The sequence below is a fragment of the Clostridium tertium genome (assembly GCF_017873245.1).
Taxonomy (GTDB): Bacteria; Bacillota; Clostridia; order Clostridiales; family Clostridiaceae; genus Clostridium; species Clostridium tertium.
Window position 1 is genome coordinate 57,672 of the sequence record NZ_JAGGJY010000009.1, and the last position, 57,671, is coordinate 115,342.

General features: G+C 29.0%; 44 protein-coding genes (1 of these 44 only partly in view). 3 read left to right on the top strand and 41 right to left on the bottom strand.

Going from position 1 to position 57,671, the window contains the following annotated elements; all coding sequences use genetic code 11:
• Positions 1–179 precede the first annotated feature (179 nt).
• The 12 genes from J2Z25_RS11115 to J2Z25_RS11170 form a co-directional block, all read right to left on the bottom strand.
• A complete protein-coding gene (locus tag J2Z25_RS11115) occupies positions 180–521 on the bottom strand; it encodes a cupin domain-containing protein (RefSeq protein ID WP_209740529.1) in 342 nt (113 codons plus the stop codon).
• 231 nt (positions 522–752) lie between these two features.
• Positions 753–3,218: a YhgE/Pip domain-containing protein gene (locus tag J2Z25_RS11120; RefSeq protein ID WP_209740531.1), complete on the bottom strand. Its 2,466-nt coding sequence runs from the start codon at positions 3,216–3,218 to the stop codon at positions 753–755.
• A gap of 406 nt (positions 3,219–3,624) precedes the next feature.
• A complete protein-coding gene (locus J2Z25_RS11125) occupies positions 3,625–4,176 on the bottom strand; it encodes a sugar O-acetyltransferase (protein WP_209740532.1) in 552 nt (183 codons plus the stop codon).
• Positions 4,177–4,361: 185 nt separating this feature from the next.
• Positions 4,362–4,934, bottom strand: a complete 573-nt coding sequence (locus J2Z25_RS11130; protein WP_008680827.1) for a TetR/AcrR family transcriptional regulator — start codon at positions 4,932–4,934, stop codon at positions 4,362–4,364.
• A 16-nt stretch (positions 4,935–4,950) separates the two neighbouring features.
• On the bottom strand, positions 4,951–5,403 hold the full coding sequence (locus tag J2Z25_RS11135; protein ID WP_097032983.1) for a methylglyoxal synthase: 453 nt from the start codon (positions 5,401–5,403) through the stop codon (positions 4,951–4,953).
• 498 nt (positions 5,404–5,901) lie between these two features.
• Entirely contained in the window at positions 5,902–14,472 is an 8,571-nt protein-coding gene (locus J2Z25_RS11140; protein WP_209740534.1) for a glycoside hydrolase family 94 protein, read from the bottom strand.
• A 368-nt stretch (positions 14,473–14,840) separates the two neighbouring features.
• Complete coding sequence (locus tag J2Z25_RS11145) at positions 14,841–15,686, bottom strand: MurR/RpiR family transcriptional regulator (protein ID WP_008680838.1); 846 nt, start codon at positions 15,684–15,686, stop codon at positions 14,841–14,843.
• 24 nt (positions 15,687–15,710) lie between these two features.
• Positions 15,711–16,790 (bottom strand): DUF871 domain-containing protein, encoded by a 1,080-nt coding sequence (locus tag J2Z25_RS11150; RefSeq protein ID WP_209740536.1) that lies wholly within the window; start codon positions 16,788–16,790, stop codon positions 15,711–15,713.
• A gap of 236 nt (positions 16,791–17,026) precedes the next feature.
• A complete protein-coding gene (locus J2Z25_RS11155; RefSeq protein ID WP_209740538.1) occupies positions 17,027–17,914 on the bottom strand; it encodes an alpha/beta hydrolase in 888 nt (295 codons plus the stop codon).
• Positions 17,915–18,160: 246 nt separating this feature from the next.
• On the bottom strand, positions 18,161–19,522 hold the full coding sequence (locus J2Z25_RS11160) for a PTS transporter subunit EIIC (RefSeq protein ID WP_008680846.1): 1,362 nt from the start codon (positions 19,520–19,522) through the stop codon (positions 18,161–18,163).
• 29 nt (positions 19,523–19,551) lie between these two features.
• Positions 19,552–20,457, bottom strand: a complete 906-nt coding sequence (gene murQ / locus J2Z25_RS11165) for an N-acetylmuramic acid 6-phosphate etherase (RefSeq protein WP_099345766.1) — start codon at positions 20,455–20,457, stop codon at positions 19,552–19,554.
• 223 nt (positions 20,458–20,680) lie between these two features.
• Positions 20,681–21,976, bottom strand: coding sequence for a M18 family aminopeptidase (locus J2Z25_RS11170; RefSeq protein ID WP_099345765.1), 1,296 nt, complete (start codon positions 21,974–21,976; stop codon positions 20,681–20,683).
• Positions 21,977–22,517: 541 nt separating this feature from the next.
• Between J2Z25_RS11170 and J2Z25_RS11175 the strand changes: the two genes are divergently transcribed.
• On the top strand, positions 22,518–23,696 hold the full coding sequence (locus J2Z25_RS11175) for a cation diffusion facilitator family transporter (protein ID WP_099345764.1): 1,179 nt from the start codon (positions 22,518–22,520) through the stop codon (positions 23,694–23,696).
• A gap of 276 nt (positions 23,697–23,972) precedes the next feature.
• Here J2Z25_RS11175 and J2Z25_RS11180 read toward each other — a convergent pair whose 3' ends face one another.
• The 20 genes from J2Z25_RS11180 to agaB (J2Z25_RS11275) all read right to left on the bottom strand — a co-directional run bounded on the left by J2Z25_RS11180 (position 23,973) and on the right by agaB (J2Z25_RS11275) (position 44,934).
• A complete protein-coding gene (locus J2Z25_RS11180; protein WP_209740540.1) occupies positions 23,973–24,923 on the bottom strand; it encodes an N-acetylglucosamine kinase in 951 nt (316 codons plus the stop codon).
• Positions 24,924–24,937: 14 nt separating this feature from the next.
• Entirely contained in the window at positions 24,938–26,032 is a 1,095-nt protein-coding gene (locus J2Z25_RS11185; protein ID WP_209740542.1) for a DUF871 domain-containing protein, read from the bottom strand.
• A gap of 69 nt (positions 26,033–26,101) precedes the next feature.
• Positions 26,102–27,376 carry a PTS sugar transporter subunit IIC gene (locus J2Z25_RS11190; protein ID WP_008680858.1) on the bottom strand — a complete coding sequence of 425 codons (1,275 nt, stop codon included), beginning with the start codon at positions 27,374–27,376 and terminating at the stop codon, positions 26,102–26,104.
• A gap of 69 nt (positions 27,377–27,445) precedes the next feature.
• Positions 27,446–27,754 (bottom strand): PTS sugar transporter subunit IIB, encoded by a 309-nt coding sequence (locus J2Z25_RS11195; protein ID WP_008680861.1) that lies wholly within the window; start codon positions 27,752–27,754, stop codon positions 27,446–27,448.
• Positions 27,755–27,895: 141 nt separating this feature from the next.
• Positions 27,896–28,228 (bottom strand): hypothetical protein, encoded by a 333-nt coding sequence (locus J2Z25_RS11200; RefSeq protein WP_209740544.1) that lies wholly within the window; start codon positions 28,226–28,228, stop codon positions 27,896–27,898.
• A gap of 40 nt (positions 28,229–28,268) precedes the next feature.
• Entirely contained in the window at positions 28,269–28,586 is a 318-nt protein-coding gene (locus tag J2Z25_RS11205; protein WP_008680864.1) for a PTS lactose/cellobiose transporter subunit IIA, read from the bottom strand.
• A gap of 336 nt (positions 28,587–28,922) precedes the next feature.
• A complete protein-coding gene (locus tag J2Z25_RS11210; RefSeq protein ID WP_008680866.1) occupies positions 28,923–30,284 on the bottom strand; it encodes a PTS sugar transporter subunit IIC in 1,362 nt (453 codons plus the stop codon).
• 65 nt (positions 30,285–30,349) lie between these two features.
• Positions 30,350–30,661 carry a PTS sugar transporter subunit IIB gene (locus J2Z25_RS11215; protein ID WP_008680867.1) on the bottom strand — a complete coding sequence of 104 codons (312 nt, stop codon included), beginning with the start codon at positions 30,659–30,661 and terminating at the stop codon, positions 30,350–30,352.
• 84 nt (positions 30,662–30,745) lie between these two features.
• Entirely contained in the window at positions 30,746–31,078 is a 333-nt protein-coding gene (locus J2Z25_RS11220) for a hypothetical protein (RefSeq protein ID WP_209740546.1), read from the bottom strand.
• 37 nt (positions 31,079–31,115) lie between these two features.
• Positions 31,116–31,421, bottom strand: coding sequence for a PTS lactose/cellobiose transporter subunit IIA (locus J2Z25_RS11225; RefSeq protein WP_209740609.1), 306 nt, complete (start codon positions 31,419–31,421; stop codon positions 31,116–31,118).
• A gap of 278 nt (positions 31,422–31,699) precedes the next feature.
• Positions 31,700–34,213: a tetratricopeptide repeat protein gene (locus tag J2Z25_RS11230; protein ID WP_209740548.1), complete on the bottom strand. Its 2,514-nt coding sequence runs from the start codon at positions 34,211–34,213 to the stop codon at positions 31,700–31,702.
• A gap of 496 nt (positions 34,214–34,709) precedes the next feature.
• Entirely contained in the window at positions 34,710–36,200 is a 1,491-nt protein-coding gene (gene glpK / locus J2Z25_RS11235; protein WP_097032990.1) for a glycerol kinase GlpK, read from the bottom strand.
• A gap of 27 nt (positions 36,201–36,227) precedes the next feature.
• Positions 36,228–36,983, bottom strand: a complete 756-nt coding sequence (locus J2Z25_RS11240; protein ID WP_099345759.1) for an MIP/aquaporin family protein — start codon at positions 36,981–36,983, stop codon at positions 36,228–36,230.
• 91 nt (positions 36,984–37,074) lie between these two features.
• Positions 37,075–37,635: a glycerol-3-phosphate responsive antiterminator gene (locus J2Z25_RS11245; RefSeq protein ID WP_099345758.1), complete on the bottom strand. Its 561-nt coding sequence runs from the start codon at positions 37,633–37,635 to the stop codon at positions 37,075–37,077.
• Positions 37,636–37,899: 264 nt separating this feature from the next.
• Complete coding sequence (locus J2Z25_RS11250; RefSeq protein ID WP_209740551.1) at positions 37,900–38,112, bottom strand: DUF5808 domain-containing protein; 213 nt, start codon at positions 38,110–38,112, stop codon at positions 37,900–37,902.
• Positions 38,113–38,295: 183 nt separating this feature from the next.
• The gene (locus tag J2Z25_RS11255; RefSeq protein WP_209740553.1) at positions 38,296–42,258 is read right to left on the bottom strand and encodes a discoidin domain-containing protein; all 3,963 of its coding nucleotides are present in this window, start codon (positions 42,256–42,258) and stop codon (positions 38,296–38,298) included.
• Between the two features lie 111 nt (positions 42,259–42,369).
• Complete coding sequence (agaD, locus tag J2Z25_RS11260; protein WP_097032994.1) at positions 42,370–43,170, bottom strand: PTS galactosamine transporter subunit IID; 801 nt, start codon at positions 43,168–43,170, stop codon at positions 42,370–42,372.
• The gene (gene agaC, locus J2Z25_RS11265; RefSeq protein WP_008680883.1) at positions 43,157–43,951 is read right to left on the bottom strand and encodes a PTS galactosamine transporter subunit IIC; all 795 of its coding nucleotides are present in this window, start codon (positions 43,949–43,951) and stop codon (positions 43,157–43,159) included. The genes agaD and agaC overlap by 14 nt, the downstream gene beginning before the upstream one ends.
• Positions 43,952–43,963: 12 nt before the next feature.
• The gene (agaB, locus tag J2Z25_RS11270) at positions 43,964–44,431 is read right to left on the bottom strand and encodes a PTS galactosamine transporter subunit IIB (protein WP_008680885.1); all 468 of its coding nucleotides are present in this window, start codon (positions 44,429–44,431) and stop codon (positions 43,964–43,966) included.
• 29 nt (positions 44,432–44,460) lie between these two features.
• Positions 44,461–44,934 (bottom strand): PTS galactosamine transporter subunit IIB, encoded by a 474-nt coding sequence (gene agaB / locus J2Z25_RS11275; protein ID WP_008680886.1) that lies wholly within the window; start codon positions 44,932–44,934, stop codon positions 44,461–44,463.
• A gap of 236 nt (positions 44,935–45,170) precedes the next feature.
• Between agaB (J2Z25_RS11275) and J2Z25_RS11280 the strand changes: the two genes are divergently transcribed.
• Positions 45,171–45,908 (top strand): GntR family transcriptional regulator, encoded by a 738-nt coding sequence (locus J2Z25_RS11280; protein WP_209740555.1) that lies wholly within the window; start codon positions 45,171–45,173, stop codon positions 45,906–45,908.
• A gap of 43 nt (positions 45,909–45,951) precedes the next feature.
• Here J2Z25_RS11280 and J2Z25_RS11285 read toward each other — a convergent pair whose 3' ends face one another.
• Genes J2Z25_RS11285 through J2Z25_RS11295 form a run of 3 tightly spaced genes read right to left on the bottom strand, consistent with a single transcriptional unit; the run spans position 45,952 to position 48,171 of the window.
• A complete protein-coding gene (locus J2Z25_RS11285) occupies positions 45,952–46,674 on the bottom strand; it encodes an amino acid ABC transporter ATP-binding protein (RefSeq protein ID WP_209740557.1) in 723 nt (240 codons plus the stop codon).
• Entirely contained in the window at positions 46,661–47,308 is a 648-nt protein-coding gene (locus J2Z25_RS11290; RefSeq protein ID WP_035286039.1) for an amino acid ABC transporter permease, read from the bottom strand. Before J2Z25_RS11290 ends, J2Z25_RS11285 begins: the two co-directional genes overlap by 14 nt.
• A gap of 50 nt (positions 47,309–47,358) precedes the next feature.
• Entirely contained in the window at positions 47,359–48,171 is an 813-nt protein-coding gene (locus J2Z25_RS11295; RefSeq protein WP_035285490.1) for a transporter substrate-binding domain-containing protein, read from the bottom strand.
• 546 nt (positions 48,172–48,717) lie between these two features.
• On the opposite strand from J2Z25_RS11295, the gene J2Z25_RS11300 reads away from it, so the two are divergent.
• Entirely contained in the window at positions 48,718–49,695 is a 978-nt protein-coding gene (locus J2Z25_RS11300) for an ATPase (protein ID WP_235840745.1), read from the top strand.
• Between the two features lie 77 nt (positions 49,696–49,772).
• On the opposite strand, the gene J2Z25_RS11305 is transcribed toward J2Z25_RS11300, so the two are convergent.
• The 6 genes from J2Z25_RS11305 to J2Z25_RS11330 all read right to left on the bottom strand — a co-directional run.
• On the bottom strand, positions 49,773–50,060 hold the full coding sequence (locus J2Z25_RS11305) for a hypothetical protein (protein WP_008680894.1): 288 nt from the start codon (positions 50,058–50,060) through the stop codon (positions 49,773–49,775).
• Between the two features lie 6 nt (positions 50,061–50,066).
• Positions 50,067–52,058 carry an NAD-dependent DNA ligase LigA gene (gene ligA / locus J2Z25_RS11310; protein WP_209740559.1) on the bottom strand — a complete coding sequence of 664 codons (1,992 nt, stop codon included), beginning with the start codon at positions 52,056–52,058 and terminating at the stop codon, positions 50,067–50,069.
• 180 nt (positions 52,059–52,238) lie between these two features.
• The gene (pcrA, locus tag J2Z25_RS11315; RefSeq protein ID WP_209740561.1) at positions 52,239–54,458 is read right to left on the bottom strand and encodes a DNA helicase PcrA; all 2,220 of its coding nucleotides are present in this window, start codon (positions 54,456–54,458) and stop codon (positions 52,239–52,241) included.
• A 223-nt stretch (positions 54,459–54,681) separates the two neighbouring features.
• On the bottom strand, positions 54,682–55,503 hold the full coding sequence (locus J2Z25_RS11320) for a DUF5692 family protein (protein WP_209740562.1): 822 nt from the start codon (positions 55,501–55,503) through the stop codon (positions 54,682–54,684).
• Positions 55,504–56,024: 521 nt separating this feature from the next.
• Positions 56,025–56,741 (bottom strand): pseudouridine synthase, encoded by a 717-nt coding sequence (locus tag J2Z25_RS11325; protein WP_209740564.1) that lies wholly within the window; start codon positions 56,739–56,741, stop codon positions 56,025–56,027.
• A gap of 600 nt (positions 56,742–57,341) precedes the next feature.
• Positions 57,342–57,671, bottom strand: partial view of a lytic transglycosylase domain-containing protein gene (locus tag J2Z25_RS11330; protein ID WP_209740565.1) — the 3' portion only. Its footprint extends 417 nt past the window's final position; 330 of the gene's 747 nt are visible here — the last part of the coding sequence; the start codon falls outside the window, past its right edge; its stop codon occupies positions 57,342–57,344.

Sequence of the window (57,671 nt, forward strand, 5' to 3'; positions counted from 1 at the left end):
ACTATTTAATTATTTAATTATTTAATCATCTAATTCATAAATTTAATACTAAACTCTTGAATTATTTAATTTGTAAAGTTAATAAATAGATCTTTCATTTAAATTAAAAATAGAGCAATGAACTTATTGCTCTATTTTATATAAATATTTTTTAATATTATTTATAAATACTATTAGAGTTATTTATATTCTACTCCTGCATTGACTTTAGTAACTTGAACTACTGTCATTTTTTGTTTATTTCCATTTATAATTTCATGCCATTTTCCTGCATGGATGAATACTGTGCTTCCTATACTAACATCAAACTCATTTTCTCCAACTTTTATTTTTCCTTCACCTTTTAAAAATATAAATATTTGTTCTCCATTTGGATGTCTATGTGTTTTTAGAACCTGGCCTGGTTCGAAAAAATAAACTTCTGAAATTAAATCATTTCCTGAAAACACTGGAATCTTAGGAACTACCATATCATTATATTGCTCTATTGTCCCATTTAAAAGTTGTTTATTAATATCCATACTAAACCCTCCATAATTCTATATCTAAATAATGTTTATTAAATCTCTTTAACTTTAGTATTACTTATCAGTATTATATTATTCTATATAAATGTTAACATCCTACATTATTAATATTAATTATAAAAAAAGATACTCATATAACATAAATACGTTTTATGAGTATCTTTTCTCTTTTTTTAGCAATAGTTTATTAGTTATCTTTAAATTAATATTTTAATTATAATAATATTAAGCTGTTACTTCTGATTTTCTTCCTTCTATCTTTCCTGCTATCTTTTCTCCAACATTTTTTAATGCCACAGAAATAGCTAAAAATACTACTAGTATTAATCCTAGAATTAAGAAATCTTTTCCTATTACGCTGTAGTTAATTACATCTGCAGAAATAACTTCTCTTAAAGCTTCAACTGCATAAGTAAATGGCATAAATGGATTTATAACTCTAAAGAATTTAGGTACTACTTCTAGTGGAAATGTACCTGCACATGCAGTAAGTTGAAGTATTAATAATATTATACCTAATAATCTTCCAGCATCGCCTAATAATGAAATTAAGCATTGAATAATTGAGACAAAAACTAATGATAAGAAAATGTTTGTTCCTATATAAGCAAATACGTTGCTTGTCTCTAAACCAAGCATTATTACTACTACACTTACAAGAATAGCTTGTAGTACACCTACAAATGCATAAGATAAATATTTTCCTACTACTCTATCAAACTTAGATAAGTTTTCCTCATCTTTTACCTTAGATGGTATTACGAAAAACATCATTATAGCACCTATCCATAATGAAAGTGGAATAAAGTATGGTGCAAAACCTGTTCCATAGTTTGGAATCTTATTTATTGAATCAAAAGCCATATTAATTGGTTCTGATACAAACTCTCCCATTGTATTTGATGGATTTACTAGACCATCTTTCATTTTATCTGAACCTTCATTTAGTTTAGTTGTTAATTCATTACTTCCATCATAAAGCTTTTTAACTCCATCACTTAACTCTGGAACACTTGCTGTTAATTGTGATATCCCATCATTTAATGCTTTTTGTCCACTTACTAGTTGATTTGAACCATCAGCTAGTTTAACAGAACCATTTGCCAATTCATTTGAGCCATCGTAAAGTGCTGTTATACCTGATGCTAACGTTGGAATATTAGATTTTAAGGCATTAGTGCCATCATTTAATTGTGATGCACCTACGTTTAGCTTATTTAATCCAACATTTAAATTTCCCATATTATCTGAGATAGCCTTTAATCCTACTCCAAATTCACTAGTCTTAGGATCTAAATTAGCATATAAGCCATTTAATCCAGCATTTAATTGTGAAATTCCATCTTTAACAGTTCCAACTTTTGAAATTAAACTAGTAGTTCCTGCTGCTAAGTTTTTTGATCCTTGTGAATAATCATTTAATGATTTTTCAAATGACTTAGATCCTTCTGCAAGTCTCTGGATCTTAGGTGCATTTTCTTTTGAATTACTTTGAATCTTATTTATAATTTGTAGTGCTTGCTGTATTGACTTATTCTTATCTTCTTCGCTAGTAGAAGGACTTGCTGCATTCTCTAGAGCTTGTTGTATCATAGTTGTTGCATTTACTGAGTCTGATACTCCATTTATTAACTCATTTATTCCAGTTTCTATTTTTGAATATCCTGCTACTAAAGGATCTGAACCAGCAGTTACTCGATTTGCTCCTTCATATAACTTAGCTATATCCTCTTGTCCTGCTGATAATCCTGAATTTAGTTCATTAGCTCCAGCTTTTAATTGACCAACAGCTGGATATATTTTTCCTGTGTATGCATTATATATATTTTTGCTTCCATCTGATAATTGGTTTGCTCCTGATGAAGCTTCAGAAATTCCTGACTTTAAATCTCCTGTTCCTTTTGCTAATGCATTTACTCCATCACTTAATGTAGGAACTTTTTCATATACTTGTCCAAGGCCTGAATTTAAAGCTTTAGCTCCTCCTATAAGTGTTCCTATACCATCGTTTAATGCTACTTGTCCACCTAATAATTGACTTGATCCATCACCTAGTTTATTTGCTCCATCAACTAATGTTGGTACTTTTTCATTCATTGTTCTTAGACCATCATAAATTTGTTTACTTCCGTCAGCAGCTTGAGTTAATCCATCCTTAGCTTCATATAAACTATCAAATGCTACTTCTACATAATTACTAGATATTTTTTTAGTAATCTTAGCTTTAAGTTCTGCTTCTACTTTTGAGTTTATTTGTGATGCTAAAAAGTTTTTCTTATCATTTGATATAAAATCAACTTTTGCGACTTGTGGTGTTCCTTCTTTTGCTGATATTACGTTTGATGAAAAATCTTCTGGAATAACTACTTTTGCATAGTACTCTTTTCCCTCTAAGCCTTTATTTGCATCTTCTTCTGAGGTTATTTTCCATCCAATTTCTTTATTATTCTTAAGTTCATCTTCTACGTCTTTACCATAATTTACTTTGGCACCATCCAAGATAGTCCCTTCATCTTTATTTACTACTGCAATATGGACATCTTCAAGTTTTGCATATGGATCCCAGAATGCATATAAGTATAATAATGAGTATAATAGCGGTACTACAATAATTGCAATTATCGATACTCGTATGAATCTGTTTTTAAATATGCTTTTGATGTCTTCCCCTGCAATCTTTAGGAAATTCATACAATCACCTTCTGTTTAATTTTTATACTGATTAGTCAGTCAATCAATATGATATATTTATACTACTTTTGTACTAAGTAGTCAATATAATTTTTGAAAATATATTTATATTTTTTCACTAACTTTTAGTAACATAATTTGAAAACATTTATTTATTTTTATTTATCTATCTATTTATCTTAAATAAAAGCATACTATATAGCATATACTCTTTTATTTAATAAAAAATAAAAAGATTAGATTTACATTAAATATATAAATCTAATCTTTTTATATCTCTATTTTCAAAATGCAATCATTGCTTACTTTAATTATTTCTACGTAATTAAAGTAAGTAACTATTATCTTTTTAATTTATTCGTAAATTACTTTCTAATATTAACGAAATTTAATATTTAACTTCTAATTATTCTACATTTTTAATTATCTTTGCCGGATTTCCACCAACTACAACATTGTCTGGTACATCTTTTGTTACTACTGAACCTGAAGCTATAACTACATTATTACCTATAGTTACTCCTGGATTTATTGTTGAATGTCCGCCAATCCAAACATTATCTCCTATAGTTACACTTTTTCCAAACTCATATTTTAATCTTTCCATTGGATTTATTGGATGTGTTGCTGTATAAATATGTACTCCTGGTGCAATAAAACAATTCTTTCCTATTCTTATTTCACATACATCTAGCATTATACAGTCAAAATTAGCATAAAAACCATCTCCAACGTGTATATTATACCCATAGTCACATTTAAAATTAGGCTCTATATAAAAATTCTCTCCTGTAGATCCTAAAAGGTCTTTTAAAATCTTTTTACGTTCATCTCGTTCTGTTTCTATAGTATTATTAAATAATCTAGTTAATTTTCTTGCTCTTAATCTTCCATTCTTTAATTCTTCATCACTTGGATCATATGGTAAACCCTGAAGCATTTTTTCTTTTTCTCTCATATATTCTCTCCTTAAATATCCTTGTTTTATCTCTATTCTATTCTTGCATGTTCTTATAAACACAACCTCTATTTATATACACTAATTTATTTTGGCTTAATTTAGTAGTAATTTTTTTATTTACCTATCTATAAATATTTATAATTTGCTAGATTCATATTTGTATTTATAAAATAACGATTTCATTATCTTTTTACATTTATTCCGTACTCAAAATACCTCATAAATTTTTCAACTGTTTCTTCATGATCATATTGGTCTTCATTTAAAATTTCATAAAGAGCAGAAGAAACTAATACACCTATTAATCCATAGCTTAATAACATTGGATCATCATTTTCTATAAATCCTCCATCCATTACAGCTTTAAACTTAAGTGAACTTTTTTCTATAAGAGTCTTTATTTCTTCTCTTAGCATATTATTTCTTTCACCAGTTCCCCAAAGCTGGCTAATTATTACTTTAAATAAATCCTTGTTTTCATAAACATACTTAAGTTGAACTTTTGCTGAAACTTTTATTATTTCATATGGATCTTTAATATCTTTTGTTGCTTCTTCTATTTCCCCATTAATAAGGTTTATTCCTTCCTTAATTATAAAAATAAAGAGTTCTTCTTTACTTTTAAAGTGATAATATAAGCTACCCTTTGCGACTCCAGCTCTAGCTACAACTTCATCCATTGTTGCTCCTGTATAGCCATAATTTGAAAAAACCTTTATAGCTGATTCAAAGATAGCTTTTTTAGTTTTATTCATTAAGATCTCCACCTTCTTAGAAATTATCTTTTCGTATTCTACCATAATAATCTATCACATTTTTCTCGTACTCTTCATTAAGCTTATTAGAGCTTAAAACAAAATCAGCTGTAGATTTACTCATTGCAACTATTACATCATATAATACAGCTATTCTAAGCAAAGCCTTAACATCTGGATCATGAGGTTGTGATGTTAGTGGATCCCAAAAGAAGATCATTATATCTATATCTCCATTTACAATAGCAGCTCCAATTTGTTGATCGCCTCCCATTGGTCCACTCTTAAATCCATAAACATTTAATCCAGTTTTTTCACTAATTAGCTTAGCAGTTGTACCAGTCCCACAAAGTGTATGCTTTTTTAATATCTCCTTATTTTCATCCACCCATTCAATTAAAGCTGACTTTCTGTTGTCATGAGCTATAAGTGCTATTTTTTTCGCATCACTCATTTTATATTTACTCATACTTCTCCCCCTAATTCTACCTATAAAACAATTTAATAACTACATATAAAATAAATTTTCAATATTTATTTAATTAATTTTCTTAGTCATTATTAAAATTATACATAACTAATTCTTAATTTACAATCTTCTAATAATCCTAATTATAAGTCTTCTAATCAATTACTTTATTATCTCTAATTAATATCCATTTTTAGTTTATTATAAGAGGAATCTGAATTCAATGCTGTTTATTACACGACTCAATAGCATTATTAATTTCCTCTTCTATAAATTTAGTAGATTCATTAATAAGTTAACTTATATTTTTCTAGAATTGTACTCATTTAAAACAGAGCCATTATAAAAAGCCATATTACTGATAACTAAGTTTTCAGCAATATGACTCTTTTACTTATTATATTAAAGATTTTTAGCTCTTAAATTTATATATTTACTATTTTTTATAACATATCCTTTTTAGATTGATTTATTAATTTTATTTCTTAGGCTACTATTCTATATTATAACTTCTATATTAAGGCTTCCTTTACCTTTTGGAATTAAATCATTATTAGCTTTTTCTCCATTGATTGTAATTCCCTTATCCTCACCACGTTTAACTTTTATATTATAATCTTCTGTCTCATTTTTAATATTTATATCATATTCATTCCATATTTCTGGAATACATGGTTCAATTTTATATCCTTTTCCTTCTATTTTCTTTAAGCCTAATATATCTTCAAGTCCTACTTTATACATCCAACCTGAAGCTCCGGTGTACCAGCTCCAGCCACCTCTTCCACCATGAGGTTCTTTTATATATACATCTGCTGCCATTACATAAGGTTCTACTTTATAGCTTCTTGCTTCAAGCTCTGTATTAGAATGATTTATAGGGTTTATCATATTATAATATTTCCATGCCTTATCTCCTAAGCCAAGCTTAGTTAAGGCTAAGATAACCCATACAGCTGCATGCGTATATTGACCTCCATTTTCTCTAACACCTGCTACATATCCTTTTATATATCCAGGCTCTAGCGAAGACTTATCAAATGGTGGAGCTAATAATTTTATAAGCCCTTTATCTTTATCTACAAGATATCTGTCAACTGCTTCCATAGCTTCTTGTGCTCTTGCTGATTTTGCTGCATTTGAAATTATTGACCAGCTTTGAGATAAAGAATCTATCTTACATTCATCATTTTCTCTTGATCCTAAAGGCGTACCATCATCAAAGTATGCTCTTCTGTACCAGCCACCATCCCAAGCATTTTTCTCTAGGTTTTCCCTTATAAATTCTTGAAATGTATTATATTCACTTTCCTTTTCATTATCTTTCTTATATTTACAAATTTCCTTAAAGCCATCTAGTATCTTATATAAGAACCATCCAACCCAGACACTTTCTCCTTTTCCTTTGTTTCCTACAGTACTCATTCCATCGTTCCAGTCACCACTACCCATAAGAGGAATATTATGCTCTCCAAATTTCAAGCCTCTATCTATTGCTTTTAAGCAATGTTCATATATAGTTCCATTTTTATTGGATTGATTTACTATAGTATATCTTTCATCTTCTCCATTTCTTAATGGTTCATCTTCTAAGTAAGGAGCTTCTTCATCTAAAATACTATAATCTCCTGTAGATTTTATATATTCAATAGTTACATAAGGTAACCATAATAAATCATCTGAAAATCTAGTTCTTATACCTGAGTTAATTACTGGATGCCACCAATGTTGAACATCTCCTTCAAGATATTGTCTTGATGCACTTCTTAAAATTTGCTCCCTTGTTATAGTTGGATTTAATATACCTATAGACATAGAGTCTTGAAGTTGATCTCTAAATCCATATGCTCCACCACTTTGATAAAATGCTGTTCTTGATAAATATCGACAACTTAAGGTTTGATACATAAGCCATCCATTTAACATATAGTCCATAGACGCATCTGGTGTCTTTACTTGTATATTTCCGAGGAAATTTGACCAATATTCTTTTACATTTTCTAATTCTTCATCAACTTTCTCTATATTACTATATTTATTTATTTTTTCTTGTATTAATTTTTCATTTTCTTCTTCACCAAAAATTATTACAAGTTCTTTTTCCTCACCAGCTTTTAATTCTATATCTAATGAAGCCGCTAAACAAGGATCATAAATGCTTCCAGATACATTGTTTAAGCTATCTTTCAGCAATGCCTCAGGGCTGCTTAAATCCTCACCAACTCCTAAGAAACTCTTTCTATCTCCAGTAAAGCTTTGATTATCTTCACCATTAATAGACAAATAAGCTTTTAATTTCCCAAAGTATTTTGAATAAGGATTTTGGCCATATATATATTGGCCTTGGACATGGGTGCTTATATATTTAGCACTTCCATAATTATATACACCAAGTACTAACTGAGCATAATAGAACAATGATAAACTTTTATCTACATTTGATAAATTCTTAAGTGATATTTTACATAATTTTATTTTTTCATCTTGAGGACAAAATACCTTCATTTCTCCTCTTATGTTATATGCAATATGTTTGAAAGTAGAGAATCCAAAACTATGTTTTATAATATATTCTCCACCATCTCTTATTGGCATAGGAGTTATTGTAAAATATGCTCCACTAGTATTATCTCTTATATATAAAGCTTCTCCTGTTGGATCTATTACCCAGTCATTGCTCCAAGGCGTTATTTTATTTTCCCTACTGTTTCCACACCAGGTATAAGTTGAACCCACCTCGGAAATATGGAATCCAAAATCCTTATTAGAAATTACATTTATCCATGGTGCTGGAGTATTTTCATAATCTTTAAGTCTTATAACATAACTTTTATCTGATTTATCAAAGCCTCCATATCCATTAAAGAAATCTAAATCACCAACATTAAAATGTTTATTTCTAAGTTCATTTTTCCTTAATTCATCTAATTTATACTCTTTTTCTTCACTAGCATCATTAAACTCATTTCTTTTTGCTGACTTACCTAATTCATCATCATTATTTATTTCTTTATCTATAAAACTCTTTATATAATCACTTTCATTTATATTTACCTTAATTCTATTAACAGGTGCTATATCTTTATTATTTTTATATTCATCATCATTATAATTTACTGTTTCTGTTAATTGACTAGCAAGAGTTCCTTCTAGTGAATTTATAAATAGCTTAGAAATACCAACAATAAAGTTTTTAATATCTTCACCCATAGTTGATTTATTATGAATAAAGATACCGCCTGATTTATTTATATTTTCTCTTTCAAGAGAATTCTTAACTGTTGATATTATATTTTTTTGCAGTGGCTCTTCATATGATATCTCTTCTTCGTTATAAATTATTAAATCTGACTTTATTCCTTTATTTCTAAAATAATAGTGCATATTAATAACTTGCCTTAATAAATCTATATCATCTTCACCTTCAATTACTAATAATATAATTGGTAAATCTCCTGATATTCCATAAGCCCATAGACTCTCTTGGTTCATACTTATATTTCTTATATAATCTTCTCTGTTTTTTCTACCACTATGTAAATATAAAATATAAGATGCTAGGCTTTGATATATATTTGCTTGAGCTGATCTAATTCCTATGTGTTTAAGTTCTAATTGATTAGAATAATTATAAGCATCAGCACTCTTTTCTATCATTGGAACTTCCTTATATCTTCTAATAATCTCTAAAACTTCCTCTTTAGATTCTCCAACTCCTGTTAAATAATATATTTGCTTTTCTTCCCCAGGATTAAGAGTAATTGTAGCCCTCATACTCATTATTGGATCTAATACTGTTCCAACTGTATTTTGAAGTGGAGCATCATTATCCATTGCTTCTGGTGATTTTAAATTTCTATTTCTTCCTATAAAGTTTAATCTTGATGTTTCATAAGTTAAATCACCATTTAAATCATAATTAGTAGCTATAGTATGGAATATATAATGAGTGACTGCGCCCTCTGCTCTTGGTCTTCTATTTCCAATTAAGCTTTTAGTCTCCTCATCATATTCAGTACTAATAAATAAATTAGAGAAACTTGGATGTACAGCATCGCCTTCAAAGGATTGCAATGTTACTTCTAAATAACTTGTTATTTCTAAAGTTCTTAGTTTTTCCCCTGTGTTCTTTAAAGATAATTTTCTTATTTCTACGTTATCTTCACAAGCTACTGTAACTTCATAATTAGTTTTTATATTTCCATCTTTTCTTTCGTATTTTGCCTTATCAAGAGTAAATTCCACTAAATAATCATCGTTATCTTCCTTACAAGGTTCATAAGTAGCACTCCAATAATCATTTGAATTTAAATTCTTTATATAAAAGAACATTCCACTTGAATCGGATGTACTATCTCCCTTCCATCTGTAAACAGTCATGTCATCTTTTTTAGAATATCCACTACCACTATCAGTAACCATTGTAGAGTAGCTACCATTTGATAATAATAATACTTCTGGATTTTCTCTTTTACTTCCCTTAAATATTCTTGGAATAAAATCTTCTTTTTCCAGTTTCTTATTATTAACACTACTTATATCAACTTCTCTTTCAAATGTTATATTTTGAGGAATCTTTTCTTTTAATAACAACTCTACTGCTTTTATTTCTGGAATACTATGAAATCTCTCTTTTAGTATATTATTATTTAAAACATTATCTAAAGCTAAAAGAGACATTCCTAAGTGGTGAACCATATAGCATCTTACTTCTTTAGCTTCATCTTTTGCTTTTTCTTCACTATAATCTATTGCTTCTATAAATCCATATCTTCCATAAGCTTTATTATCATATAACCTTTTAAGATTTTCTATTGATCCCTTTGTATCGTATGGAAGTGTCATAATTGATGAATATGGAGATACTACAATTTCTTGTTCAAGCCCTCTCTTTAAACCTATTCCAGGTACTCCAAAGGCTTTATATTGATAATTTTGAGCAACATCAAATTCATAATATGCTGATTCTGATATTCCCCATGGTATACTCTTCTTTTCTCCATATATCTTTTGTGCATTTACAACTGAAGAATAAGTTAAATCCCAAATAGTATTTTTAAAGTCCTTCATTATTTGGAATGGCATAAAGTATTCAAACATAGTACCACTCCAAGAAACTAAGCTCTTTTGACCAAATGCCTTTGTCATATTCCTACTTAAGTTATACCAATGTGACCTTGGCACTTCACCTCTTGCTATTGCTAAAAATGATGCTATTCTTGCTTCTGATGCCATTAAATCGTAATAGGAATTTCCTAATGATTTTTCTTCCACATTATATCCTATTGCAAAAAGACCTCTATTTTCGTTATATAAAAATTTAAAGTCCATATCTTCCATGATACTATCTATTTCAGATGCTAAAATTTTAAGCCTTTCATCAAATTCTTTTAACTTATTTATCTTCTTATTTAAGATTTCTTTAAAATCTTCACCTGAAGCATTCTTTATATCTTCTAATAAATCTATAATTTGCAATAAGCTTGGAGCTTTGTAACTTTTAAATGAATCTATGACTATTTTTTCTATACCATCAAATATAAAATCATAAAAATCTATTTTTGTTTCTAGTTCTCTTTTTAGCTTCTTTATCCAGTAATATTCATTTTTATCCTTTTTATCTCTTTCCTGATTTTCTTCATTCTTTTCTAATTTATCATTTACCCTTTTTAATTCATCTAGCAATATATTTCTATAATCTTTTAAATCTATAACGTCAGGTAATCCATCATAAAATTCTTCTTTTTCATCTTTTCTAATTAAACTATATGTATCCTTTATTGCTAAAACTTCTTTTTCCCTGATTATAGGATCATTACTAATACTTCTAATAGTTTCTTTAATTATCCACAGGTATCCCAAAAGATTTCCACTATCAACTGTTGATACATATCTAGGCCATAATGCTTCCTTCGTTTTAGTATCATACCAATTTAAATAATGACCATTATACTTTTCAAGCCCCCTCATTCCATCTAGTATTGATTCTAATCTATAAATAACCTCTCCTATTGATGTATAGCCTAAATCATATGCTGTTAAATTAGTAATTAAGCCCATACCAATATTAGTTGGAGACGTTCTATGTGCAACTCCTTTAAAAGGCTTTTCTTGAAAATTATCTGGAGCTAAATAATTATTTTCTTCATTAACAAAGTCTTCATAATAAGCCCATATTCTTCTGCTGCTTTCTCTTAAGAATTCTTCATCTTCTAGCTCTAATCTATCCTTTATAACTACTTCTTCCTTTGATATTCTACATGCTATTGCAGGTGCTATAGCCCAAAGAATAGATATTAACAATGTAGCTATTAAAATTTCTATGGAATTATCTAAACTAAGTAATAGTACTACTAAAGCTATTCCTACTGATATCCACATTTTTTGATAATACCACATATAAGTGTTTTTAACTGATTTTTCAACCCTATCAGCAGTTTTCCATTGAAGTAGATTCTTTTTAGATATAACTAATCTATAAATTGTTCTAAATATAGCATCAAACATTAGCCAAGCTTGATATGGAGTAAAACTTAATATCAATAGTATTTGTTTTAAAGTTTTAAATGTACCCATAAGTTTATTTTTAGGGGTTACAACAAAATCAGTTACAGTAAATACTAATGGAGTTATTAATGCTAAAAATAGTAATACTGATATTTGAACTGCTCCGCTTAAAACTGTTAATATTACAATCAATCCTAATAGTAAACTTGGTGCCAGTAAACTTCTTCTAAGATTATCGATAATCTTCCATTTAGATATTATTGATATCTTCTTTGAAAAAGCAAAGCTTCCTATCTGCCAATCTCCTCTTACCCATCTATGAAGTCTTAAAGCACTTGCTAAATAACTAGATGGATATCCATCTATTACTTCTACATCTGTTAATAATGCACATCTTGTGAAAATACCCTCTATTAAATCATGTGATAAAACTCTATTTTCTGGTATCTCATCTTTTAATACATTATAAAATGTATCTATTTCTAAGATACCTTTTCCAGTAAATATTCCTTCACCAAATAAATCTTGATATGTATCTGATGAAGCTGTAGAATAAGCATCTACTCCTGCATCTCCAGCAAATATTTCTGAGAAATATGTTTTATGCTTATCCTCTAAATTAACCCCAACTTTAGGTTGCATTATGCTATATCCTCTAACTACAACCTCATCTTCTATATATGGAGTATTTAATATATGACCCATTGCCCCTATAAGCTTCTTTGCACTTCCTATAGGTAAAAATGTATCACTATCTAATGTAATTATGTATTTTGCACTTTTTAATGATTCTATATCGCTACTTATTATATTGTAAGTAGTTTTTTCACTTCCTCTAATTAATGCCATAAACTCCATGAGCTTTCCTCTTTTTCTTTCATAGCCCATGTAAACTCCTTCGGAGTCATTATATAATCTTTTTCTATTTAAAAAGAAAAATCTATCTTCTTCATCTTTTACATATTTCTTATTTAGCTTATTTACAAATCTTATTCCCTCATCATTTATAGCCTTATCTTGAGGTTCATTTTCATTACTACTATCAGATAAATCACCAAGTAAAGCAAAGAATATATTTTTATCTCTATTTGCTAAATAATATATTTCTAATTTCTTTAATAATTCAATTACATTTTTACTATTGCTTAATATTGCAGGTATTACAACAATAGTTCTTTCACTATCTGGTACCCCTTCTGAATAATCCATCTTTGGTATAAAACTAACAGGTGTTACTTTTGCTATAAACCAATTTAAAAGTGATATTACTACTTCACTAGATGGAATTATCATTAAAATAAATGCTAAGATATATTGTCCTATACTAAAATTTAAAGGTATTAAATAAGTTAAAAGTAATACTACTAAGTCTATTAGTATTGTTCCTAAAAATATAGTTGATAAATAGGTTTCTTTTGACATTCTTTTATCTATATTTTTATTTATATTGAATCTTTTCAAAAGCTCATCTATTCCATCATCTACTAAGTAATAACCTATATGTTTTTTATAAATATCTTTATTTTCTAAATGTAAACTACTAAGCTCTAATGCAGTTTTAACTAATTCTATTTCCTTTATATTAGTCTTTCTAGAGATTTCTTCTATTTTATGTCTATAATAATCTTTTGTTTCAAAATCCATATTATTATAAATATCTGCTGGATCTTGCTTTAATATCTTTTCTATATTTGATGTTTCAGCGAAAAAGTTCTTCCAATTAATAGAATCCATAATCCTTAAAGAATTTATAGTTATTCCTATAGCTGTTGCAATATTCCCCTCTTTTATATGATCCTTTAATATTTCTTTTTCAAAGCTTGTATTCTCTTTTTCCTTTAATCTATCTAAAGCAAACTTGTATATTCTTTCATCTTCTATTGAATTATCTCTTAGTATATTGAAAAACTTATCTATAAATTCTGGAGAAAATAATCCATCATGTAGACTTTCATCCTCTCCCATATAATTACTATTTGATAATTCACCTTTATTGGCTTCTCCATCATTTAATGGATATTTACTTTCTAACTTAGAAATCAATATATCTAACTTTCCATTACTATATGAATCTATAACCGTATTGGCTAAATCCTTTGCTCCTAAACGTTGCTTTTGAAGAACTACCATATCATTAGTTATAATTCCCAAGTTAGTTATAAGTGCAACTCTAAGCATTAATGGAAATGCCCATAACTCTCCTATTGTGAATATTTCACCTTGATCATTTATAAATTTTATTAATTCACTTTCTTCAATTATATTCTGACTCTTTTCAATGTAATTCTTAGCCAAAGCATAAACCCTTGGATAATTTACTCCTTCAATATCGATAGTAGGTAGATTATTAAAATAATTAATTGGCAAATTAAACTTGATTGTCTTATATTCCTTTTCTATTAGATATATATTATCAAGCAACCATTCAGCTGAAGAGATAACATCTTCTCCATGCTTAACAAATTTGTTTAAATATCTATGATTATGGACAATCCCCTTGAATGCTTCGTTTAACTCTGTGAGCACAGTTCTCCTACTACTGTTTAAAATCTCATCCTTCATAAACTTACTCCTCTCATTACTCATTGCTTTAAGGCATTTTTTAAAATAGGATAAGTTTATTATTTACAATATTGAAGAATTTTACTCAAAAAGAAATATGGAAATAATTCAGGCAAGCTGAATTTGGATGAAGGAATGAAAAAATGAAAAATAAAAAGAGAAATTCTTGCGAATTTCTCTTTTTATCTATTCTATAACTCAGTAAGCTAAATTATTTCCTTCATTATATATTCTACATTGTACACTTTACATTGAAAGTTATTTTCTAAACTCCGTAGGAGTTTATTCCTTAATTCTTTCATTGAAATTTGGAATATTAATTTCAAATAAATTTTCATTCTTTCGTTTATTCATTTTTCATTCTTTAATTAATTCTTCAGTTCTTCTACAGCTTTTCTTGTTACTCTAAGCTTTTCCTCCACGCCTTTTAGGTTTGTTTTTGCCATTCCTATAAATAGCATATCTATTATTGATAGTTGTGATATTCTTGAACTCATTGCGCCTTCTCTTAAAGTCTTTTCTACAAAAGGTACTTGCAGTACTATATCTGATATATCTGCTAATGTATTGTTTATACTAGCTTTTGTAATTGCTATAACTGGAACTTTCGCTTTTTTAGCATTTTCTGCACATTTTATTACTTCTTTTGTCTCTCCAGAATAAGATATAGCTATTGCTATATCACCTTTTTCCATAAGTGCTGAAGATGTAATTTGAAGATGTGTATCAGAATGTGCAATACACCTCTTATTAATTCTGCTTAATTTATAATAGAAATCCATACCTACTAAACTAGAAACCCCAACACTAAAAATATATATATTTTTAGCTTCATTAAGTAGATCTATGGCTTTTTCTAATTGATCTTCTTTTAAAATACTAATTGTTTGATTCATAATGGAATCTATAGATCTCTTTATTCCATGAATTATATTTTTCGTTGATAAATCTCCATGTAAATACTCAAAATCTGAATTATCTTCATCACTTTTCAAGTTCAAAGATAACTGTAATTTCATTTCATTTAGTGAATCAAAGCCTATCTTTTTTGAAAATCTTACAACTGTTGGGGCCGAAGTGTTTGTAATATCTCCAATTTCCTTTGCTGACATACCTATGATACTTTTTTTATTGCTAAGTAAATACTCTGCTATTAATTTTTCCCTATCTGTAAAGCTCTCGAAGTTCTGTTTTATATACTGCAATACATTCATTTTAACACCCTACTATTCTTTGATTTATTTATTAACTCTATTAAAGTGAAATTTCTTTCCACCATGTATATATTTTAATAAATAAAAATCTTTTTGTAAAATAGAAGCTACAATATTCGTTCTAAAATCTTCATTTTGATTTGTTTTTAATATTTGAAGCTCTCCCATATATCTCATATATTCTTTATTGTCTATTGAAATATCTCCAATTTTTTTATTTACTGTATTAAAAGGCTCAATAACATCACCATTTAATATTAATCTACTTTCACTTGCTCTAATAGCATCCCTAGCTTCATCTGTTCTAGCTGTATAAACTCCATCTAAAATTCTAAGCATAACTTTATCTGTAGTTTTAACCTCTATATCTAACTCTATAACGTCAGGATCTAAAGATGATAAATCCTTTAGTTCTTCTAAACTTGGAAGAGAATCTCCTATAAAAACTGATTTATTTCCTAATGCAAATAAATGATTAGCAGCTTCTCTAACATCCATCCCCCTATGATCTTCAAGTGTTGGTAATCCATCTTTTAGTGGGCTTCTCTTTCTATTATTTGATTGCACAAAGGCACAGGGATTTATATTTCTTTTTTTAAGGATATTATTTTTATTTATCATACATTCTTCTGAAATTGCAGTTCCAACTCTTGGATAGAAATTATGCAATGCATCTACATTACTATAATCTGGTGAGCATTTATCAAGTTTATCAAAGAATTCTTCTGTAATAGTTGAAGCATTTAATTGAATCTTTATTCCATATTCATTTCTGCTCATTTTTGCTATATCTTCTTCACTATATCCAAAATCTATCCTTATAGTTTTTACTCCCATATCTTTTAAACCTTTTAAATCCATATCTTCTAAATCTAAAAATTTAAAAGTATTAGGAGATATATCACTAATTATATCCATATCGTATTCTTTAGCTAAAGCAAAGAATTCTCTAACTTCTTTCTTTAAAACTTCATAATTTGCCTCTGGTATATGAAGCGAAGTAAAAATTCTACTAAATCCTAAGCTATGAGCATCCTTCAATAATTGAATATTTTCTTCCTTTGTATTATCTAAGCCAAAATAAACTGAAAATCCATAGTTCATATTAACACTCTCCTTAATTGAATTTATAGTCAAAAGTGACACAATGAAAAAATTAAGGATAGTGCTATCGCAGAATTGAAAATGTAGAATTTTACATTCTATATCTTACATTGAATAAATTTCTACGACAGCACCTTAAAATTACAAATTCATATACAGCTTTTTATTCAAAAATCCCTAAAGGATTTTCTCCTTAACTTTTTCATTTTTTCACTTTTCATTTTCTTGGTATTTCATTATTCAAACTTTTTAAAGTTATTACTTATATCCTTTAACACTTTAGGATACATTTCTCGCCATGTTGGCCAAGCGTGAGGTCCTTCTTCTTGTAATTCATATTTTATATTAAATCCAGATTCTTTAGCAAAAGAAATAAAGTTTTCAATATTATCATAAGTTATTACTTCATCATCTTTTCCGTGATAAACAAAAATATTTATATCTCTTGATTTAACTTCATCTAGTAAGTTTTTATATGAATTTTCATAATACTTTTCTACTAAAGGACTTCCATAAATACTGTTATCTTCTTCTATAGTATCCCAAATAGCTGGTGACATTAAGCCAACTGAATTAAACATATCACTATTACTTAATCCTATATTTAATGCACCAAATCCCCCCATGGAAATTCCAGCTATACTTCTATTATTTTTATCATTTAAAGTTCTATATTTAGCATCTATTAATGGAATTAAATCATTAATTATTGCACTTTCCATTTTAAATGTAGGTCCATCTACATAGTAACTATTAAATCCATCTACAAACACTACTATCATAGGTTCAATTTCTTTATCATCTATTAACTTATCTAATATTAATTTTGAATCTATTCTAGTTTCATCAGTTGTATTAGTAACATTTCCACCCCATCCATGTAACACATAAAGTACAGGATACTTTTTATCCAAATTTTCCTCATATTCTTTAGGTAGATATACTCTGTGATTCCAATGTATTTGCATTGTATCAGACCATTGAGTATCTGCTATTACTTGAGAAGTCTTACTTTCAACTTTTGTTTGCTCTTCGGATTTTAAATTATTTTTCATTTCACACCCTACTAAATTTAATAATATTACAGCTAACAACATAAATAATAATTTATTTAATTTTTTCATATTAAATCCCCCTCTTCACTTTAATAATCAATCAACTAAAATTTAATAAACTTGAGTAAATTACTTTATTTCTTCTGATAATTATTTTAAATCTTCAGTAATCTCAAATTATATATCTAGTAATTTTAAATATAGTATTTATATTTTCATTATTAAAGTAAAGTGTAGAGATTATGTAATCACTCGTCACTCATAGTAACTAAAGCTTACATAATAACTACACTTATTGTTTGATTTATTATTTAATTATTCTACTGGATCTTCAAATCCAAGCATTGCTGTGAATAAGTATCCTGCTACATATGATACAAGTACTCCTATTAAGAAAACAAGCATCTTTCCATTTGCTATTAATAATGCAAGTGGTAATCCTGAAACTCCAATTGCAACTGATCCAACTTTGAAGAATGCCATTACAGCTCCACCAACTCCAGCTCCTAAACAAGCGCCTAAGAATGGTTTTCCTAGTGGTAAAGTTATACCATATATTAATGGTTCCCCAATTCCTAAGAATCCTGGTACTAATCCATTTTTAGCTGTCTTCTTTAATCTTTCATTTTTTGTTTTTCTAAGAACTGCTATAGTAGCTCCAACTTGAGCCATACCTGCTGTTGCTAATATTGGAAGTAATACTGTAAATCCTACATTAGCTATTAAATCTGCATGTATTGGAGTTAATGCTTGGTGCATTCCTGTCATAACTAATGGTAAGAATAACGCACCTGAAACTGCTCCTGAAATTACTGATACAAACATATTATCTGATGCAATTGTTTGAGCAACTACAGCTCCTATTGAATCAGAAATAAATCCACCAATTGGTTGAAGAATAAATAAAGCTGCTAATACTGATAAAGTTAATGTAAGTAATGGTGTTACAAATAAATCTAACACATCTGGTACAAACTTTCTACAAGCCTTTTCTATATAAACCGCTAAAACTACAACTAATATAACTGAAATAATACCGCCTCTACCTGGTGTTAAAGGTTTACCCAAAAGAGTAATGTTAGCTAATGCTGCTGATGAAAGTATTCCACCTAATACTCCACCCATCATTGGCATGTCTGAACCAAATTCCTTAGCTGCATTTACACCTACTAAAATTGAAAGAATTGAGAATACACCGTTACCTATAAGTCCAATAATTTGACCTGCTGTAGTTGTCTTATATGCATCGCCAAATTGTACACCACAAATATTATTAATTGCTAAAACAAGTCCACATGCTACGAATAAAGGTATTAAAGGAATAAATACGTTTCCTAATTTTTTAAGTATATTTTTAAACTTAGTATCATTTTTTGCTTTTAACTTTTCTTTTGTTGCCTTAACAGCATCTTCTCCTAGAGCAACTGGCTTTCCAACGATTTTGCTAACTTCTGCTGTTACTTTATTAACCTTACCTGGGCCATATATTATTTGTAATTGCCCTTCTGCATTAACTACTCCTAAAGCACCTTCAGATTTTTTGATCTTTTCGATATCAGCTTTTGAGTAATCTCTAAGTTCCAATCTGCAGCGAGTCATACAGTTCGCTACAGATTTTATATTTTCTTTTCCACCTACTAATTCAACTAAATTTTTAGCTATTTCAGCATTTGTCATTTTACGTCCCTCCATTTTAATTTAAATCTTTATACATTCTTTAATGCTTCAGCTATATATCCATTATTATTTTCAAGTATAGTCTTAGCTTCATCTTTATTTAACTTTGATAATAACATGAATATTGAAAGCTTAACATCAAAGTTTGTTTCTTCTAATATTTTTTCTGCTTCTTCTCTTTGTACTCCAGTTGCTTCGCAAACTATTTTTTTTGCTCTTTCAACTAGTTTTGCATTAGTTGCTCTTACATCTACCATTAAGTTTCCATAAACTTTTCCAAGCTTAATCATTACTCCTGTAGATAACATATTTAGAACTAACTTTTGAGCTGTTCCTGATTTTAATCTTGTTGATCCTGTAACTACTTCTGGTCCCACTACTGGTGCTATTGAAATCTTAGCAGCTTTTGAAACCTCTGAATCAGCATTACATGTAACTGCTACAGTCAATGCGCCTATTTCATTTGCATAATTTAATCCGCCTATTACATAAGGTGTTCTTCCTGATGCAGCTAATCCAACAACTGTATCATTTTCATTTAAACTTTTAAATTTTAAATCTTCTACAGCTAACTCTTTTGAATCTTCCGCACCTTCTTTTGCTCTAAAAATAGCTTCTTTTCCACCTGCAATAATTCCTTGAACTAATTCTTCTGATACTCCATACGTAGGTGGACACTCAGACGCATCTAACACTCCAAGTCTTCCTGAAGTTCCAGCACCTATATAGATTAATCTACCCCCTTTATGCATTCCTTTTACTATTCCATCTATAGCTTCTGCAATCTTTGGTAATTCTGCTTCAACTGCTTCTGCGACCTTTTTATCTTCGTTATTGATTTTTCTTACCATTTCTAAGGTCGAAACCTTATCTATATCTATGGTATTTTGATTTCTACTTTCTGTTGTTAATTTTTCTAAGTCTATTTTATTCATATAAATACCTCCGAAATAAAGTATAAACTTCTAGTTACTTGACTACGTTTTCATCACAATATTATATTACCACCTTTGAAACGATATTTCAATACCTTTTGTTAAAATATTTTATTTTATTTCATAATTATTTTTCTCATAAATAAAAAAAGATTAGAATAATGAAATAAATCCGTTATCCTAATCTAGTAATTTTACTTTATATTTTAGAAATATTTAATTATTAAATATTAAAAAATTCAGTAAATAGCTTAATAGTATAATAATTATCTTTTACAGCTGCTAGCTCTCTTATAGAATGCATTGAAAGTAATGGAGCACCCATATCCATAACTGGAATTGTTAATAATGATGATGTTATTGGACCTATAGTAGTTCCACCCCTTACATCTGATCTATTAAAAAACTTTTGATAAGGAACTCCTGCTGATTTACAAATTCCTTCAAATATAGCCGCATTATAGCTATCTGTACTATAGCTTCCAGATGCTGCAGTCTTTAAAACAGGTCCATTACCTAAAACAGGTCTATTGGTTGGATCATGTTTTTCTTCAGCATTTGGATGTACTGCATGAGCTAAATCTGCAGATATCATTATTGAATTTGATAAGGCTCTATGTAAGCCCTCTCTATCTTTTCCTAAAGCTAAAGTTATTCTTTCTAAAATGTTTAATAATAATGCTGAATTAGCTCCTTGTGGTGTAAGACTTCCTATTTCTTCATTATCTATACAAACCATAACCTTAGTTGATTTATTTACTTTGCTATCTATTAATGCTTTAAGTCCTGCATAAACCATCCACATATCATCTAATCTTCCACATGATATAAGCTCTTCATTTAATCCTGCTAAGCATCCTTTTTCTACTTCATGTAAGCCTAAATCAAAACCTAATATTTCACTTGCATCTACCTTTAATTCTTCAGCTAATATATTAACTAAATATCCATCTTTCTCAAATTTTTCATTTATTAAGCTTAATAAAGGTAAAGTATCCTTTTGCTTATTTACTGCAAATCCATCATTTACAGCTCTATTCATATGAATAGCAACACTTGGTATTATAAGAAGTGGCTTATTAATATTAACAAGCTTAACTTCTGGATTTAAAGGTGATTTTCCCTTTAAAGTAACTTTACCAGCTAATCCTAAAGGTCTATCAAACCATGTATATAGTATTGGTCCACCATATCCTTCAGTATTTAATTTTAAATACTTTCCTTCTGAAACCATTTCTGGATTTGCCTTAACTCTAAATCCTGGTGAATCAGTATGAGCTCCAATTAATCTAAATCCATCTTCTTCAACATCTCCATTACCAATAGTAAATGCTATAAGTGCTGAATCATTTTTTATAACATAATACTTACCTTCATTTTGTAAGTTCCATTTTTCACTTTCCTTTATTTCTTTAAAACCATTTGAATCTAATTCTTCTTTTATAGTTTTAACTGAATGGTATGCTGTTGGACTTTTATATAAAAAGTCTATTAAATCTAATGCTAATTGCTTTTCCATTTTAACTCCTCCTAAAATACTAACTAATAATATTATACCATATCTATGAAAATATACTTATCTTATAAATTATAAATATAACGTCTACGATAACTAGATACATTCCATAGACTAAATAGCTGTGCAAAGAAGTACTAGTTTTATTCTCATTTTGTTACATATATTCTAATTGGAAGCATGTATTAACAAAGGAGCTAACGAAACGCGAACCCCTTTCAAGTCATTGATTTTACTTATATTAAGAGCATTTTTATATAAAATTTATATTCTATTATTTATATATACACAAAGCTTATTATTTTAGCTTTTTTAAATAAAGCATTCTATAAAACCTAAATGCTCTACTTTCAATTATATTATTTTTTCAATTAATATATTAAATAATGTAAGTATATTTATAAAATTTATTCTAATTGAAATTAGTAAATTTTAGTATATAATAATGATTATATGTATAAGAGTAATATAAATATAGTGGAAAATTCTTATTGAATAGATAACCACTTCAATGGGAAAATATTATATAGATAGGAGTGATAAGATGATTTCTAAATTTCTAGTTAAATCCTTCGTTAAAAATAATGAAAATACAAAAGACTCAAAAGTTCGTAATTCTTATGGAACTTTAGGTGGTATTGTTGGAATCATAGTGAATTTTGTTTTGTTTTTAATAAAATTTTCAGTTGGTATGTTAGTTGGCTCTATTGCTATTTCTGCTGATGCATTTAATAATTTATCTGATGCGGCATCATCTATAATTACTATAATTGGTTTCAAAATGTCAAACAAGCCTGCTGATGCAGAACATCCTTTTGGACACGGTAGGATAGAGTATTTATCTGCTCTTTTAGTAGCTTTTATGGTAATGCTTGTTGGAGTACAATTTATTAAATCATCTGTTGAAAGAATTTTAAATCCTGAAATCATAACTTTTGAATTTGTTCCATTTATATTACTTTTAGTTTCAATTGGATTTAAAGTTTGGTTATCATCATTTAATAAATTTATAGGTAATAAAATAAATTCCTCAGCTTTAAAAGCTGCTGCTACTGATGCACTTGGTGATGTTTTCACTTCCAGCACTGTTGTAATATCATTTTTATTAGCTAAATTCACAAGTTTTCCTATTGATGGATATATAGGTGTATTTGTAGCTCTAGCTATATTATATGCAGGTTTTGGTTTAGTAAAAGAAACATTAAATCCATTACTTGGAGAATCTCCAGATCCTGAGCTTGTAAATGAAATATGCGAAAAGGTATTATCTTATCCACCTATTTCAGGAGTTCATGATCTTATAGTTCATAACTATGGTCCTGGAAGAATTATAGCTTCACTACATGCTGAAATTCCATCTGATATAGATATAATGGAAATTCACAATGTAATAGATAAAGCAGAAAGAGAAGTTTCAAGAGATCTTAACTTACATTTAGTTATACACATGGATCCAATTTGTGTTATTACAGATGAAATTAAAGAAACATGGGATTATGTTGAAAAAATACTTAGAAACTATCCTGAAATAAAATCAATGCACGATTTTAGAATCGTTGGTGAAGGTGAAATTAAAAACTTAATATTCGATATAGTATTAGAGGCATCAGAATCAGGAAATAAAAAGAAACAAGAAAAAATGTTAGCAAATATAAAAACTGCAATAAAAAAAGAACACCCGCAATATAATTGTGTTATTACTATAGATTACGACTTTATGTAATGGATAATTGAAAATGTAGAATTCATAATGTATAATGAAAGAAATAACTCAGCGTACTTAAGTTATAGAATAAATAAAAAGAGAAATTCGAAAGAGTTTCTCTTTTTATTTTAATAATTCACCGCAGACGAATTATAACCTAAATTATCCACTTCCAATTAGCAATTGTCATTCATCTCATCTGAATTATTTCCACAACTTTTCATTTTTATTTTAATTCAACTCACCCTGAATTACTTCAACAATTCTTTCATTTTTCAATTTTTTTCATTGATTCTATTGCTTTTTCATTCTTTCAATTAGTTCTTCAGTTACTTTATTTCCAGTACTTATATATGCTAATAAACAAGCCCCTAAATCTGGACTTAGCTGTGGTTCTACTAATTCAACGTTATATCCATTTAAATATTCTCTTAATGGCTTAAGGATTAATTCTCCACTTTTGAAGACTCCTCCTGTATATGAAACTTTAACTATATCTTTATCATAATTTTTTAATAAAGTTTTTATCATTTCTGATATTTCTTTTGCTGATTCATCGAAAATTGCTATTGCACCTTCATCTTCACATTCTGCTGCATCAGAACATAATTTAGCAAGCTTTGCTATTTCTCCTCTATCACCTTTTAACTTTTCATTTACATATGAAACTATTTCAAAATCTGTCTTTAAATCAAGTTCCTTTTTAAATATTTCATATAATGGTGCTTTTTCTAATCTTCCATCACTTTGCTTACTAAATAGTGCTAAGGCTTTTTTACCAATCCAATATGCTGAAGCTTCATCCCCTATGGAGTAACCCCATCCACCACATCTTAAAACTTTTTCATCTTTTAATGCTAAAGCTATTGAACCAGTTCCAGCAACAACATTAATTCCATCTTCTCCAGCTAATGCACCTGCTATTGCAACTCTAACATCATTATTTAAAATATAATCCATTCCATTAAATACTTTGGAAACCACCTTTGCTATTCCTTCTGCAATTTCTTTTACTATTCCATATCCTGCTAAACCTAAATAGCTCTTTATAATTTCTTCTTTAGAAATATTACTAGACTTTATTATTTCTTCTAATCCTTCTCTTAATAATTTTTCTAAGTTATCAAATCCAATTTGAGTTGGATGACAAGTTCCCTTTATAACTCTATTAATAACATTACCCTTTTCATTTATTAATGTAAAACAAGTCTTTGTTCCACCACCATCTATCCCTAAAAAATACATAGATTAACCTCCAATTACTTAATTAAGTTGAAATTGAATTTTTGCCATGGTTTTATATAATCTAAAATAAATATTTCTTCTTCCTTGATACGACCTACAACATTAGATTTTCCGCTATTCTTCATATCATTTAAAGCAATTTGTAGTTCTCCAGCATAGTGTCCATATTCACTACTTTCTATAACTACATCTCCTTTTTTAATTATTTCAGGAGCATTAAATAATTTAAAGTCATGTCCTTTATACTTAACTCTGCTTTGAGTAGATCTAACTAAGTTATCTGATAAATCTCCTCTATTAAAATGCATTTCTTCAAATAATATCTTTTGCTCTACTTCAGGAACTCCATCTACAAGCTCTAAATCAAAAGTTACCATATCTTTTCTCATAGACCCTAGCTTTTTCATTTCTTCTTCTGTAGGATAACAATTTGATATTATTATGTCATTTATGTTTCCTAATGCTATTAAATGTTTAGCTTGCACTTCTATTGGTAAGTTACGATGTAATTCTAAAGTTGGAAGTCCATCTGTAACAGGCCATGGACCAAATGTTCCTTCATTTTGACTTGTTATAAATGCAGCTGTTCTTAATCCGTACTTATTAAATCTTTCTGTACATTTCATAAAATGCTCAAAATTTAAACCACTATATCTATGTGGATAAAAATTATGACAAGCAATTAAATTATCCTTATTAGGCATATAATTCATTATTGTATCTATATAATTAGTATTATTACTCATATTGATTTCAATTTTAAGATTCTCATCATTAAATGTCATTAATGATTCCTCTGAACCAGTAAATCCCATATCTAATCTTAAGCCATCTGCTCCAATTTCCTTAAAGAAGCTTAAATCCTTATAACTTATTCCCAACTCATCAAATACTCTTGGGCTTACATCTACTATAATTTCAAATCCTTTTGATTTTGCATATTCATTTATTTTTTTAAATTTATTTTTTATATTTTCTTTAGTATCATTTACTGAAAGTAAACATGAAAATATCCTACTGAATCCATATTTACTTGCTTTATCTATATAGTTGTAAATTGCTTCTTCTGTAGTTTTTTCTGAATAAATTGATATTCCTAATTTCCCCATAAAATTCACCTCTACATTTATTTTAAAATAAAGTGGTGAATTTCTTCACCACTTTAAATTTTCACTTTATTAAGCTTGTTCACCTTGTTCTTCTAGTGATAATTTCTTATCGAATATTTTTACAAATGGATAGTAAATTATTACTGAAATAACTATACAAATTATATTTAATACTGAAGCTCTCCAGTCACCACCTGTTGCAACAAATGCTCCAATTGGTCCTGGTAACGTCCAAGGTGCTGTTACAACAACCCTAGATACTAAGCCTAGACTCATTGCAAACCATGATAAGGTTGCAGTTACTAATGGTGTAATTATAAATGGTATTATTAATGTTGGATTTAACACTATTGGTGCACCAAATATAATTGGTTCATTAATATTAAATATTCCTGGAACTAATGCTGTTCTACCTAGTTGCTTACCATATGTCGACTTAGCAAATATAGCTAAAGCTATAACTAATCCAATTGTACATCCTGATCCTCCAATCCATATAAACCATTGGAAGAAAGGTTCTGCTGCTATTGCAGGTAATTGATTTCCAGCTACTCCTGATGCTGCAGCTGCAGTATTTTGATCTATTAATTGTAACCATAATGGTCTTGCAATAGATCCAACTATTGATACTCCATGAATACCAAATGACCAGAAGAATGTAACTAAAATTACTAGAATCCAAACACTTGGTAATGTATCAGTTGCTGATAATAATGGTTGAATTAATTTTCCTATAAATGCATGCCAATCGAATCTTGCATAATATGTAATACTTCCTATTATGAATACTACAATTGCAGTTGGTGTTAATGCTTCGAAAGATCTTGCAACTGATGGTGGCACTTGTTCTGGCATTCTTATTCTAAAATTCTTAACTGTAGTAAATCTTAAAACTTCTACAGCAAAAATTGATACTAAGATACCAACGAACATTCCGCCTCCACCTAAGTTAGCCATAGGCATCATCCAACCCATACCTTCAACACTTACAGGAACTATTGTTAATAGGAATGCTATCGCTGAAAGTACTCCTCCTGTAACTCCATCAAGTTTATAGGATTTGGCAAGACTATAACCAATTCCCCAGGTTGCATATAAAGTCATAATGTACATTGTCATACGATAAGGTAGCATTATAACCCCGTTGTTAGCTTTTAAGAATTGAGTTATTGCCCAATCTTGTGGTAATGGTGGTATCCCTATTATGATAAATAGTGAACCAACAATAATTAATGGTAATGTAGCTATAATACCATCACGCACAGCACGTAAATGACGTTGCTCTGCTAATTTTGCCATTGGAGTAGATAATTTTTTGTCCAAGAAATCAGCAAAATTATTCATAATTTAATTCCCCCTTAATAAATAAAATAAAATAAAAAGTAAATATTATATAAAGCTTGTATAAAGCTATTATGCTTCTACAAGTTCTTTAACTTGTTTAAATAGCTTTGGTCCTCCTAATGGACTATAAGCTTGTGGTTGTATTAATGCACATGGAACTTTAGCTGCATCTGCATATTCCTTTAAATAATCGAAACGATGTCTTACTTGTGGAGCAACCATTGCCACATCATATCCTTCTTTAACTTCTTCTTCAAATTCTTGTGTACTTACAGCATTTACTTCCATATTTACACCATTCTTTTCTGCTTCCTTCTTTAATGCATTTACTGCTATTGCACTTGACATTCCTTGTGAACATACAAATAATACTTTCATAAATAATACCTCCAAATTTTTATTTAATATTTTTATATACTAATAACCAATCTAACTCACTAACCGTTTTCACCTAGGATATACGTTTTCATTCAAATTATAGTAAGTTATTTAAAATTTTAACAATTATTTATCTTTAATTTATATAAATAATCCAATGTATCTCCAGAAATATGATATTATCCCAAATGATAATGCAAACAATCCATAGTTTATCCAAAACGCCTTACAATATCCTCTTTTTGTTTCTATAAAAAATCTTGAATAAGCAATAGCTAAACTTGTTATAAATGTATTTCCTAACACTATTGATAAATTTAAGCTTATTCCAAATATACTTAATAACATAGGTAATATCATAGTTCCAACTATTCCACCTGCAATTATTAATAAAGCACTTTTAAATCCAAAGGTTGGTATATTATAATCTGTTTTCTTAGCTTGTAGTTCGCTTACGCCAGAACCCTTTTTCATAATCTTTAATACCTCCTTTAACTATAGATTCAATATTATTTTACTTACCTTCTATTTTTTTATGCAATTTTATAATATGTTCTATTAGTGTCTTAGCTTCAATAGCTGTCATTAAATGATCTTGAGCATGTACAAATAATACAGATACTTCTGTCTTTTCTCCTCTTGCTTCCGCTTGAATTATATCTGTTTGTATTTTGTGAGCTTCACCTAAACAAACATCTGCTTCTTTTAAAAGCTCTTCTGCCTTATCAAAGTCTCCTTCTTCAGCTGCTGCTAAAGCTTCATAAGCTAGTCCTTTTGCTGTACCACCTTGACTAATAATTTCAAAGATTATTACTTCCATATTTTCTGCCATAATTATTACCTCCCAACTTAGTTTACGTTTACACAATGTTTTAATCTTTATTGTAACTCCATTATACACTATTATTCTTTTATTTCAATATTATTTTCATTTTTTGAAATTTTATTTTAATATTTGGTAATTATTTGTATTTATAAAATGAATATTTTTGTATTTTTATTAATTTGTAATTGATTATATATATGTATGATATATTATTCTAACCATAATTACTTATAATATAAAAAAGTAGAAAGATTTAATTTTAATAAATCTTTCTACTATATTAAGATTAATATCTTAATTTTAAAAAATGGTGAATTCTTCACCATTTTTTAATTTTTCATATTATAAATTTGCACTTCTACTTTCAACTTCTAAAGTTTCACCTTTTTCTTCTGCTAATAATTTCTTGTCATAAATTCTAACAAATGGATAATATAAAGCTATTGATATTAAAATACAAATTACATTTAATACTGCAGCTCTCCAGTCTCCTCCTGTAGCTAAATAAGCCCCAATCGGTCCTGGCAATGTCCAAGGTGCAATCAATTGAACTCTATTGACTAGTCCTAATGTGGTAGCAAACCATGCTAAGGTACCTGTAACTAATGGTACAGTTATAAAAGGTATAATTAATGTTGGATTTAATACTATTGGAGCCCCAAACACTATCGGTTCATTTATATTAAATATACCCGGTACTAAAGCTGCCCTACCTATTTGCTTACCGTAAGTAGATTTACCTCCAAACGCTAAAGCTAAAATTAAACCTATAGTACATCCTGATCCCCCAATATATAAGAACCATTGAAAGAAAGGTTCTGCTGCTATTGCTGTTAAAGGAGCTCCCGCTGCTGCTGCAGCTGAGTTTTGTTCTAATAAAATTAACCATACTGGTCTTGCAATAGATCCAACTACTGAAGCACCATGAATACCAAATGACCAGAAGAAATCTTGTAAAATTGCCAATATCCAAACACTTGGTAATGTATCACTTGCTTTTACAAGTGGGGTAACTATTTTCCCAATAAATCCATGCCAATCAAATTGTAAATAATATGTTATTGAACCAATTAATAAAACTATAATTGCTGCAGGTGTTAAAGCTTCAAAGCTTCTTGCAACTGATGGTGGAACTTGTTCAGGCATTGAAACTTTAAATCCACTTTTATTTGTAAATCTAAATATTTCAACGGCTAGTATTGATACTATAATACCAACAAACATTCCGCCTCCACCCATGTTTGCCATAGGCATTTGGAATCCTTGTGGAACTCCCTGATACCATTTTAAAAGATCTGGATTTCCATTAATTATTTCCATTAACTCAGGAGCCAAAGCACCTACACTTTTTGGAACAAGTGTTAATAAAAATGCTGCCGCTGATAATGTTCCTCCAGTAACTCCATCAAGTTTATAAGATTTTGCTAAGCTATAGCCTATACCCCAACAAGCATATACTGTCATAATATACATTGTCATTCTATATGGTAGTACTATTGTAGCTGCATTAGCCTTTAGGGTTTTATAAATCCCCCAGCTTTGTGGTAATGGTGGATTTGCGATAATTAAGAAAAAGGACCCAACAATAATTAATGGTAAAGTAGCTATAATACCGTCTCGCACAGCACGTAGATGACGTTGCTCTGCTAGTTTTGCCATAGGCGTAGATAATTTTTTGTCTAAGAAATTAGCAAAACTGCTCATAATTTAATTCCTCCTTAAATAATAATATTATAATAATTTAGAGTTATATTAAAACTTGCATACTCCTATTTACTTTCTGCAAGTTCTTTAACTTGTTTAAATAATTTAGGTCCACCTAATGGACTATAAGCTTGAGGCTGTATTAGTTGGCATGGAACATTAGCAGCATCTGCATATTCCTTTAAATAATCAAAGCGGTGCCTAATTTGTGGTGCTACCATTGCAACATCATATCCACTCTTAACCTCTTCTTCAAATTCCTGTGTGCTTACAGCCTTTACTTCAATATCTACGCCATTTTTTTCTGCTTCTTTCTTCAGTGCATTTACTGCTATAGCACTAGACATTCCTTGTGAACATACAAATAAAACTTTCATAAATAATTCCTCCTAAAATAAATTATATAAAATAAATATTTCAAAATAAACGTTTTCATTTTCTTTATAGCTACATTGTTTATATTAAAGATAGAAATTTAAATATCCCCATAAATACGAAATTACAGCAAAGGATACAGCAAAGAATAAATAGTTAAGCCAAAACCCCTTGCAAAAGCCTTTTCTACTTTCAATAAAATATCTAGCATAAGAAATTGAAAAGCTTGTTATAAATGTATTTCCTATCAAAATACTAAAACTATTGCTTATACCTAATACACTTAATATACTTGGTATTATAATAGTTGCAATTACAGCTCCTAAAAGTATAACTAATGCACTTTTATATCCAAATGTCGGTATACTATAATCTGTCTTTTTAGCTTGCAATTCGCTAACATTAAAACCTTTTCTCATAATTTTTATTACCTCTTTTAACAATTAATAGACAACTTTATTTACCCTCTATTTTCTTGTGTAGCTTTATTATATGCTCTATTAATGTTTTAGCTTCAATAGCTGTCATTAAATGATCTTGAGCATGAACAAATAATACTGAGACTTCTGTTTTTTCTCCTCTTGCTTCTGCTTGAATTATATTTGTTTGTATTTTATGAGCTTGTCCTAAATAAGCATCAGCTTCTTTCATTAATTCACCTGCTTTATTAAAGTCTCCCTTTTCAGCAGCCATTAATGCTTCATATGCTAACCCTTTAGCTGTTCCACCTTGACTAATTATTTCAAAAATAATGCCTTCCATATTTTCCAATATATCACCCCATTCATTTTTTTACTTATATACCATTTATTACAATTTATTATAACTTTATTATACACTATTATATTTTTATTTCAATATTTTTTTTATCTTTTGAAATTACATTTTAAAAACATATTCTAACTACATTTGACAAATTATAATAGATATTAAAATTAATAAAAGAGAAGTTCAATAAACTTCTCTTTTATTAATTTTATTTAAAAGCTAAGATATTTATAAATTATTCATTTCTTATACATTTATTATATTTTATTTTTTCAACCTTCTAATTGCCCATAATATACCATCTTTTGCTTATACTTATATAATTCAATTAAGTTATTTTTGCTTTTTTCTTCATTTTCATAATAATCAACAATATCTTTTATAGCATCGTAAAATCCTAAATGAATACTTTTCTTTAACTTCTTAATTCCATTATTAATCAACTCACTATTATTTTCCTGTTTCCCCTTTATTATCTCATTTTTTCCTTCTATAAATGTACTTTTTCCTTGATCGAATCTATAACTTTTTTTATCTATACTATATATTAAATCTTCAAATTCATCTATTTTTCTTCCTCTCATATATAGATAATATTCTAGATTTGAATATGCTTTTAATTCTCCTAATGAGATAGCTTTAAGATAATATTCAATCGCATCTTCTTCATTTTTATTAAATAATTTTTCTTCTGATAATTCACCTAATAAATTATATGCCTTACCTTCATCTAAAATTAATAACTCTTCTATATATTCATTGGCTTTGCTATTAGATATCTCTACTCCTATTCCCTTTGAATAATAGTAAGCAAGTTTAAGATTTCCTTCAACTATATTAATTTCTCTTAAAAGATATGCTCCTTCTAAAGCCTTTTCGGGCTCTTTATCTATTCCTATACCCTTTTCATGAATTTCTATTATATTTAATAATGCTTCTGCATTATACTCTTCAGCTGCTTTTTTATACCACTCTATAGCTTCCTTTGAATTTGCCTTAACGAATATTCCATGCTTATACCAATTTCCAAGCTTTATCATTGCTTTTTGAGATCCCTTTTCAGCAGCCTTTATAAAATACTTAAAAGCTTCTTGACTATTCTTTTCTACTCCAACTCCATATACATGAATTAATCCATAATAATATATAGCCTCTATCATATCATTTTCCATAGCATAATTTATACATTCTAGTAATTCATCTTCATCTATTTCTTTTTCTTTTAATAAATCAATTAAATACTCACTTGCAAGGGCTTCTGCTGCATAATGAGATCCCTTTTTATAAGCCTTTTTTAAATATTCTAATCCCTTTTCCCTATCATCATTTAAATATGCAACTCCAATAACATACAAAGAGTGAGGATCTTCACTTTCTATGGCTGTCTTCATGTAAGTTAATGCTTTTTTCTTATCTATATTAACTCCATCTCCATTATAGTACATTATTCCAAGTCGCTGAGTTGATTTTAAATCTCCATTATTATGACCTTTTAAATAATTTACCAATGCCATTTTTAGATTATTATCTTCTTCATATAGCTTGCCAATCTTATAATATAGAGATATATTACCTTCCTCTATACTTTTATCATATAGTGAAAATGCTTTTTCTCTATCTTCATCTACATATAGCCCCCAATAATACATATCCCCTAGACTCTCCAGACAATTCATATCATCTTTTTCTACACCTTTTGATAAATAAAAGAAAGCTTTTTTATAATTAGTATCTATAACATTACCTTCTAAATAAGATTGTCCTAAAATATAATAAGAGTCTTCAAAATCATTTTCTGCTGACTCTTCTAACCAATAATATGCCTTAAATATATTTTTCTCACAACCTTCTCCATTCTTATAAAGATATGATAGTGCATATTGGGCCGGAGCAAATCCATTTTCTGCTGCTTCCTTATACCATTTAAATGAATACTCTAAATTTTGCTCTACTACTTCTCCTGTAAAATAGATATACCCTAATGAATATTGAGAAAATGCATTTCCCTTTAAAGCTGCTTTCTTATACCAATATAAAGCTTTTTCTATATCTTTTTCTCCTCCATAACCCTTTTCCCAAAACAGCCCAAGATAACTTTCCGCATATTCATTCCCCTCTTCTGCTGCTTTTTCAAAACATTCCCTTGCTTTATAATAGTCCTTTTCAACATTTTTTCCTAAATAATATAGCTCTCCAGCTAATAAGTATTCTTCTACTGAATTAATCTCTTCGTCCTCACCATCATCTTCTTCATATTCAATTGAATTTATTGAATTTAATAAATCAATCTCATCATTTTCTTCATCTAATTCATCATAGTTTAAATACTTGTCAAATATCTTTTTTTCATATTCTGCTAATTTATCATAGAATAAAGAATAATCCTCTTCTCCACAATTAATAACTAGCCAAACGCAGATTTCATAAATAACCTTTTGATTATTTAACAATTCTGCAAACTCTTTTTTCTTATCCATACTTACATCATTATCATCTAATATATCCCTTATATAATATAAGTCCTCCACATAATTAACTAGACACTTCATAAGATCATATGGAATTATATCTTTTCTAGATAAATATTCAATATTTTCTACCAATGAATTCTCACTATTATAAAACAACTTATTATTTAAGTGTATTGTTATGATTATTTGCTTGATTACTTTTTCTAGCCTTGAGCATATTATTTTAAAATCTTTTTCCTCTGCTATTTTGTTCAAAATATAATATAAATCTCTAAATTCAAGTAATAAAAAATTGAAGTCAAATTTAAGTTTCATCATTCCCCCATAAACTATCTATTTAATTTCTTAGTTATATTTTATTTATAGGAAAATTTTTATAGAACTTATTAGTAATGAAAGAATGAAAGATTTAAAAAATGAAAGATTTAAGGAGATGATTCAGATAATCTGAATTATAAAATGAGGTTGTTTATTTATAGATTACTCTACAAAAGCACAGGAAGAGTGAAAAGTTAAAAGTGAAAGAGTGAAAAGTTTAGGATGTTTTCCTTAACTCTTTCATTCTTTCACTTTTTAAATATTTGATTAAAAATATAAAATAATAAAGATAGCGAGAATGTGAAATAAGCATATAGCGAGCAATTAGAAGTACTTGGCGAAGGAAAAACTACTAGGCCTTAGTGTTGTTAGTTTGTTTGAGCTTAGTGAGTTAACCAAAACTCTTGGCATAGTAGTTTTTCCAAGCCTAGTACTTCTTTGCACAGCTATATAGCTTATGGAACATATCTAGTTATCTTTACCTTTATATTGTCTATTCTTCTTCCCAGCTTAATGATCTCTTAACTGCTTTTCTCCATCCCTTATAGTATTTATCAACTTTTTCTTTATCAAGCTTAGCTTCAAATTCATCAGCCATATGCCAGAACTGTTTAACTTCTTCTCTATCCTTCCAGAAACCTACTGCAATACCTGCTAAGTAAGCTGCTCCTAGAGCTGTTGTTTCTGATATTATAGGTCTTATAACATTCTTTCCTAATATATCTGCTTGGAATTGCATTAAGAATTTGTTTCTGCTTGCTCCTCCATCTACTTTTATATTCTTAAGGTCAGATCCTACATCTTCTTTCATTGCATCTATAAGATCCCTTGTTTGATATGCTATTGATTCAAGAGCAGCCCTTATAAGATGATTTCTGTTACTTCCTCTAGTTAATCCAAGTATTGCTCCTCTAGCATACATATCCCAATGAGGTGCTCCAAGACCAACAAAGGCTGGCACTATATAAACTCCTCCATTATCATCAACTTTAGACGCAAAGTATTCAGTATCAGCTGAATCGTTTACTATTCTAAGTTCATCTCTAAGCCATTGAACAACAGCACCACCAACAAATACAGATCCCTCTAAAGCATATTGAACTTTTCCATCAATCCCTATTGCTATAGTAGTTAAAAGTCCATTTTTGCTTTCTACCATTTCTTCTCCTGTATTCATTAATAAGAAGCATCCTGTTCCATAAGTATTTTTTGCTTCACCCTTTTCAAAACAAGTTTGACCAAATAAAGCTGCTTGTTGATCTCCTGCAATACCTGCTATAGGAACATCTGAGTTACCACCAAGATTTACATGCCCATAAACTTCAGATGAATTTCTAACTTCAGGTAGCATTGATTTAGGTATATCTAATTCTTCTAATATTTTTTCATCCCATTTTAAGTCTTTTATGTTATAAAGCATAGTTCTAGATGCATTAGTGTAATCTGTAATATGAACTTTACCATTAGTTAACTTCCATACAAGCCATGTATCTACAGTTCCAAATAAAAGTTCTCCTCTTTCAGCTTTTTCTCTTGCACCTTCTACATTATCAAGTATCCATTTTATTTTAGTTCCTGAGAAATAAGCATCTACAACTAATCCTGTATTTTTCTTAATATAATCTTCCCATCCATTAGCTTTTAAATTATCACATATATCAGCTGTTCTTCTACATTGCCATACTATTGCATTATAAATAGGCTTTCCTGTGCTCTTTTCCCAAACAATTGTAGTTTCTCTTTGATTTGTTATACCTATAGCTGCAATTTCATCTCTATCTACATTAGTTTTTGCTATAACTTCTTGAAGAACTCCATATTGAGTTGCCCATATTTCTACTGGATCATGTTCAACCCATCCTTCTTTAGGATAAATTTGTGTAAATTCCTTTTGGCTTATCCCTATTATATTTTGTTCCTTATCAAATACAATTGCTCTTGAACTTGTTGTTCCTTGATCTAATGCTATAATATACTTTCCCATAATCATCTCTCCCCTTAAATTAAAATTCTATAACTTAATAATAAAATCAAATACTAAGCTTCCAAAAACTCCTCCAAGTATAGGTGCCAAAACTGGTATCCAAGCATAACTCCAATCTGAATCAATTTTATTCTTCATAGGTAAGATAGCATGTACTATTCTTGGTGCTAAATCTCTAGCTGGATTTATAGCATATCCTGTTGTACCACCAAGGGATAAGCCTATTGCCCAGACTAAGATACCAACTAAAAATGATCCCATAATTCCTACTGTTCCTATTATTTCTCCCCCTGAACTTTGGAAAGTAGTTTTAAACACTTCACTATAAGTTATTCCTCTTATTCCTATTAATAATACAAAAGTGCCAGTAAATTCGCAAATGAAATTATAAAGATTGCTTCTTATTGCTGGTGCTGTACAAAATGTTCCTCTAACGTCCTCTCCATTTGAAGTTTCATCATAGTGTAATTTGTAGTTAAGATAAACAACAAGCATTCCAGCCATTGCCCCTAACATTTGGCTGATGATGTATCCTGGTACTTGACTCCATTCGAATAAACCTGATGAAGCTAGTGCAATAGTTACTGCTGGATTTAGATGAGCTCCCCCCATCCATCCTGTAATATAGGCTGCTATTGCTACAGCGAACCCCCATCCTGCTGTAATTACAATCCAACCTGAAGAATTACCCTTAGTCTTTCTAAGCACTACATTTGCTACTACCCCGTTACCAAGTAATATCAAAATAAGAGTACCTATGAATTCTGAAAAATAAGCTTGCATTTTGCTCTCCCCTTTATTAAATTTTTTATAAAAAAACTACATAAGATCGCAAAAAACAATCCTATGTAGCTTTCTCTCCAATTCTCCATTTCTACATATACCAAATTTCTTTTTTAGTTGTAGATATACATGTTGCACCACTTTTTAATGTTTCCATCACGTCTTCTTTATCAGAAATTAATCCACCAGCTATTAAAGGTTTATTAAGGCTTATTGAAAGCTCCTTAATTATCTTAAAAAGTAATCCTGGAAGAATTTCTACTGCATCACATTCTTCTACTAAATGATTCTTCATATTTTCTTTAGATAAACTATCTATCATAAATACTCTCTGAATAGCTATAAATCCAAGCTTTTTTCCCATTCTTATCATTTGAGGTTTTGTACTAATTATTCCTTGAAACTTTGTATTTTCTTTAATAAATTTTAAAGCTATCTCTTTACTAGAAATTCCCTCAACTAAATCAACATGTAAAATTCCAATTTTTCTATGTTTAAATATCTTTTCACTTAAATTTTTAATGTTTAATATGTCTCCGAATAAAATAAAAATAACTTGTATATCACTTTGTAAAGCTAAGTCTAATTCCTTCTCATCCTTAACAGCTGCTACTATTGGATTATCTTCTAAAATCCTTTTAAAATTATTCATTTCATCCCCTACCCCTTTTGTAATCATTTACAATAGTATGATAATTATATCAGCATCATATGAAACTAGCAAATATAATAATTATTAATTTAAATAAATAGATATTAAACAAAAAAGAGCTTAGCAAAAAAGAGGGTGTATCCCAAATTTGTGCTTAACTCTATTATCTCTTGCACTTAATATTCAATTTATTGTACTTTTATTTTCCACATTTTTATTCTATCACTATTATTTGTATTTTACTACATATTTTTAATAAAAGATTTAATATTTGCTTAAGCATGAAATAAGAATTGCAATCATAATTCCTATAAATGCTGGAATTAAAATAAATCCAAATATATGTCTTCCTTCTTTTTGAGCAAAGTTAATAGTTACCCCTTTTCCATTTTTTCTATCAACAACTTCAGAAGGATCTTCTGGATTGTAGTAAAAGATACCAAACTTCCAATACTTCGAATCATTATCTTTATTCATTAGAAAGTTACCTCCACTTATCCTTTCTTTACTACACCTCTATTAGCATTCTATTTTATATTATAATAAAATAGAATAACTTTTTGTATATTTTGTAAAAATATTTAATTAGTACTACAAAAAAGATAAAAGGAGTTGAAAAAGTAATTTTATACTATATTCTTACTCCTTTTATTAAAGATATTATTGTGTTAAACCCTCAATAAACTTATCATAATCATTTTCAGTAAAACCTATTTTCCATATTTGTGGATTTTGACTCACAGCTCCATACCAAACCTTTATCATATTTGTATCTTCATCGTACACAAAACAACTTCTATATATCTCCATATCATCCCATTTACCAGATGTTCCTTTTGATAATATAGGATTCTTATAAGTTGTCCAATTTACTCCATCACTTGATTTCGCATAATACAATTCTGTTTTATCGCTACCTGTTCCATTTTTATATGCTGGATATATAGCCCAATATTCGTTTTTTGATGGTATATATTCTACATTTACATGCCATATTTGAGAACCATCTTGAGCTAATGTGTTTACAACTGTTGGATTTGACCAATTTACTCCGTCACTTGATTCTCTTAATTCAACTTTATTACTTTGATTGTTCCAACCACTATTTCCTGTATTAACTGACCACATATAGTATTTATTATCTTTGAATATTATAGATGGTGATAAAGTACTATATTTTGCCCTATTATCATCAACTACCACTTGCTGAGAACTCCAATTTACTCCATCCTTTGATTTTATTAATTTAACCCATCCTTTTGTTATATCATCTGATTCTACCCAGTACACCCATAACTCATCAGTTGCTTCATTATATATCATATCGACATCACAATTATGTCCTACTTGTGGCATTGGAGCTATAGGATTTGTAACACCTACAGGAACCTCCCAATTTATTCCATCATTAGATGCTAGTATTGAAGGATTTTCAGCAACTGAGCTACCTGTTCTATTTGGGGTCATTATCATCCAATATTTATATCCATTCCAACCATTTTTAAAATATTTGACATCTGGATGAGTACTTTGATTTAATCCATCATAAGTTGGTATATTCAAATAAGTTTCAGCATTTTGTAATGGTTTTTCTATTTTGGATATCTCCCATCCAAATACCTTTAAATCAGCTACTGTAGTAAATTGTTTATTATTAATTTCTGACAGAGCTTTAAGTTTTACATACCTAGATTTTGTTTCGTTGAATTTTACTATTTTTTCTGTAGAGTTTGATTCAAAGGTTCCTTTTGATATAGGTTGTCCCCAGTTCACTCCATCTAAACTTAAATAAACTTCATAGTCCTTTATTGTACCATTGGTTCCTCCATCTTGTCTTGGTAGATAATTAATTTGATTTATATTATATACTCCTCTTAAATCAATTTGAATCTCATGCGGCATTGGTGCAGCGTTTCCGCCACTATATTTTGTGTGCCAAATAGTATTATTATTACCATCAAAAGCATTTGTAGCCCTTCCATTTTCCCCTGTAGTTTCTTCACTATCTACATATTTTAGAGCCCAAGAATTTTGAGGAATTGCTTGACTGCTTGCTTCTTTAAAGGTTGCATAGAAAGATACATCGCCTTTATAAGCATTATATCCTGTTCCAATAGGAAATGAATTTGGTAATATATTATAATTATATGGATTATTGTTAGCACTTTGTTTCATGGATGATGGATTAGTTTTTGTTTGTAGTACATCGTTATCAGGTTGGAAAACTAACCAATATTGCCCTGAAGGTAATGTAACAGAATTTACAACCTTCTTTGTATTCCAACTATTTTTAGTAGGAACAAACTCTTCTACGTAAGCTTTTTTAGTACCAGGTTTCCCGTTATTATCGTCATAAATAGCAATTTGTAGTTTTCCACTTTCTGAATTATTTCCTATATAAATACTTAAACTATCTATTGTTGCTGTCTTTTCTAATGTAGTAGAAACAGCATTTAAATATTTAGAATTTCCACTATCTGTTGATGATAATATTGTATTATTTCCAACATCAAATGTAGTAACCTCTGCTGGTGTATCATCTGGTATTGCTCTAACTAATAAATTATCAGTAAAGCTTGTATTTATAGTCGCTGTTGGTCCCTTTACTCCTCTAGCAATAACTCTATTGTTAACATAATCTTCAATTCTATATGTGGCGTTACTGTCTAATCCCTTTATTTCTATATTTCCTGAATAACTAGAATTATCTTTGTAGAATGAATAATAAATATCTTCTCCTTTTCTTATAACATATGACTCTAATGGATCTATTCCGTATTTATATAAGTTTCCTATAAATTCTCCCTTTGCTAACTCTAAATCTCTTGCAAGTCCGAAGTATTTATTATATTGTTCTCTATCTGAACTACTTAATGTTGTATGTTTAGTAATCATAACTGATCCTGTACCTAATGCTGACGGTAACCAAACTGAATTATGATCTGTTGTTACTGGAAAATCATCTCCAAATATAGCTTTAAATGCTTTCACTCTTGTTCTTGTTTGTACTCTCGAAATTGGATCTGCTGTTGGTGCATGGTTCACATATGGTGTTGAATAAAAATCCTGAGGTGTTCCGCAATTACATAATTCTATAAAAGTATCTGGATTTATCGCTATGGACTGTTCATATATAGCTTCATAGAATTTATATTGATTTTCTAATGTATCTGATAAACTTGAGTGTTTATGAGAACTATCATAGCATTTAGGTATTCCCCATACATAATCTTCTTTGAATCCATCAAATCCCCATTCTTCTAATGCCACAGTTACAAAATCTTTATGATGTTGAATTGAACCTTCTGAATTTGGACATAATGCAAATCCTGCTGTTCCTCCATTTCCGCCTCCAGGCCCTGGTAACCTAACCATATTCCCTTGTGAGTTCTTAATAAACCACTCTGGATGTTCAGATACTAATTTGCTATTTATCCCTCCGTCTACTGGTCTCCACCATAAAATAGCTGTCATTCCTCTTTTATGGATTTCATCTGTAAGATATTTCATGTCTGCATTTCCATTTGGAAACTTTTGAGGACTTAATTCCCAATCACCAGCATAAGTGTACCACCCATCATCTAGAGTAATTTGTTTTATCCCCATCGCTTTAAGTTCATCTAATTTATTAACTATTTTTTCTATTGTAAAATCAAATTCGAATCCCCAACTTTCCCATCTAGAATCATATGCTATATCAGGTATTGAAGCTGGTGCAGATATTCCCTTATCTTTCATAACTCCTGCGTAACTCTTTAGCCCAGAATAATAATCACCATTTGTTGCAGTTATAACACTTGTACCTATAGCAATTTCAGCACCTTTTTTTAAAGTTTGTCCATTCCACTCCATTCCTAATGAAACTGTATTATCTTTTCCTATAATAGGCAACTTAAATTCTCTTCTTGAAGTTGATGCATCACCTATTCCAATTCCCCCCACAGAGTTATAAACATAACTAAATGGAACTCCTACAGAATAATTATTTTGTCCACTATTATGGTTATATCCATTAGTAACATTAACGATAGTATTTGCTCCTTGTTGATCTGCACACCCTTGATATGCAAGAAAAGGTCCTTGCCCTAAACTCATTGTATACTCATTTTCATGAAAGCTATCTACTAATAAATCGTTACTTTCTGCTTTATAACTTACTGTTGAATATATTGCTCCTGGATTGCTGTTAGATGTTTCTAATACTATCTTTCTTATCAGATTAGTAGATGAACTTTTAGATATAATAGTAAGTCTATTTCCAACACCTAATATCGAGTTTATGTTTTCTTCTAGATTTTTTGATATAATTACAAAATCTCTTATCTTTTGTCCACCTATTATTGGATAACCTGAAAAATCTGCTGTATCTAAAGAAGTCGTAGCTTTTGTTTTAACTCCATTTTCATCTACTAGATAAATACATGTAGCACCTCTATTGTCTACTTCTAAAGCAATTCCATTTCCATTCAAAAAAACATTTTCATTTGCTTGTGAAATATCAGTATCTAATTTTTCAACACTAATATTATCAATTAAATTATAAGCATTACTTGAAGTCCAGTTCGAAAAAAATCCCAGTCCACACATAGCTGTAATAAAAGTAGCTAAAATTCTTTTTTTCATTTTTATTCCTCCCTATAAATAATTTATAAAAATAAAACTACCCCAAAGACTATCTTAGATATTTAAGAAACACTAAGAAGCAAAAGGATAGCTTTTAATTTATTTACTTAACTATAAAATTCCAACGAATGAAAGTAATATAGACATTATGAATGTTGAGAAAATAAGTACTACTGGGCTAATTTTCTTATTTTTTATTAAGAAATACATTAATAATGTATATCCTAATGGCAAAATATTAGGGAATATCTTATCAAAAAAGTCAGTTTGTAATGATACTGTTTTACTTTCATTAACAACTATATTTGTTAAAACATTTATTTTTACATAAGATGCTATTAATCCACCTATTACTGTTACTCCTAAAACTGTTGCTGCTTTTCCTATAACTTTTGAATTATGCTTTATTTTATCTATAGCTTTAACTCCTAAATTATACCCTAAATGAGTCCAAGCAATTCTTAATATAAATACTATTAAATATACGGTAAAGAATATTATTGGTCCAAGCACGCTACCTTCCATTGCAAAAGAAGCACTTATCCCTGCAACTATTGGTAATAAAGTAAACCAAAATATTGCATCTCCTATTCCTGCTAATGGTCCAAATAAAGCAACCTTTAATCCTTTAATAATACTTCTATCTTCATTGTTTTCTTCTAAAGAAATAAGTAATCCCATCAAAAATCCAACTAAATTTGGATGTGTATTTATAAACTCAAGATTATCACTCATTGCATCTGATATAGCTTTCTTATCATTCTTATATATTTTCTTAAGAAATGGCAGTTGTGCTACTGTAAATCCACCTGCTTGCATTCTCTCATAATTAAAACTTGCCTGTAAAAATGATGACATAAGACCAAGCTTAGTAATATCTTTTTTAGTCAATACTTTCTTAGATTCCTTCACCTAAATCATCTCCTTCATTATTTGATTTAACTATTAAGCTTTCCCTATCCTTATCAAGATTGTAAGTAAATAAAGCAAATGCAGCTCCAATTACCGCTACTGGTAATAAGTTAGAGTATTGCACAAATGAAGCTACAACAAATCCTACTATTAGAAATGGTATATATTGCTTCTTTAACATTACCTTTAATAACATTCCAAATCCAACTGCTGGTAATATTCCTCCCGCTATCTCAAATCCATGAGTAAGCCAAGATGGCATTGAATTTACTAAAGATTGCATAGCATCTTGTGCTACGTATGCAGATAAAAATACTATTGCTCCATAAGTTAATGCTACTATTAAAGTAGTTAATATATTTAATTTAATTAATCCATTTATATCAGCATCGTCTGCAAATTTATCTGCCTTATTCATAAAGAAAGAAAATGTTGAATAATAAAATAAAATTACATATTGCATTAAGAAACTAAATGGTAATGCAAGTCCAATTGCTGTAGCCGCATCTTTTCCAGTAGTATATGCTATAACAGTTGTCATAACTCCTGCTAAAACTGGATTTGGTGGTTGTGTTCCCCCTGCTGGTGTTAACCCTGCAAATGCTAATTCAGTAAGTCCTCCCGCTAATAATCCTAATTGTAAATCCCCTAAAATAATTCCTGTTAGTGTACATACTATGATAGGTCTAAAAATAAATAATCCTTCTAACCAAAAATCAATTCCTACTATAGTCGCCATTACTGCCAAAAGGATACCTTGAATTAAAGTAATACTTTGCATTATAAATCCTCCCTATTTTATATTTTCTTTAATATCTCCAGGAACATCTTGTATAAATACATTTATTCCCTTTGACTTTATAAATCTTAAATCTTCTAAATCTTTATCATCAACATAAACCTTCTTACTAATTTGTCTCTTTCCCTTATCAAAGTGCATATTTCCAACATTTACGTCTTTTATAGGAACCCCACCTTCTACTAATGCTCTTACTTCATTTGGTGTTCTACATACTATAAATATCTTTTGTGCAGGAGATGCTTTATGAATTATATTTATTGTCTTTTCAATAGTGAAAAATCTTATTCCCGCCCCAGAAGATTCTGCTGTAATTCTCATCAGTTGCTGTTGTAATGGATCCTTTGCACTTAAATCATCTGCTACAACAATTAAATTTGCTCCTAAAGAAGTAGTCCACGTTATTCCAACTTGTCCATGTACTAATCTATTATCTATCCTTACTAGTAATATATTTGGCATTAATAATTCCCCCTATGTCTTTCTTTATTTTATTTAATATACTCTTTAATATCTCCTGGAACATCTTGAATAAATATTTTTATTTTAGTACTCTTTATAGCCTCTAAGTCTTCTAAATCTTTATCATTGACATATACTTTTTTACTTATCGCTTTTTTTCCTTTTACAAAATGTAAGTTTCCTATATTTAATTCTTCTATTGGAACACCTCCTTCTATTAATCTCCTTGCATCTTCTAATGTTCTACAAACCAAAAATATCTTCTGTCTTTCACTTGCCTTTGGTATAGCTTTAATAGTCATATCTATCGTAAAGAATCTTATACTTACTCCTGCTGTATTTGTTATTACTCTCATTAAATCTTGCTGAAATTTATCTTCCAAAATTTTATCATCGGCTACTATAACTAAGTTAACCCCTAATGACGTTGTCCATGTTAATCCCACTTGCCCATGAACCAGTCTATTATCTACCCTTGTTAATACTATATTTGGTTTACTCACTTGTCCCTTCCTCCTAACCCAAATTTATGTATTCATTTACATTTACTGTATGACTTAATTATATTTATTCATTTATTATTTACAATACTTTTGAATAATTATGAACCACTTTTATAAATTGTATTTAATTGAAATATATACCAGTAGTATCATTTGTATCTAATCTTCTTATTTCAATTACATACTAAGTTAGTATATAATTTAAATTAACAACTTTTGCTTTAAGGAGTGATTTTATGGCTGAGAAACCTCTTTATGTAGATATCTCTGAAAAAATTCTTTCTAGTATAGAACAAAGGAATTTTAACGAGAACTCATCGCTCCCATCAGAGCGAGCTTTGTGCGAACGTTATCACGTAAGTAGATCTACAATACGACAGGCTCTTAATCATTTAAAATTTAATGGATATATATATACAGTCCAAGGAAAGGGAACCTTTGTAAAACCAATAGTTTATGAACAGAACTTATTTAAATTTTATTCTTTTACAGATGAGCTAAGAAATAAAAATATAAATGTCAGTAACGTAATAATTGGACATGAATTAGTTTCAATTAATGATGTACTAGCTTCTAAATTAGGAAGGAAGTGTAATGAAATATTTCACAAAATAATTCGTTTGAGGTTTGCCGACTCTTGCCCAATAATGATTGAAACCATTTATCTTCCTCAAAATAGATTTTATCATATAGAAATTGGGAAAATAGAAAAAGGATCAATGGCTTCATATCTTACTAAAAAATATGATTTACAATTAGATAGAGTTATAGAAACCTTTAGACCAGTACTTCCAAGATATTGGCAGTGTGATTTATTAAAAATTTCTTCTAAGGATCCTTGTACAATGTTAGAGAGATTCTCATATGAAAACGATATACTAATTCAATATACAGTATCTATTATAAGAGGGGATAAATATATATTTAAAACCGATCTATCTCGCAATTATCTAGGAAATAACCTACCCTTATAAAAAATAAAAACAGTCTTACAACATTGTAAAACTGTTTTTATTTTTATAATACCTTAGATAAGAAATCTATAGTTCTTGAGTTTTTAGGATTTGTGAACATTTCTTCTGGAGTTCCTTGTTCTACTATATTTCCGCCATCCATAAATAATATTCTATCCCCAACTTCCTTAGCAAAGCCCATTTCATGAGTTACTACAACCATAGTCATTCCTTCTTTAGCTAAATTCTTCATAACATTTAAAACTTCTCCAACCATTTCTGGGTCTAAAGCAGATGTTGGTTCATCAAATAACATAACATCTGGTTCCATAGCTAAAGCTCTTGCTATTGCTATTCTTTGCTTTTGTCCTCCAGATAATGATGCTGGATATGCATTTGCTTTTTCTAATAATCCAACCTTAACTAATAAATCTTTAGCAATTTTTTCAGCTTCAGCTTTTGATTTATTCTTTACGTTTATAGGTGCTATTGTTATATTTTCTAATACTGTCTTATGAGGGAATAAATTAAATTGTTGGAACACCATTCCCATCTTTTCTCTTATTTTATTTATATCAATATTTTTATCTGTTATATTTTGTCCTTCAAATATTATTTCACCTTTAGTTGGCTCTTCTAATAAATTTAAGCATCTTAAAAAAGTACTTTTACCAGATCCTGAAGGCCCTATTACAACAACAACTTCACCTTTTTTTATATGATCATTAACGCCTTTTAAAACTTCATTGTCTCCAAAATATTTGTGTAAATTATTAACGTGAATCACTAGCCTTCATTCTCCTTTCTATATAATTCATAACTCTTCCAAGTGTAAATGTAATAACAAAATAGAATACAGCTGCAACAATTAAAGGTTCAAATGCTCTAAAAGTTTTTCCTGTAATAACTTTTGCACTATACATAATTTCTCCAACTCCTATTACAGATGCCATTGAAGATTCCTTTATTACTGTAACAAATTCATTACCTATAGCAGGTAATATATTCTTAGTTGCTTGAGGTATTATTATAAGCTTCATTGCCATAAATTGATTCATACCTAAACTTCTTGCAGCTTCTAATTGCCCTTTATCTACAGCATCTATACCTGCTCTTATAATTTCAGAAACATATGCAGCTGAATTTAAAGAAACTGCTATTATACCAGCTGGTAGAGGATCCATATTTATATTCAATAATTGATCGAATCCATAATAAACCAACATAATTTGTAGTAACATTGGTGTTCCTCTAATAATTTCTATATAAGCTGTTGCTACTATACTTAAAGGCTTTACCTTCCCAATTTTAAATTTTGATCTTTTCATAAGAGTTAATAATGCACCAAATATAACTCCAAATAAAACACTTAAAAGTGATATTAATATTGTCCACTTAATACCAGTATAGAAATACTGCATATTTCCAGCTAATACACTAAAATCTAATGTCAAAGCTTACACTCTCCTTACTATTTTTGCTTTTCCGCTAATTCATTTGCTTCTATAATAAATTGATCTAACAATTTTTCTTCTTTAATTCTATTAATTGTTGAATTTATTTGTTCAACTAAAGCTTCTTGATTCTTTTGAATTCCAACTGCTGATCCACCTTCAGTATCTTTTACTTTTTCTTCTGCTATTATAAGTTCTGGATTATTTTTAACTATCATTTCTGCAACTGGCAACTCTACTACTAAAGCCTCAATTTTCCCACCTTTTAAAGCAAGAACTAAATCATTAACATTTGAAAGTAATTGAAGATCTGCTTCTGGAACTTTTTCTTCTGCAATTTTCGCTTGAATAGCCCCCATTTGTGCTCCAACCTTTTGTCCTTTTAAATTTTCAAAAGTTTTATATTTATCCTTGTCTTCAGCTCTTACTAACATACCGTGTTCAGCTACATAATATATCTCTGAAAAATCTATTGCTTTTTTTCTTTCTTCATCTGGTGTCATTCCTGATATAGCTAAATCAATCTTACCTGAAGAAACTCCAGCTACTAAGTTTTCAAAATTCATATCTTGTAATTCTAATTCTACTCCAAGGTCTTTTGCTATTTCTTTTGCTATATCAACATCAAATCCAACAATTTGATCTTGTCCATTTTCATCTAAAATATGAAATTCATATGGTGCATAATCAGCACTTAACCCTACTACTAATTTTCCTGAGTCTTTTATTGCTGATAGCTTATCCTTTTTTGCTCCACAGCTTATCAACCCTAGTCCCATAACCCCAACAATTGTTACAGCTAATATCTTCTTTATAATTCCTTTTTTCATTATTAAATCCCCCTCTTTATGATTAAATATACATTCTCTCTTTAATTACGATAGTATAATTATACACCCATTATTCATTTTTATTCAATACCTTTTTTATATTTTTTTAATATTTTTTATTATTTATAGTATTTTAATAAAAATATTAAAGAAATCAGCATATTTTACTTATAAAAATAAATTTTCATAATATTTTTTGTCTTTTCATCCACTGAAACTTTATGCATAATTAAAAGTTGTCAGCTATTAATTATACATAATATGTATAGTTTGCATAATTAACACTAGGATAATATTATCCAATTATTTATGTTTCACTTAACTCTACTCTTTTTGTAACTCAAATAAAACTTAATTATAATGTTTCATTTTTCTAATAAATACATATATTATTATTAAAACTTAACCGAAAAACAATATTTAGGAGTGATATAGTTGACACATTCAAAAGAAAGACATCTCTTTCCTGGAGGAAACACTCACAAAGGATTTTATTCTTTTTATAAGTACATTCTCACACAGGAAGATGCAAATAGGATTATCTGTATGAAAGGTGGTCCTGGTACAGGAAAATCTTCTTTAATGAAAAAAGTAGCTACTCATTTTAAGGATAAAGGATATACAATAGAATATCATCACTGCTCTTCTGACAGTAATTCCCTAGATGGTGTTGTTATAAAAGAACTCGGATTAGCTATTCTTGATGGAACTTCCCCTCATATGGTTGATCCAATTCATCCAGGTGCTGTTGATGAAATTCTTAATATGGGAGTTGCCCTTAACACTGATGATCTTTCTTTGCACAAGAGGGAAATTATCGATGTTTGTAAGAATATTAGCAACAACTTTCAAAGAGCTTACAGATTCCTATATTCAGCAAAATCTGTTCATGATGATTGGAGTAAATTAAACTCCAAAGCTTTAGATTATAGTAAAATAGTGACTATAACAGAAAGCTTGAAAGAAGAAATATTTAATAAGCAAAAAGCTGGCTTTGGTGATGAACGACATTTATTTGCAACGGCTTTTACACCTGATGGAATAATCACCTTTGCTAAGGAACTTACATTTGATTTAAAGCATAAGTTTGTATTAAAAGGCGGACCTGGATTTAGCAAAACTACCATTTTAACCGAAATAGGTAAGCTTGCTCAAAAGAAAGGATACTTCGTGGAATATATGCATGATCCTTTTATTCCTGAAAGAATAGAGCATATTATTATACCTGAAATTTCTACATGTGTAGTAACAGAAAATGAAATTAGTCAAAACTCTTTCGATGGAAAAGTATATAATATTGAAGATTACTGTAATAAATCTGTACTTTTAAGTAATAAAGAAGACGTGGATTATGATAAAAAAATCTTTTATGAATTAACTAATAAAGCCTTACACTTTATTTCTGAAGCACATAAACTTCATGATGACTTAGAATCTTATTATATAAATGCAATAGATTTTAAAACATTAGACAAAATCTATGATGAAGTAATTCAAAAATTTGAAAAATACATCCCTCAGTAAAAATAATAGTTATGAAAAAAGGAGAAGTAACACCCTATAATGCTACTTCTCCTTTTAGTTATTTTATCTAGCAAACTTTATTTCACTGAGTTCATTACAAAAAATAAACTTATAATTGAAATTATTATACACACTGATGTATATATATATCTTTCTCTTCCTTTTCTATATAGAAAAAATCTTATTGCCCATAATATCATAGTTACACATATACCAATTTGTAACAACAGATATGAATTAAATATAGGCATATTATTTATGAAATGATATGTTGTTAAGAATGTAAGGACTATAATTACACTTGTCGATATTGCAGCTAAGGTACATATTATTGTAAAAATATCCTTAACTCTAAATTTATCCATTCTTTTTTACTCCTTTATTATATCCTCAAACTCATCTTCATTTAAGACCTTTACTCCAAGTTCAATAGCTTTGTCTAACTTTGATCCTGCTTCTTCTCCAGCTATTACAAAATCTGTTTTCTTACTTACGCTTCCTGAAACTTTAGCCCCTAATAATTCTAATTTTGCTTTTATTTCGCCTCTAGAATAATTTTGTAGCGTTCCTGTTACAACAACTGTCTTTCCTTCAAAAGGACTTGAGATTATTTGTTTTTCTTCAAACTTCGGATTAACTCCAAGTTCTAAAAGCTCATTTATTGTATTTACTGCTTTTTCTTCCTTGAAGAACTCTAATACGCATTTAGCTACTATGCCTCCTACGTCTTGTACTGATACTAAATCATCAAAACTAGCACTTTTTAAACCTTCTAAAGACTTAAATTTATTTACTAAATCTTTAGCAGTTTTAACTCCAACATTAGGAATCCCTAATGAATATATAAATCTATAGAGTTCACAATCCTTACTCTTTTCAACTGCATCTAATAAGTTTTGTGCCTTCTTTGGTCCAAATTTATCTAATTGCAATAATTCTTCCTTTTGCAGCTTATATAAATCTGCTATAGATTTAATATCTAACTTCTCAAATAATTGTTCAGCTGTTTTTTCAGAAAATCCTTCAATATTCATAGCATCCCTTGATGCATAGTGAACAATAGTTTTAACCATTTGAGGTTTACATGAAAGAGTGTTTTCACAAAAATAATGCACTCCATTTTGTACAAGATGTGCCCCACACGCTGGACAAACTTCTGGAACATTTATTTCTTCTGTTCCTTCTAATGATTCAGTTACCACTCCCATTATTTCAGGAATAACATCATTAGACCTTCTTACAAAAACTTCTGCTCCTATTCTTACACCTTTTCTTCTTATATCATCTATATTATTTAAAGTTGCTCTTTTTACAGTTACTCCTGCTAAATCTATAGGATCTAATATAGCAGTAGGCCCTACTCTTCCACTTCTACCAACATTCCATTCTACATCAACTAACTTTGTTGTAGCTTCTTGTGCTTCAAACTTATATGCTATTGCCCACTTTGGGAATTTCACTGTATATCCCATTAATTCTCTAGTTCTTATATCATCAATAGCAATAACAACTCCATCAATATCGTAATTTAAATCAAATCTTATTTCCCTAATATAATCTATTTCTTTTTCTATTTCTTCAATAGTTGTACAATACCTTATATAATCATCCATTGGAAGCCCTTTATCTTTTATGAAGTTTAACATCTCTTCATAAGTCTTAAAGCCTTCACCTTCTTTATATCCTACATCATAGAAAAATGCTGATAAGTTTCTCTTAGCCGTTTCTTTTAAATTTAGATTTCTTAACGCTCCAGCAGCACCATTTCTTAAATTTTTAAGTGGCACATCTGCATTTTTATTGTAATTTTCAAAAGCCTCTGTAGTCATTATGGCTTCACCATGAATTTCAAATAAATCATCGTTATTTATCTTTAATGGTATTGATTTTATAGTTTTAACTTGAGCTGAAACCTCTTCTCCTACTTCCCCATTTCCTCTTGTAGCAGCAGATGATAATATTCCATTTTCATCATAAGTTAAGTTAACAGTTAATCCATCAAACTTTTTAGTAAGTACATATCTAGGCTCTGGTAGATCTTCTCCTCTTGAATTCATCTCTCTAATAAATTTAAGATTTCTATTATGCCAATCTTTTAATTCTTCTAAACTTTGAGCCTTATCTAAACTCCAAAGTCTTGCCTTATGAGTATACTTATTAAAACCTTCTAATACCCTATCTCCAACTCTTAAAGTAGGTGAGTACGGAAGAACATAATTTGTTTCCTCTTCTAACTTTTTAAGTTCATCATACTTCTTGTCATAATCCTTATCAGAAACTGAAGGATTATCTAATGAATAATACTCATATGCATATCTATTTAATTCATTTACTAACTCTTCTATTCGCTGTTTCTTATCCAAATAAAACACACCTTTCTTGTAATGGAAAAAATGAAAGAATTAAAGAGTGAAAGAATTGAGGTTGTTTTGCTTCGCAAAACTTAAAATTAATATAAATTATACTTTATTCTAAATTCTAAAATCCTGTAAGGATTTTTTCCTTAATTTTTTCATTCTTTCACTATTTTACTTTGTAAAATACTACATTAATTCCAGGTTTGCTAATGAAAGCATCAGTATTTTTACACCTTGGTTATCAAAGGCTATTGTAAGTTTTTTATCACTTCCTGAATCTGATATTGATACTACTGTTCCAATACCAAACTTACTATGCTTTACTTTTCTTCCTATTGTTACATCATCACTTGAAACAGATGATTGTATAGTTTGTGCTTTTGGCTTTTGCATTGAATTGCCTCTTAAGCTATGCGGATTGCTAAATCTATTTTCTCTTGGGAACATTGTAGCTCTTGCACTTTGTGCTGAGTTGTTTCCTGAAACATATTCCTTTAAATCACCTTTTATTTCAGCAATGAAATCTGATTGTGGATACGCAACAGTTCTACCAAATTGTCTCCTAACTTCTGCTGAAGTCATGAATAATTGTTCTTTTGCTCTAGTTATACCAACATAACATAATCTTCTTGACTCTTCCATTTCAACATCACTTTCAAATGAAGCATTACCTGGGAAGATTCCATTTTCCATACCAACCATAAATACTACTGGGAACTCTAATCCCTTCGCACTATGAACAGTCATTAGAACTATAGTATCTTCTTCTTCTTGAAGCTTATCTGTATATTGAACTAATGATACTTTTTCTAAATAAGCTGAAAGACTTTTATCTTCACTACTTCTTTCAAAATCAACGGCATCTGAAACTAATTCCTTTAAGTTTTCTATTCTACTCTTGTCTTCTATTTCTTTTGATTTTTCAAGTTCTGATATATAACCTGTTTCCTTTAATATAGTTTTTATTAATGTTGATACAGGCATTATTTCGCTCATTTCCATGAACTTATCCATCATTTCCATAAATATTTCTATTCCGCCACAATTTCTTGCTGTAAGAGTTGGAATATTTCTTACTGTGCTTAATGCATCCCATAAAGGTAATTCATAATCATCTGCAAAATCAACTACTTTATTTACAGTTGCATCTCCAATACCTCTCTTTGGAACATTTATAATTCTTCTTAAGCTTATACTATCAGTTGGGTTAACTAATACTTTTAAGTATGAAATCATATCTTTAATTTCTTTTCTATCATAGAATCTTGTTCCACCTAAAATTTTATAAGGAATAGCTTTTCTTCTTAAGCTTTCTTCAAATATACGTGATTGAGCATTAGTTCTATAAAGAATTGCAAAATCTTTGTAGCTTTTATTTTCTTCTTCTTTTATTTTATTTATTTGAGTTGCAACAAAATCTCCTTCATCACTATCTGAATAAGCTCTATAAATTTTTATTTTATTTCCTGATTCCTGCTCTGTTCTTAAAACCTTACTTTTTCTATTTGCATTATTTACAATCACAACATTAGCAGCATCTAATATATTTCCTTTTGAACGATAATTTTGCTCAAGCTTTATAACTTTTGCATCTGGATAATCTTTTTCAAAATCTAATATATTTCTTATATCTGCGCCCCTCCATTGGTAGATGCACTGATCATCATCTCCCACCACGCATACATTTTTGTATTTTTCTGCTAAAAGTCTAATTAATTCATATTGAACTTTATTAGTATCTTGATACTCATCTACCATAATATATTGGAATTTTCTTTGATAGAATTCCAAGGTTTCTTTATCTTGTTTGAATAGCTCTACGGTCTTAAATATTAAATCATCAAAATCTAAAGCATTATTTTCTTTTAATCTCTTTTGATACATTTCGTAAACATCTGCTATTTTCTTTTCTCTAAAATTGCTTTCATGCTCTCTCATAAAACTTGCAGGGCTTTGCATATTATCTTTAGCCTTACCTATTTTACTCATTATTTCTTGTTCAGTTATATCTTTATCATTTATATTTAAAGCTTTCATACACTCTTTTATAAGTGTCTTTTGATCTGAAGTATCATATATTGTAAAGCTCTTTTTATATCCTAGCTTTTCTATTTCTCTTCTAAGTATTCTTACACAAGTTGAGTGAAATGTAGATATCCACATATCCTCTGCTCTTTCACCTATTAAAGCTTTAACTCTATCCTTCATTTCCTTTGCAGCTTTATTAGTGAAGGTAATAGCTAATATTTTATATGGTAAAATTCCTAAATCGTCTATCATATGAGCCATTCTATGTGTCAAAACTCTGGTTTTACCTGAACCAGCTCCTGCTAATATTAATACTTGACCTTCTATAGTAGTAGCCCCTTCATATTGCTCTTTGTTAAGTAATGACTTTAAATCCATCTATACAGACTCCTTTCCTATTACTAACATATTATAACATACATATCTTTTATATTGTTGCCTAAAAGCATTAATTAGATTATAGTAATTTGAAATATATAAGTAGACATAAATAAAATAGATATACTATTTTAAAATTGTAGTATATCTATTTTCACACTTATTTCAAATTCCAAGTTAATTTTTTAATTTAAACATGAATTAATAACAAAACCTAAAAATTTTAAGCAGTTAAAGTATTCATATTTTTATTCTTTTCACTACTTATTTTTTTAAACCACCATATTGTATATATTATTCCAAATACTAAATTAAACATTCCTATTATAGGAATTATACTCTCATTTCTCCACGCATCTGATCCCATAATAGGAGCAAATATATCTCCAAAGGTAGCTCTTATAAATATATGAATTGCTAATGTATAAACTCTAGCATGTAACCATAAATCTGATCTTTTTCTTATTAAAGAATAAATTTCTGGAACTATTAATATACATATTGAACTTGCAAAATATCCTGTATTTTCAGCATAAACAAATCCTGCATTCCATGTAGTATAAAATAAACACCACATTAATGGAATATCACAAATTAGTTCTGCCCAGCCTTCCTTAGATCCAAATTTCCAATACTTTGGTGGAAGTGGTATTGTTATTGCGCATAACATTCCAGCTGCAAAGTTTAAATAATTTCCTAAAGTAAGATCTTTTATAGAAGCTTCCAATATGTTTAAGAAAAGAACAACATATAATACCCAAAACACCCAATTTTTCCTTAAAGCCTCTATTCCCTTACCCTTATACTTGTTGATCATTCTGCAAATGTTTACAAAACACGTTGGAATAACAACTAGTAACACTTTTCCAAGCCTAAACCAATTATCTCCAAAAGTTTTAAACCATAACGGAAATGCTAATACAGCTAAGATACCTATAACTGTAGTTGTCTTAAGATACTTTCTAGCTAATTCAACCAATAAATATAAAATAGCAATATAAGCTGTCATTGAAAGCAAATATTGCCACCATGGTATAGTTTTCATTATAACTCCCCCTAATTGTATATTGTGTATATATTTCTCTTGTTATAATTTTACACTTTTGTACTATAATCGTCAATAATTCTCTAATCATGCCCCATTATATTTCAATATTTGAATTGAAATAAGTCATTTATATTTATAATTGACTTATTTCTTGCATTTTTATGATTATAACTTTACTTAATAACGTATTATTTACAAGTTTATTTAAATCTCTGTAAATAATATTAAAATAAATATAAAATCAATATAATAATTGAAATTGTTTTCTTTTAGCTAATTAATAAATTTTACAAATAGTAAACGTTTGTAATTATTTAAAAACAACAAAAAACGCAACCCTTGGGGCCAGGTTGCGCTTTAGCAATAAGCAATAAATAAAAAGGGGGCTATTTATTCCTTTTATTTATCCTTGCAAAAATATTATAGTCCATCTTTTTATAAAATGCAAGATATTTTGAAAATATTATTGTAAAGTTGTATTTTATGAATGATAAACCTTCATTTTATTCAAACATTCGTTAAAACCCTTTTAAAATTGCAACTTCCTCTTCAGTTAGTTCTCTATATTCGCCCTCTTCCAAATCCTTATCTAATTGTAAAGTTCCAAATTCAACTCTTTTTAAATACACCACACTCTTGTCAACAGCTTCAAACATTCTCTTTACTTGATGGAATTTTCCTTCCTGAATAGTAATCATGACTTCTGATCCACTATCTGAAGATTCTAAAATTTCTAATTTAGCTTCTTTGCATATGTATCCATCATCTAAAGTAATTCCATTTTTAAACTTCTTAATATCTGCTTCTGTAACCTTTTTGTCTATCTTAGCATAATAAACTTTGTCAACCTTCCACTTTGGCGATATTAATCTATGGTTTAGTTCTCCGTCATTAGTTAATAATAATAGTCCAACCGTATCCTTATCTAATCTTCCAACTGGAAATGGCTCAAAAACCTGATGCTCTATTTCTAACAAATCAATAACAGTTTCATCTCTATTATCAAAAGTTGCGGATACAACACCATCTGGTTTATTCATCATTAAATATATGTATTTTCTATAAAATATTTCTTCTCCATTTACTAAAACCTTATCAACCTCTGGATCAATTTGCATGCCATTATCCTTAACGATTTCTCCATTTACTTCAATAAGTCCTTTTCTAACTACCTGCTTAATTTCTTTTCTAGTTCCATATCCTAAATTAGATAAAACCTTATCTAGTCTTTCCATTTAAGCACCTTCCTTCTTAATATTATGTTAAGCCTTTATCCACTATTTTATTACTTAAAGCAAAAATAAACAAGAAGAAAGAGAAATGAAAGAGTGAAAAGTGAAAGAGTTTTTCACCATTTCCTATTGAATCTAATAATTCATCCTTATACATAATATTATATGCTACTCTATATATCTTTACTTGTTCAACTTCTAAATCACTTTGATGTAATTGATGTAACAATAAGTCAAGTATATAATATTTACTAATTGATTAATATCTATAAAGAGTATTAATATCAATAAAACAATCCATATATATTTTCTTTTATCCATATCAATTCCTCTTCTTATACTATTTCTTTGAAAATGGTAACCTTAATAAAATTATAAATAAAAGGATGTCATAAATGATTTTTAAATTATTCATCTAGACATCCTTTTTTGCTATTAATTTTATCTATTTATAATAATGTAATTTATCAAAAAATTTTTTCCATAATTCAGCTTGTCTGAATTTTTCCAACAATTTTTCATTTCTTCATTTTCTAATTCTTTCATTTAAATTCAGCTCGTCTGAATTTTTTCCACAGCTATTCACTCTTAACTCTTTCATTCTTAACTATTATTGCTATATGCTCTATAGTTTTCTAATATCTTAGGAACATAGTTTTGAGTTTCTTGTGGCATCTTGTATAAATCACTAGATGACTTTACACCTCTTCTTTCCATTGTTCCTGGACCTCCGTTGTATGCCATAAGTGCCATTTCTAAATTTCCATCAAACATATTTAAATAATCTTTAATATGCTTAACTCCTGCTTCTATATTTTGATCAACATCAAATGGATTAGTCACTCCATAAGCATCTGAATTAAAATCCATTAATTGCATTAGTCCTTTTGCGCCTGCAGATGATATTGCATTGGGATTAAAATTAGACTCTTG

Coding starts and splice junctions, on each gene's coding strand:
- J2Z25_RS11115 (WP_209740529.1), bottom strand. CDS start 521: ATGGATATTAATAAACAACTTTTAAATGGGACAATAGAGCAATATAAT.
- J2Z25_RS11120 (WP_209740531.1), bottom strand. CDS start 3,218: ATGAATTTCCTAAAGATTGCAGGGGAAGACATCAAAAGCATATTTAAA.
- J2Z25_RS11125 (WP_209740532.1), bottom strand. CDS start 4,176: ATGAGAGAAAAAGAAAAAATGCTTCAGGGTTTACCATATGATCCAAGT.
- J2Z25_RS11130 (WP_008680827.1), bottom strand. CDS start 4,934: ATGAATAAAACTAAAAAAGCTATCTTTGAATCAGCTATAAAGGTTTTT.
- J2Z25_RS11135 (WP_097032983.1), bottom strand. CDS start 5,403: ATGAGTAAATATAAAATGAGTGATGCGAAAAAAATAGCACTTATAGCT.
- J2Z25_RS11140 (WP_209740534.1), bottom strand. CDS start 14,472: ATGAAGGATGAGATTTTAAACAGTAGTAGGAGAACTGTGCTCACAGAG.
- J2Z25_RS11145 (WP_008680838.1), bottom strand. CDS start 15,686: ATGAATGTATTGCAGTATATAAAACAGAACTTCGAGAGCTTTACAGAT.
- J2Z25_RS11150 (WP_209740536.1), bottom strand. CDS start 16,790: ATGAACTATGGATTTTCAGTTTATTTTGGCTTAGATAATACAAAGGAA.
- J2Z25_RS11155 (WP_209740538.1), bottom strand. CDS start 17,914: ATGAAAAAATTAAATAAATTATTATTTATGTTGTTAGCTGTAATATTA.
- J2Z25_RS11160 (WP_008680846.1), bottom strand. CDS start 19,522: ATGACAAATGCTGAAATAGCTAAAAATTTAGTTGAATTAGTAGGTGGA.
- murQ (WP_099345766.1), bottom strand. CDS start 20,457: ATGAATAAAATAGACTTAGAAAAATTAACAACAGAAAGTAGAAATCAA.
- J2Z25_RS11170 (WP_099345765.1), bottom strand. CDS start 21,976: ATGGAAAAGCAATTAGCATTAGATTTAATAGACTTTTTATATAAAAGT.
- J2Z25_RS11175 (WP_099345764.1), top strand. CDS start 22,518: ATGATTTCTAAATTTCTAGTTAAATCCTTCGTTAAAAATAATGAAAAT.
- J2Z25_RS11180 (WP_209740540.1), bottom strand. CDS start 24,923: ATGTATTTTTTAGGGATAGATGGTGGTGGAACAAAGACTTGTTTTACA.
- J2Z25_RS11185 (WP_209740542.1), bottom strand. CDS start 26,032: ATGGGGAAATTAGGAATATCAATTTATTCAGAAAAAACTACAGAAGAA.
- J2Z25_RS11190 (WP_008680858.1), bottom strand. CDS start 27,376: ATGAATAATTTTGCTGATTTCTTGGACAAAAAATTATCTACTCCAATG.
- J2Z25_RS11195 (WP_008680861.1), bottom strand. CDS start 27,754: ATGAAAGTATTATTTGTATGTTCACAAGGAATGTCAAGTGCAATAGCA.
- J2Z25_RS11200 (WP_209740544.1), bottom strand. CDS start 28,228: ATGAAAAAGGGTTCTGGCGTAAGCGAACTACAAGCTAAGAAAACAGAT.
- J2Z25_RS11205 (WP_008680864.1), bottom strand. CDS start 28,586: ATGGCAGAAAATATGGAAGTAATAATCTTTGAAATTATTAGTCAAGGT.
- J2Z25_RS11210 (WP_008680866.1), bottom strand. CDS start 30,284: ATGAGCAGTTTTGCTAATTTCTTAGACAAAAAATTATCTACGCCTATG.
- J2Z25_RS11215 (WP_008680867.1), bottom strand. CDS start 30,661: ATGAAAGTTTTATTTGTATGTTCACAAGGAATGTCTAGTGCTATAGCA.
- J2Z25_RS11220 (WP_209740546.1), bottom strand. CDS start 31,078: ATGAGAAAAGGTTTTAATGTTAGCGAATTGCAAGCTAAAAAGACAGAT.
- J2Z25_RS11225 (WP_209740609.1), bottom strand. CDS start 31,421: ATGGAAGGCATTATTTTTGAAATAATTAGTCAAGGTGGAACAGCTAAA.
- J2Z25_RS11230 (WP_209740548.1), bottom strand. CDS start 34,213: ATGAAACTTAAATTTGACTTCAATTTTTTATTACTTGAATTTAGAGAT.
- glpK (WP_097032990.1), bottom strand. CDS start 36,200: ATGGGAAAGTATATTATAGCATTAGATCAAGGAACAACAAGTTCAAGA.
- J2Z25_RS11240 (WP_099345759.1), bottom strand. CDS start 36,983: ATGCAAGCTTATTTTTCAGAATTCATAGGTACTCTTATTTTGATATTA.
- J2Z25_RS11245 (WP_099345758.1), bottom strand. CDS start 37,635: ATGAATAATTTTAAAAGGATTTTAGAAGATAATCCAATAGTAGCAGCT.
- J2Z25_RS11250 (WP_209740551.1), bottom strand. CDS start 38,112: ATGAATAAAGATAATGATTCGAAGTATTGGAAGTTTGGTATCTTTTAC.
- J2Z25_RS11255 (WP_209740553.1), bottom strand. CDS start 42,258: ATGAAAAAAAGAATTTTAGCTACTTTTATTACAGCTATGTGTGGACTG.
- agaC (WP_008680883.1), bottom strand. CDS start 43,951: ATGCAAAGTATTACTTTAATTCAAGGTATCCTTTTGGCAGTAATGGCG.
- agaB (WP_008680885.1), bottom strand. CDS start 44,431: ATGCCAAATATATTACTAGTAAGGATAGATAATAGATTAGTACATGGA.
- J2Z25_RS11280 (WP_209740555.1), top strand. CDS start 45,171: ATGGCTGAGAAACCTCTTTATGTAGATATCTCTGAAAAAATTCTTTCT.
- J2Z25_RS11290 (WP_035286039.1), bottom strand. CDS start 47,308: ATGCAGTATTTCTATACTGGTATTAAGTGGACAATATTAATATCACTT.
- J2Z25_RS11295 (WP_035285490.1), bottom strand. CDS start 48,171: ATGAAAAAAGGAATTATAAAGAAGATATTAGCTGTAACAATTGTTGGG.
- J2Z25_RS11300 (WP_235840745.1), top strand. CDS start 48,718: ATGAAAGGTGGTCCTGGTACAGGAAAATCTTCTTTAATGAAAAAAGTA.
- J2Z25_RS11305 (WP_008680894.1), bottom strand. CDS start 50,060: ATGGATAAATTTAGAGTTAAGGATATTTTTACAATAATATGTACCTTA.
- pcrA (WP_209740561.1), bottom strand. CDS start 54,458: ATGGATTTAAAGTCATTACTTAACAAAGAGCAATATGAAGGGGCTACT.
- J2Z25_RS11320 (WP_209740562.1), bottom strand. CDS start 55,503: ATGAAAACTATACCATGGTGGCAATATTTGCTTTCAATGACAGCTTAT.
- J2Z25_RS11325 (WP_209740564.1), bottom strand. CDS start 56,741: ATGGAAAGACTAGATAAGGTTTTATCTAATTTAGGATATGGAACTAGA.